49 protein-coding genes (2 of these 49 cut by a window edge) are annotated in these 57221 nt (G+C 70.9%); 21 read left to right on the forward strand and 28 right to left on the reverse strand.

The features are described from left to right. The 4 genes from ACZ5U5_RS30060 to ACZ5U5_RS30075 all read right to left on the reverse strand — a co-directional run. Nucleotides 1-252 carry the beginning of a FecCD family ABC transporter permease gene (locus ACZ5U5_RS30060; protein WP_469027750.1) on the reverse strand. It extends 846 nt beyond the left edge of the window, so 252 of the gene's 1098 nt are visible here — the first part of the coding sequence; its start codon is at nt 250-252; its stop codon lies beyond the left edge, outside the window. A gap of 146 nt (nt 253-398) precedes the next feature. Beyond that, on the reverse strand, nt 399-1676 hold the full coding sequence (locus tag ACZ5U5_RS30065; protein ID WP_469027752.1) for an MFS transporter: 1278 nt from the start codon (nt 1674-1676) through the stop codon (nt 399-401). Then, complete coding sequence (locus ACZ5U5_RS30070; protein WP_469027755.1) at nt 1673-2500, reverse strand: Rossmann-like domain-containing protein; 828 nt, start codon at nt 2498-2500, stop codon at nt 1673-1675. The genes ACZ5U5_RS30065 and ACZ5U5_RS30070 overlap by 4 nt, the downstream gene beginning before the upstream one ends. A gap of 53 nt (nt 2501-2553) precedes the next feature. Next, complete coding sequence (locus ACZ5U5_RS30075) at nt 2554-3543, reverse strand: pyridoxal-phosphate dependent enzyme (RefSeq protein ID WP_469027758.1); 990 nt, start codon at nt 3541-3543, stop codon at nt 2554-2556. Between the two features lie 150 nt (nt 3544-3693). On the opposite strand from ACZ5U5_RS30075, the gene ACZ5U5_RS30080 reads away from it, so the two are divergent. Continuing rightward, entirely contained in the window at nt 3694-4656 is a 963-nt protein-coding gene (locus ACZ5U5_RS30080) for a GHMP family kinase ATP-binding protein (protein ID WP_469028049.1), read from the forward strand. A gap of 19 nt (nt 4657-4675) precedes the next feature. On the opposite strand, the gene rbsD is transcribed toward ACZ5U5_RS30080, so the two are convergent. The 9 genes from rbsD to ACZ5U5_RS30125 form a co-directional block, all read right to left on the reverse strand. Next, a complete protein-coding gene (gene rbsD, locus ACZ5U5_RS30085; RefSeq protein ID WP_469027760.1) occupies nt 4676-5065 on the reverse strand; it encodes a D-ribose pyranase in 390 nt (129 codons plus the stop codon). Further along, nucleotides 5062-6003, reverse strand: a complete 942-nt coding sequence (locus ACZ5U5_RS30090) for a ribokinase (RefSeq protein ID WP_469027763.1) — start codon at nt 6001-6003, stop codon at nt 5062-5064. The genes rbsD and ACZ5U5_RS30090 overlap by 4 nt, the downstream gene beginning before the upstream one ends. A 65-nt stretch (nt 6004-6068) precedes the next feature. Further along, the gene (locus ACZ5U5_RS30095; RefSeq protein WP_469027766.1) at nt 6069-8018 is read right to left on the reverse strand and encodes an ABC transporter permease/substrate-binding protein; all 1950 of its coding nucleotides are present in this window, start codon (nt 8016-8018) and stop codon (nt 6069-6071) included. After that, nucleotides 8008-9609: a sugar ABC transporter ATP-binding protein gene (locus ACZ5U5_RS30100; RefSeq protein ID WP_469027769.1), complete on the reverse strand. Its 1602-nt coding sequence runs from the start codon at nt 9607-9609 to the stop codon at nt 8008-8010. Before ACZ5U5_RS30100 ends, ACZ5U5_RS30095 begins: the two co-directional genes overlap by 11 nt. After that, nucleotides 9606-10622, reverse strand: a complete 1017-nt coding sequence (locus ACZ5U5_RS30105) for a LacI family DNA-binding transcriptional regulator (protein WP_469027771.1) — start codon at nt 10620-10622, stop codon at nt 9606-9608. Before ACZ5U5_RS30105 ends, ACZ5U5_RS30100 begins: the two co-directional genes overlap by 4 nt. A 167-nt stretch (nt 10623-10789) precedes the next feature. Then, complete coding sequence (locus ACZ5U5_RS30110; protein WP_469027774.1) at nt 10790-12067, reverse strand: DUF1266 domain-containing protein; 1278 nt, start codon at nt 12065-12067, stop codon at nt 10790-10792. Between the two features lie 73 nt (nt 12068-12140). After that, complete coding sequence (locus ACZ5U5_RS30115; protein ID WP_469028051.1) at nt 12141-13475, reverse strand: cytochrome P450; 1335 nt, start codon at nt 13473-13475, stop codon at nt 12141-12143. Between the two features lie 53 nt (nt 13476-13528). After that, the gene (locus ACZ5U5_RS30120; protein ID WP_469027776.1) at nt 13529-14353 is read right to left on the reverse strand and encodes an alpha/beta fold hydrolase; all 825 of its coding nucleotides are present in this window, start codon (nt 14351-14353) and stop codon (nt 13529-13531) included. Nucleotides 14354-14487: 134 nt separating this feature from the next. Beyond that, a complete protein-coding gene (locus ACZ5U5_RS30125; RefSeq protein ID WP_469027778.1) occupies nt 14488-15708 on the reverse strand; it encodes a hypothetical protein in 1221 nt (406 codons plus the stop codon). 220 nt (nt 15709-15928) lie between these two features. On the opposite strand from ACZ5U5_RS30125, the gene ACZ5U5_RS30130 reads away from it, so the two are divergent. Further along, nucleotides 15929-16738 (forward strand): PDZ domain-containing protein, encoded by an 810-nt coding sequence (locus ACZ5U5_RS30130; RefSeq protein ID WP_469027781.1) that lies wholly within the window; start codon nt 15929-15931, stop codon nt 16736-16738. Nucleotides 16739-16892: 154 nt separating this feature from the next. Beyond that, nucleotides 16893-18017, forward strand: a complete 1125-nt coding sequence (locus ACZ5U5_RS30135) for a M24 family metallopeptidase (RefSeq protein ID WP_469028053.1) — start codon at nt 16893-16895, stop codon at nt 18015-18017. A gap of 33 nt (nt 18018-18050) precedes the next feature. On the opposite strand, the gene treZ is transcribed toward ACZ5U5_RS30135, so the two are convergent. After that, complete coding sequence (gene treZ / locus ACZ5U5_RS30140) at nt 18051-19796, reverse strand: malto-oligosyltrehalose trehalohydrolase (RefSeq protein ID WP_469028056.1); 1746 nt, start codon at nt 19794-19796, stop codon at nt 18051-18053. Between the two features lie 154 nt (nt 19797-19950). On the opposite strand from treZ, the gene ACZ5U5_RS30145 reads away from it, so the two are divergent. Beyond that, entirely contained in the window at nt 19951-20502 is a 552-nt protein-coding gene (locus tag ACZ5U5_RS30145) for an FHA domain-containing protein (protein ID WP_469027783.1), read from the forward strand. A 7-nt stretch (nt 20503-20509) separates the two neighbouring features. On the opposite strand, the gene ACZ5U5_RS30150 is transcribed toward ACZ5U5_RS30145, so the two are convergent. After that, nucleotides 20510-21766, reverse strand: coding sequence for a M14 family zinc carboxypeptidase (locus ACZ5U5_RS30150; protein WP_469027785.1), 1257 nt, complete (start codon nt 21764-21766; stop codon nt 20510-20512). 318 nt (nt 21767-22084) lie between these two features. Between ACZ5U5_RS30150 and ACZ5U5_RS30155 the strand changes: the two genes are divergently transcribed. Continuing rightward, nucleotides 22085-23125 (forward strand): cytochrome P450, encoded by a 1041-nt coding sequence (locus tag ACZ5U5_RS30155; protein WP_469027788.1) that lies wholly within the window; start codon nt 22085-22087, stop codon nt 23123-23125. Here the strand turns inward: ACZ5U5_RS30155 and treY are convergent. Beyond that, complete coding sequence (treY, locus tag ACZ5U5_RS30160; RefSeq protein WP_469027790.1) at nt 23105-25570, reverse strand: malto-oligosyltrehalose synthase; 2466 nt, start codon at nt 25568-25570, stop codon at nt 23105-23107. The genes ACZ5U5_RS30155 and treY overlap by 21 nt on opposite strands. A gap of 81 nt (nt 25571-25651) precedes the next feature. Here treY and ACZ5U5_RS30165 point away from each other — a divergent pair, with 81 nt between their 5' ends. Next, nucleotides 25652-26947 (forward strand): MFS transporter, encoded by a 1296-nt coding sequence (locus tag ACZ5U5_RS30165; protein WP_469027791.1) that lies wholly within the window; start codon nt 25652-25654, stop codon nt 26945-26947. On the opposite strand, the gene glgX is transcribed toward ACZ5U5_RS30165, so the two are convergent. Next, nucleotides 26922-29030: a glycogen debranching protein GlgX gene (gene glgX / locus ACZ5U5_RS30170; protein WP_469027794.1), complete on the reverse strand. Its 2109-nt coding sequence runs from the start codon at nt 29028-29030 to the stop codon at nt 26922-26924. The genes ACZ5U5_RS30165 and glgX overlap by 26 nt on opposite strands. A gap of 157 nt (nt 29031-29187) precedes the next feature. Between glgX and ACZ5U5_RS30175 the strand changes: the two genes are divergently transcribed. From ACZ5U5_RS30175 to ACZ5U5_RS30190, 4 genes are all read left to right on the forward strand, one after another. Beyond that, on the forward strand, nt 29188-29973 hold the full coding sequence (locus ACZ5U5_RS30175) for a Tat pathway signal sequence domain protein (RefSeq protein ID WP_469027796.1): 786 nt from the start codon (nt 29188-29190) through the stop codon (nt 29971-29973). A gap of 64 nt (nt 29974-30037) precedes the next feature. Continuing rightward, nucleotides 30038-31354, forward strand: coding sequence for a copper amine oxidase (locus ACZ5U5_RS30180; protein ID WP_469027798.1), 1317 nt, complete (start codon nt 30038-30040; stop codon nt 31352-31354). 103 nt (nt 31355-31457) lie between these two features. Further along, complete coding sequence (locus ACZ5U5_RS30185; RefSeq protein ID WP_469027801.1) at nt 31458-32699, forward strand: SAV2148 family HEPN domain-containing protein; 1242 nt, start codon at nt 31458-31460, stop codon at nt 32697-32699. Nucleotides 32700-32814: 115 nt separating this feature from the next. Continuing rightward, nucleotides 32815-33540 (forward strand): exonuclease domain-containing protein, encoded by a 726-nt coding sequence (locus ACZ5U5_RS30190; protein WP_469027803.1) that lies wholly within the window; start codon nt 32815-32817, stop codon nt 33538-33540. Nucleotides 33541-33580: 40 nt separating this feature from the next. Here the strand turns inward: ACZ5U5_RS30190 and ACZ5U5_RS30195 are convergent, their stop codons facing one another. Next, nucleotides 33581-34435 (reverse strand): phosphotransferase enzyme family protein, encoded by an 855-nt coding sequence (locus ACZ5U5_RS30195; RefSeq protein ID WP_469027805.1) that lies wholly within the window; start codon nt 34433-34435, stop codon nt 33581-33583. 180 nt (nt 34436-34615) lie between these two features. On the opposite strand from ACZ5U5_RS30195, the gene ACZ5U5_RS30200 reads away from it, so the two are divergent. Genes ACZ5U5_RS30200 through ACZ5U5_RS30210 form a run of 3 tightly spaced genes read left to right on the forward strand, consistent with a single transcriptional unit; the run spans nt 34616 to nt 37664 of the window. Continuing rightward, the gene (locus ACZ5U5_RS30200) at nt 34616-35539 is read left to right on the forward strand and encodes a carbohydrate ABC transporter permease (RefSeq protein WP_469027808.1); all 924 of its coding nucleotides are present in this window, start codon (nt 34616-34618) and stop codon (nt 35537-35539) included. Next, a complete protein-coding gene (locus ACZ5U5_RS30205) occupies nt 35536-36372 on the forward strand; it encodes a carbohydrate ABC transporter permease (protein WP_469027811.1) in 837 nt (278 codons plus the stop codon). Before ACZ5U5_RS30200 ends, ACZ5U5_RS30205 begins: the two co-directional genes overlap by 4 nt. After that, the gene (locus ACZ5U5_RS30210) at nt 36372-37664 is read left to right on the forward strand and encodes an ABC transporter substrate-binding protein (protein WP_469027813.1); all 1293 of its coding nucleotides are present in this window, start codon (nt 36372-36374) and stop codon (nt 37662-37664) included. The genes ACZ5U5_RS30205 and ACZ5U5_RS30210 overlap by 1 nt, the downstream gene beginning before the upstream one ends. A 19-nt stretch (nt 37665-37683) precedes the next feature. On the opposite strand, the gene ACZ5U5_RS30215 is transcribed toward ACZ5U5_RS30210, so the two are convergent. Beyond that, entirely contained in the window at nt 37684-38430 is a 747-nt protein-coding gene (locus ACZ5U5_RS30215; protein WP_469027816.1) for a response regulator, read from the reverse strand. Then, nucleotides 38427-39632: a sensor histidine kinase gene (locus ACZ5U5_RS30220; RefSeq protein WP_469027819.1), complete on the reverse strand. Its 1206-nt coding sequence runs from the start codon at nt 39630-39632 to the stop codon at nt 38427-38429. The genes ACZ5U5_RS30215 and ACZ5U5_RS30220 overlap by 4 nt, the downstream gene beginning before the upstream one ends. A gap of 216 nt (nt 39633-39848) precedes the next feature. Between ACZ5U5_RS30220 and ACZ5U5_RS30225 the strand changes: the two genes are divergently transcribed. Then, nucleotides 39849-42101 carry an MMPL family transporter gene (locus ACZ5U5_RS30225; protein WP_469027821.1) on the forward strand — a complete coding sequence of 751 codons (2253 nt, stop codon included), beginning with the start codon at nt 39849-39851 and terminating at the stop codon, nt 42099-42101. Nucleotides 42102-42136: 35 nt separating this feature from the next. Here the strand turns inward: ACZ5U5_RS30225 and ACZ5U5_RS30230 are convergent, their stop codons facing one another. After that, nucleotides 42137-43231: an ABC-2 transporter permease gene (locus ACZ5U5_RS30230; protein ID WP_469027824.1), complete on the reverse strand. Its 1095-nt coding sequence runs from the start codon at nt 43229-43231 to the stop codon at nt 42137-42139. A gap of 81 nt (nt 43232-43312) precedes the next feature. Here ACZ5U5_RS30230 and ACZ5U5_RS30235 point away from each other — a divergent pair, with 81 nt between their 5' ends. The 3 genes from ACZ5U5_RS30235 (at nt 43313) to ACZ5U5_RS30245 (ending at nt 46238) form a co-directional block, all read left to right on the forward strand. Beyond that, entirely contained in the window at nt 43313-43759 is a 447-nt protein-coding gene (locus ACZ5U5_RS30235) for a MarR family winged helix-turn-helix transcriptional regulator (protein WP_469027827.1), read from the forward strand. 73 nt (nt 43760-43832) lie between these two features. After that, nucleotides 43833-45044 carry a macrolide-inactivating glycosyltransferase gene (gene mgt / locus ACZ5U5_RS30240; protein ID WP_469027829.1) on the forward strand — a complete coding sequence of 404 codons (1212 nt, stop codon included), beginning with the start codon at nt 43833-43835 and terminating at the stop codon, nt 45042-45044. Between the two features lie 225 nt (nt 45045-45269). Then, a complete protein-coding gene (locus tag ACZ5U5_RS30245) occupies nt 45270-46238 on the forward strand; it encodes a CDP-alcohol phosphatidyltransferase family protein (protein ID WP_469027832.1) in 969 nt (322 codons plus the stop codon). Nucleotides 46239-46302: 64 nt separating this feature from the next. Here ACZ5U5_RS30245 and ACZ5U5_RS30250 read toward each other — a convergent pair whose 3' ends face one another. Beyond that, nucleotides 46303-48561 (reverse strand): MMPL family transporter, encoded by a 2259-nt coding sequence (locus tag ACZ5U5_RS30250; RefSeq protein ID WP_469027835.1) that lies wholly within the window; start codon nt 48559-48561, stop codon nt 46303-46305. A gap of 369 nt (nt 48562-48930) precedes the next feature. Here ACZ5U5_RS30250 and ACZ5U5_RS30255 point away from each other — a divergent pair, with 369 nt between their 5' ends. The 4 genes from ACZ5U5_RS30255 (at nt 48931) to ACZ5U5_RS30270 (ending at nt 52236) form a co-directional block, all read left to right on the forward strand. Next, nucleotides 48931-50139: a S8 family peptidase gene (locus tag ACZ5U5_RS30255; RefSeq protein ID WP_469027837.1), complete on the forward strand. Its 1209-nt coding sequence runs from the start codon at nt 48931-48933 to the stop codon at nt 50137-50139. Nucleotides 50140-50221: 82 nt separating this feature from the next. Then, nucleotides 50222-50785 carry a DUF1697 domain-containing protein gene (locus tag ACZ5U5_RS30260; protein ID WP_469027840.1) on the forward strand — a complete coding sequence of 188 codons (564 nt, stop codon included), beginning with the start codon at nt 50222-50224 and terminating at the stop codon, nt 50783-50785. After that, nucleotides 50778-51161: a nuclear transport factor 2 family protein gene (locus ACZ5U5_RS30265; RefSeq protein WP_469027842.1), complete on the forward strand. Its 384-nt coding sequence runs from the start codon at nt 50778-50780 to the stop codon at nt 51159-51161. Before ACZ5U5_RS30260 ends, ACZ5U5_RS30265 begins: the two co-directional genes overlap by 8 nt. Before the next feature lie 49 nt (nt 51162-51210). Then, on the forward strand, nt 51211-52236 hold the full coding sequence (locus ACZ5U5_RS30270; protein ID WP_469027845.1) for a ketopantoate reductase family protein: 1026 nt from the start codon (nt 51211-51213) through the stop codon (nt 52234-52236). Here the strand turns inward: ACZ5U5_RS30270 and ACZ5U5_RS30275 are convergent. The 6 genes in view from ACZ5U5_RS30275 to ACZ5U5_RS30300 are tightly spaced (at most 46 nt apart) and all read right to left on the reverse strand, a layout consistent with a single transcriptional unit that may run on beyond the window. After that, nucleotides 52229-52738 (reverse strand): GNAT family N-acetyltransferase, encoded by a 510-nt coding sequence (locus ACZ5U5_RS30275; protein ID WP_469027848.1) that lies wholly within the window; start codon nt 52736-52738, stop codon nt 52229-52231. The genes ACZ5U5_RS30270 and ACZ5U5_RS30275 overlap by 8 nt on opposite strands. 46 nt (nt 52739-52784) lie before the next feature. Then, nucleotides 52785-53642: an SCO6745 family protein gene (locus tag ACZ5U5_RS30280; RefSeq protein WP_469027850.1), complete on the reverse strand. Its 858-nt coding sequence runs from the start codon at nt 53640-53642 to the stop codon at nt 52785-52787. A gap of 11 nt (nt 53643-53653) precedes the next feature. Continuing rightward, nucleotides 53654-54424: a sirohydrochlorin chelatase gene (locus tag ACZ5U5_RS30285; protein ID WP_469027852.1), complete on the reverse strand. Its 771-nt coding sequence runs from the start codon at nt 54422-54424 to the stop codon at nt 53654-53656. 6 nt (nt 54425-54430) lie between these two features. Further along, nucleotides 54431-55333 carry an ABC transporter permease gene (locus ACZ5U5_RS30290; RefSeq protein ID WP_363209768.1) on the reverse strand — a complete coding sequence of 301 codons (903 nt, stop codon included), beginning with the start codon at nt 55331-55333 and terminating at the stop codon, nt 54431-54433. Beyond that, entirely contained in the window at nt 55320-56111 is a 792-nt protein-coding gene (locus ACZ5U5_RS30295; protein WP_469027854.1) for an ABC transporter ATP-binding protein, read from the reverse strand. Before ACZ5U5_RS30295 ends, ACZ5U5_RS30290 begins: the two co-directional genes overlap by 14 nt. 36 nt (nt 56112-56147) lie before the next feature. Further along, on the reverse strand, nt 56148-57221 hold the 3' portion of the coding sequence (locus ACZ5U5_RS30300) for an ABC transporter substrate-binding protein (protein ID WP_469027857.1). The gene runs 57 nt beyond the window's last position; 1074 of the gene's 1131 nt are visible here — the last part of the coding sequence; its start codon lies beyond the right edge, outside the window; it ends in the stop codon at nt 56148-56150.

Genomic DNA, 57221 nt, shown 5'->3' on the forward strand with positions numbered 1-57221 from the left:
GCGGATCTGCCAGATGATCTGATACGTCGTCACCTCGTCCGCGTCGATGCTCCCGCCGGTCAGCGCCGCCCACAGCAGCCGGGCGGTGTCGCCCGGCGGGACGACGGCGGAGCCGAGGCCGATGGCCACGACGACGGAGACGAGAAGAACGAGCAGGAGCACGGCGCAGGCCGCCGCCAGGCCCGCGCGGGAGGCGAGCCGGTTCCGCGCACCTTGCGCCGGGGGATCCGGCGGGGGCGCGTCGGACGCCATGGCAGTGGCTGCTGCGGCTGTGCCTGCCGTGGCTGTGCCTGCCGTGGGGGAGAGCGCGGGCGGGGGCATGGCGGTCGGGCCTTTCTGGTGGGTGCGTCGGGCGCCGGGCGCCGGAGCGGTGGTGGACGGAGAGGACCGGCCTTGAGCTAGGGGGCGGGGGCGGGCTCCTCGTCCACCGGTCCGGCCCGCAGCACGAGCACCGCGGCCACGAGCGCCACGACCACCAGCGCGCCGAAGGCCGCGGCGATGCCCGGGTAACCGGCCAGGCCCAGGCCCAGCCCGCCGAGGCCCGCGCCCACGAAGACGCCGAGGCTCATTCCCGCGGCGTTCACGCTCAGGGCCGCGCCGCGTTGCGTGCCGCAGCGTCGGACGAGGAGGCTGACCACGCAGGCGGCCACGACGGCGTGGCTCGCGGCGTGCAGGGACGTCATGGCGAGCGCGAGCGGCAGCCAGTGCGTGAAGTAGAAACCCACGACCGAGACGAGCGCGGCGACCAGGCCGATGGCCAGCATCCGCTCGGTGCCGATCCGCGGCTCATCGGAGTTCGTGATCCGCCCCGTGAGGAGGTTGCTCACGAAGAACGACGCGCCGCTGAGCGTCCACACGAACGCGAAGAGCCCGGGGTCGAGCTGGAACCGGTCGTCGTAGTAGGCCGCCAGGTAGGACAGGTAGCCCATGAAGACGGCGGTGCGCAGCAGGGCGATGAGCAGCAGCGGCACGACCCCGGGGATGGCCCCGAGCGCCTTGAACGAAGCGACGTAGCCCAGGCGTTGGGTTTCGTCCCGCTCCTCCACCGGCTTGTTCTTGCCGCGCACGAAGAAGACCGCGGCGAGCAGCAGCGACACCCCTGTCACCGCGAACAGATCACCCTGCCAACCCCAGAACAGCGCGGGCAGCGCGATGACCGGCGCCGCCAGCATCGCGGTCATCGACTGGGTGGCCGTCACGAGCGTCGCCGCGCGCCCGGCCGCCTTACCGGAACCGAAGCGGTCGGCGGCGGCCGCGGTCAGCGCCGGGTTCAGTACCGACGTACTGGCGCCGACCAGCAGGCAGAACACGGCGAGCAGGATGAAGTCCCCGCTCGCGCCGAGGGCGGCGGACACGCCGAGCGCGGCGAGGCCGCCCGCCGCCGCCCACTCCTTGCGCACGCGGTCGATCAGCGGAGCGAGCGCGGTGCCCACCAGCAGGGCCGCGAGGCCGCCGAGCCCGCGCAGCCCGCCCAGCGTGGCGACACTGCTGTCGGCGTCCTCGGCCATCGGCACCAGATACGTGCTGAAGACGGTGAACGGCAGCAGGCCGACCGCGGACGCGACCAGGACGGGCCACAGCGTGCGGGCCATCCGCAGGTCACCGGGCAGTGCCTCCTCGGAGGCGGGGGACGGCGAACTCACGCCAGAGCCCGTGGACTTGGAGTCGACGCTCACGCCGCCTCCCTGTAGCGGTAGAGCGGCGTCTCGTCTGCGCTGAACTGCGAGAACGCGAAGGGCTCGGCGGAGAGCCCGGTCACCCCGGCGGGCAGGAAGGCGCGGGCCACGGCGCTGCCGCTCTGCGCGTACACCACCAGCGGCACCCCGTGCTCGCGGCAGTGGGCGAGGATCAGGTCGAAGGTGCCGTTGCTCAGCGTCATGCCGGTGGCGACCACGGCGTCGGCCTCTGCGAGCACCTCGGTCATGTCGTCCGTGATCCGGTCGCCCCACTGGGTCGTACGGAGGTTGAGATCGCAGGGCAGACAGACGCCGCCCCGCTCGCGTATCGCCTCGACCAGCGGATTGACCACGCCGATGAGCGCCACCTTCGCGCCGGGCTCGATGTCGAGGAGCCCGGCTATGGCCGCGTCGCGGGCCTTCGCCCGGACCTCCGGGGTGCCGGTGGGCAGCGTGACCCGCTCGGCGTCGGCGGCATCGCGGTGCGGGCCGACCTGCGCGAGATAGGCGTCAAGGGCGGCGATGCGGACGGGCGTCGACTCGGCGCGCAGCAGCTTGTCGAGGCTGTGGCCCGATGCGTTCTCGCAGAAGTCCGGGGTGAGTTCACCGGCCTCGAAGGAGCAGGCGCCGAACGCCGTGCCGACCCGCAGCAGCAAGTAGTGGTTGTGGTACGTCACTTGGCTGCCCGCGAGGCGGGTGGTGTTGTACAGCCAGAAGGCGCTGGTGACGGAGAGGTCCTTGGGGTGGGGGCCGTACTCGCCCGCCAGGACGGCGTCGATGAGCTCCGCGACGTTGTGCGGTGTGCGCGGATCGGGGTGTGACATGTGGTGTGCCTTCGGAGTGGTGGGGTGGTGGAGTGGTGGTGGACCGGACGCGGTCAGGGAAGGTCGGGCCAGGAAGTGGTCGACCAGGGGTGCCTCAGCTCGTCGAGCGAGGTGATCTCGTGGGGCTTCAAGGTGTCGATGTCCGGTGCCTGAGCGTGTTGCGCATAAGCGCTCTCGACATAGCGATGGCCCGTGTCCGCGGCGATGAAGACATACGTACGGGAAGCGTCGCGGCGCTGTTCCCAGAGGGTCGTCAGATAGGCGGCGCCGGTGGAAAGGCCGGCGAAGATTCCGCTGGTCCGGAGGAGCGAGACCGCGCCGGACACCGCGCAGTCGAAATTCACCCAGTGCACGCGGTCGTAAGCCTCGTGCCGGACATTCTCGAATGCGATGGCGCTGCCGATCCCGGCGATGATCATGTCGGGGTCGGCCACGTGTTCCGAGCCGAAGGTGACGCTGCCGAAAGGCTGCACGCCTACCAGTGACACATCGCGGCCCGCGTCCCGCAGATAACCGGCGATGGCACCGGTGGAAGCGCCCGAGCCGACCCCGCCCACCAGGGCGAGCGGCCCCGCGGGCACCTCGGAGTCGATCGTCTCCGCCACGTCGCGGTAGCCGAGGTAATGAATGCTGTCGTGATATTGCCGCATCCAGTGGTACGAGGGATTCACCTTGAGTATCTCGGCGATGCGCCGCACTCTCAGCTCCTGGTCGAGCCGGAGATTCTTCGACGGCCGCACCTGTTCCAGCGTGGCGCCGAGAATGTCCAGCTGGACGCGCAAGGTGTGGTCCACGGTCGTGGAACCCACGATGTGGCATTTCATTCCGTAGCGGTGGCAGGCGAGTGCGAGGGCCTGCGCGTAGATGCCGCTGGAACTGTCGATGAGGGTGTCGCCGGGTTTCACGGCGCCGGAGTCAAGAAGGTGACGGACCGCTCCCAGAGCCGAATAGATCTTCATCGTCTCGAACCGGAGACAGACCAAGTCCGGCTCAAGGGCTATGAGATCGGGTTTCTTCACTGCTTCAGCTATGTGGTCGTACATGTCAGCCCTCTGCCCCCTGTGTTCGGTCGCCGAGCCAGGAGCATCACACTAGATGAAAATGATTGTCAAGACGGATTGGGTTGTGGCAGCCTGTGGGCGCTGGAGGCGTCGGGACGTCGGCGCCGGGACGTCGGGAGGAGACTTGTGAAGCTGTCCCAGGAGGCCGGGCCAAGGCCCCGCGCGGCGGGTGCGAGGGCGGCCGGAATCGGGGTGGGCGCCGCCTTCGGGACCTTCGGTGAGCTGCTTCAGGGCGTGCTGCCGGAGGAGGACGGGGACTTCCTGGTGACGCTGCCCGTCGCCCGGTGGACGATGGCCACGTTCCGGCCGGAGCCCGGCTTCGGGGATGTGGTGGTCCGGCCGGGCGGCAAATCGAAGGCACTCCAACTGGCGCGCACGATCGGGGAGTTGGCGGAGCGACGGACGGGCGTGCCGAGCGGGGGAACCCTTCACGTCAACAGCGTCATCCCCGAGGGCAAGGGCCTGGCGAGCTCATCGGCCGACCTGGTGGCGACCGCGCGGGCGGTCGGGCAGGCGCTGGGCGTCGCGATGCCGCCGGCGCGCATCGAGCGGCTGCTCGCGGACATCGAGCCCACGGACGGAGTGCTCTACCCGGCGATCGTCGCCTTCCACCACCGCACCGTGCGCCTGCGCGGCATCCTCGGATCGCTTCCGGTCATGGCCGTGGTGGGCATCGACGAGGGCGGATCGGTCGACACCGTCGACTTCAACCGCATCCCGAAGCCGTTCACCCTGGCCGACCGCCACGAGTACGCGCGCCTTCTCGACCGGCTCGCGTGCGCGGTCCGCCGCCGCGACTTGGCGGAGGTCGGCAGGGTCGCGACCCGTAGCGCCCAGATGAACCAACTCCTGCGCCACAAGTGGTCGTTGGAGCCGATGCGGGAGATCTGCCGGGAGGTCGGCGGCCTGGGCGTCGCCGTCGCCCACAGCGGCACCACGCTGGGCATCCTCCTCGACACCGCCGACCCCTCGTACACCCAGCGCGTCACCGCGGCGGCACAGGCGTGCGGGGAGCTGGCGGGCGGGGTGACGGTGTACCGGACGCTGAGCTTTCCCGGCAGGGCGGGGGCCGGGTCCGTGGCGATGCGGGGCTAGGGGAGCGACGGCACGGGGGTCAGAAGAACACCCCGCACCGCAGCAGCACGTTCGCGTACGGCGTGGCCTCGCCGGTGCGTACCACCAGGCGGGCCGTGGCCGTGCGGCGCTTCAGTTCCTCGTGCGGGATCAGGGTGAGGGGCGTGACTCGGGCGGAGAGCAGGCGGGCCGTCCGCGGGTTCGCCTCCTGGACCTCCGTCGCCGCCGTACCGCCCTCCGTCACCAGCTCGGCGAGCAGCCCGTCCAGTACCTCGGCGAAGGACGGTACGCCCGCCCGGAAGGCCAGGTCGACGACGCGGGGCCCGGACGGGATGGGCATGCCCGCGTCGCAGATCAGGACCGTGTCCCCGTGGCCCAACTCGGCCAGGGCGCCGGAGAGATGGCGGTTGAGTATGCCGGCCTTCTTCATGCGGAGGCGCTCTCTTCCCGGGTCGCGACCTCGTCCGCCGTCGGGTACGACTCCTGCGCGCCGCGCCGGGTGACCGAAGCGGCCCCCACGCGCGCCGCGTACGCCGCCGCCGTCGCGAGGTCTTCGCCCAGGCCGAGGCGCCAGGCCAGCGCCGCCGTGAACGCGTCGCCCGCGCCGGTCGTGTCCACCGCGTCCACCTTCGGGCTCGGCACCGTGACGGGGGAGCCGTCGCCGTCCGCCGTCAGGGCTCCGTCCGCGCCCAGGGTGATCACCACCGAGTGGGGGCCGAGGGCGAGGAGCTCGCGCGCCCAGTCCTCGGGAAGGTCCGAGGAAGTCCCGCCCAGGATGTATCGCGCCTCGTGCTCGTTCACCACCAACGGGTCGCACGCCGCGAGGACTTCGGGCGCCAACGGGGCCGGCGGCGAGGGGTTCAGGACGAAGCGTGCGGCGTCCGGCAGGGTGCGTACGAGTTCCGTCACGGACTCGACGGGGATCTCCAACTGTGTCGAGACCACCCGCGACGCGGCGAGCAGGCTGCCCGCCGCGCGGATGTCGTCGGGCGTAAGACGGGCGTTGGCACCCGGCGAGACCACGATGCTGTTGTCGCCGGACGGGTCGACGGTGATCAGCGCGACGCCCGTGGGCGCCCCACCGACCAGGACGCCGACCGTGTCCGCGCCCGCCGCGCGCTGCGAGTCGAGCAGCAGCCTGCCGTGCGCGTCGTCACCGACCCGTGCGAGCAGGGCGGTGCGGGCGCCGAGGCGGGCCGCCGCGACCGACTGGTTCGCCCCCTTGCCACCGGGATGCGTGGCGAGGTCGGAGCCGAGGACCGTCTCGCCGGGGGCGGGGCGGCGCTCGACACCGATCACCAGGTCGGCGTTGGCCGACCCGACGACCAGGAGGTCGTACGTGGCGTCGTCGTGGTCTTGGTCGTGCATCAGCGGGTCCAACTCCTGCTCGTACGGTGTAACGGCAACGGGGGGCGCGGTGCATGGAGGTGCGGTCAGGAGAAGTCGGCCACGTTCTTCTTCGTGACCACCTTCACCGGGACCTTCACCATTGACTCGACGTCCTTGCCGCGCACCGCCTTCACCGCGTTCCGCACGGCGATCCTGCCCAGCTCCTTCGGCTGCTGCGCCACGGACGCGTACAGCGTGCCCCCCTCAACGGCCTTGAGACCGTCGGGAGTTCCGTCGAAGCCGACCACCGAGACGGACTTGCCCGCCTTGCTGCCGAGCGCCTTCGCGGCGCCGAGGGCCATCTCGTCGTTCTCGGCGAAGACGCCGTCGATGCCGGGGTTGGACTGTATGAGGTTCGTCATGACGTCCAGGCCCTTGGTGCGGTCGAAGTCCGCGGGCTGCGAGGCGACGACCTTGATGCCGGGGTACTCCTTGATGCCCTCGGCGAAGCCCTTGCCGCGCTCGCGGCTCGCCGACGTGCCCGCGACACCCTGCAGTGTGACGATCTTGCCCTTGCCGCCCAGCTTCTCCGCGAGGGTCTTCGCCGCGAGCTTGCCGCCCGCGACGTTGTCGGAGGCGACGAGCGTCGCGGCCTTCGCCTTGTTCACCCCGCGGTCGGCGGCGATCACCGGGATGTCCGACTTGTTGGCGCCGCGCACCGCCGGGCCCACCGCGTCCGAGTCGACGGGGTTGACGATGATCGACTTCATGCCTTCGCCGGTGAAGTTCTGCAGCTGGTTGGTCTGCTGCGAGGCGTCGTTCTGCGCGTCGGTCACGGTCAGGTCGATGCCCGCCTTCTTGGCCTCCGCCTGCGCGCCCTCCTTCATCTGGACGAAGAAGGGGTTGTTGAGGGTGGAGAGCGACATGCCGACCTTCGTCGTCGTGCCGGAGGAGGAGTCCTTGTTGAAGAAGGAGATGCCGCCGATGACGGCCGCCACCAGTACGGCTGCGAGCCCCATCTTCAGGAGCTGCGGCCCCTTCTTCCCGCCACCGGCCGCCGCGCCCGTCGAGGCGCCGGGAGTCGCCCCGGCCTTGCGGCGCAACGTGTCGAGCAGAACCGCGAGGGCGATGACGACGCCGATCACGACCTGCTGCCAGAAGGCCGACACGGAAAGGAGGTTGAGGCCGTTGCGCAGGACCGCCAGGATCAGCGCGCCGATGAGAGTGCCGGACGCCTTGCCGACCCCGCCCGCAAGGCTCGCGCCGCCGATGACGACCGCGGCGATCGCGTCCAGTTCGTAACCCTGCGCGGCCTGCGGCTGCGCGGACACCAGGCGCGAGGCGAGGACGATGCCCGCGACGGCGGCGAAGAGGCCGGACAGGCCGTAGATGACGAGCTTCTGCCGCTTCACACGAAGCCCGGAGAGTCGGGCCGCCTCTTCGTTGCCGCCGATCGCGTACATGGAACGGCCGATGTACGTACGGCCCAGGATGAGGGCGGTGACCAGACCCATCGCGATCATCACGATGACCGGGACCGGCAGCCAGCCGCCGATGGTGTCACCCAGGTTGGAGACCGAGTCGGGGAACGGGATCGGGCTGCCCTGCGAGATGACCAGGGAGAGACCGCGGGCCACCGACAGCATCGCCAATGTCGCGATGAACGACGGGAGTTTGCCGTACGAGACGAGCAGGCCGTTGACGAATCCACACGCAATGCCGGTGCCGACGGCGAGGATGATCGCCAGCCATACCGGCAGCCCTTGCGAAGTCGCCGTCCAGGCAAGGACGGTGGCCGAGAGCGCGGCCACCGAGCCGACCGACAGGTCGATGCCCGCCGAGACGATCACGAAGGTGACGCCGAACGCGAGGATCGCGGTGACGGCGGCCTGCACGCCCACATTGAGCAGGTTCTGGGTGGTGAGGAAGTCGCCGGACAGCAGCGACATCGCCACCAGGAGGACGACCAGGGCGCTCAGCGCGCCGTTGTCGAGCAGTACGCGGCGCAGACCGGTGGCGCCACCCGCGTTGCTCTTCAGCGTTTCAGTGGCCACGGGAGGCCTTCCCTTCGGTTGCTTCGTTCTCTGTCGCCGCGGAGGTGTCCGCCGCTGGGGTGTCCGCCGGCGTACTGCTGACTGCCAGCGCCATCACCGCGTCCTGCGTCGCGTCGTCCGCCGCGAGTTCACCCGCGATACGGCCCTGCGCCATGACGAGCACCCGGTCGCTCATGCCGAGGACCTCGGGCAGATCGCTGGAGATCATCAGGACCGCGTGCCCGGAGGCCGTCAGTTCGTTGATGAGCTGGTAGATCTCGACCTTCGCGCCCACGTCGATGCCGCGGGTCGGTTCGTCGAGGATGAGGACCTTGGTGTCGGCGAGCAGCCACTTGCCGATGACGACCTTCTGCTGATTGCCGCCGGACAGCGTGCGCACGTGCTGGCCGAGCCCGGCCATCCGCACCCCGAGCTGCTCGGCGATGCGGGCCGCCGCAACGCGCTGGCCCTTGAGGTCCACGAGCCCGGAGCGCGTCGCCGAACGCAGCGTCACCAGACCGAGGTTCTCCTGCACGGAGGCGTCGAGCAGGAGCCCCTGGCCCTTGCGGTCCTCCGGTACGAGGCCGATGCCGGCGCCCATCGCGGCGATCACGTCGTGCCGAGGCAGCCGTTCACCGCGTACGTCGACGGAGCCCGCGTCGTACGGATCGGCGCCGAAGACGGCACGCGCCACCTCGGTCCGTCCAGCGCCGACGAGTCCCGCGAGGCCGACGACCTCTCCGGCCCGCACCTCGAAGCTGACGTCATGGAAGACGCCGTCGCGGGTGAGGCCCTTGACCGTGAGCAACTCGCCCCCAGCGTCGGGACGTTCACGCGGGTACTGCTGCTCGATGCTGCGGCCCACCATCAGACGTACGAGCTCGTCCTCGGGGGTCGAGGCGGGCACCTGGTCGATGCTGCGGCCGTCGCGCAGGACGGTCACGCGGTCGCCGAGCGCCGCGATCTCCTCCAGGTGGTGGGTGATGAAGACGACGCCGACGCCGTCCGCGCGCAACTGCCGCACGATCGCGAAGAGTTTGTCGACCTCCTCGCTCGTCAGGACCGCCGTCGGCTCGTCCATGATCAGGACGCGGGCCTCCAGGCTGAGCGCCTTGGCGATCTCCACCATCTGGAGCCGGGCGATGCCCAGTTCGCGCACCTTGGCGCGCGGCGACACCTGGACGCCGACCCGCTTCAGGAGCTTCTGGGCGGCCGACTCCATCGCCTTACGGTCGATCATCCCGAAGCGGCGCGGCTGGCGGCCCAGGAAGATGTTCTCGGCGACGGTGAGGTCGGGTACGAGGTTGAACTCCTGGTAGATCGTGGCGATGCCGAGCCGCTCGGCGTCCTGCGCCCCGTGGATGCGGGTTTCCTTGCCGTCCACGAGGATGCGGCCGCTGTCGGGCCGGTAGGCGCCGGAGAGCATCTTGATGAGCGTGCTCTTGCCCGCGCCGTTCTCGCCGAGCAGGACATGCACCTCGCCGCGGCGCAGGTCGAAGTCGACCGAGTCGAGCGCGACGACGCCGGGGAAGGTCTTGCGAATCCCTTCGATGCGCAGCAACTCGTCGGGGCCGCGGTCGGCGCCGCGCGGCAACTCGTCTGCGGTACTCACGTGTTGCTCCTCCGGTCGGTGGGGGACGCGCCGCAGGAGCGGCGTACGACGAGACGGGCGGGCAGGGTCACGGACTGCGGGCGCCTGCCCTCGATCCGGTCCACCAGGGCCTGCACGGCCGCCCGGCCCAGCTCTCCGGTCGGCTGGGCGATGGCGGTGATCGGCGGATCGGTGTGCACGAACCACGGGATGTCGTCGAAGGCGGCGAGCGCGATGTCGTGCGGCACGCGTAGACCGCGGGCGCGGATCGCGTCGAGCGCGCCGAGCGCCATCAGGTTGTCCGCGGCGAAGATGACCTGGGGCGGCTCCGGCAGCGCCAGGAACCGCTCGGTGGCCCGGCGGCCGCTGTCGGCCTGGAAGTCGCCCTGCCCGATGTGGTCGTCGGGCAGCGGGAGCCCGTACGCGCCGAGCGCCTCGCGGAAGGCCTCGACGCGCTCGCTGCCGGTGGTGGTGGCAGCGGGCCCGGCGATGATCGCGAGCCTGCGGTGGCCGACGGCGTGCAGATGGGCGACCAGGTCACGGACGGCCTCGCGGCCGTCGGCGCGGACGACGGGGACGTCCACACCCGGGATCCAGCGGTCCACGAAGACCATCGGGGTGCTGGAGCGCGCGGTGTCGAGCATCAGCGGGGAGCCGCCGTCGGTGGGGGAGACCAGGAGCCCGTCGATCCTGCGGTCCAGGAGCGTGCGCACATGGTGGTCCTGAAGATCGGGCCGCTCGTCGGCGTTGCCGATGATCACGCTGTAGCCGAGCGCGCGGGCCGCCTCCTCGACGGAACGGGCCAGGGCCGTGAAGTACGGGTTCAGCACATCGCTGATGACCAGGCCGAGGGTGCGGGTCTGGTCGGTGCGCAGCGAGCGGGCGACGGCGTTCGGGCGGTAGCCGAGGCTCTCCACCGCGGCGATGACGCGGGCGCGGGCGGCCGGGCTGACCGAGGGGTGACTGTTCAGGACGCGCGAGACCGTGGCGACGGATACGCCTGCCTCGGCCGCGACGTCCTTGATGCTCGCCATCGCCGGTCCACCTCCTCGTGGAATCGATTACACGGAGGATTGGAATCGATTACATGGACGGGTGGCAAGACCCTGAGGGGGCAGCGAGACCAGATTGTGATGCGGGGTGCTCAGGTGAGCGGAGTGGTCCGGGGTGTCGGAGAGGCGCCCCCAGGATCGCTACCGGATCACTTGAAAGGCACCGTCAGCCACGGGCTGTCCGGATCGGAGACCAGCTCGCGGTGGGCCTGGAGCACCGTCGTGTACCAGTCGCCGAAGTGCTCCTCGTCGAAGTGCAGGCAGCGGCCCAGGATGTACCCGGCGGAGAACTCCTCCCACGAGGCGTACGCCGACGACCTGGCCGCATGGCTCGCGCGCTCGACCGCCGCCTCCAGCTCCGCATGGGTCGCGTACCGGGCGCCGCGCCCCCAACGGGCCATCTTCGAGGCGCGCCCGAGATCCCAGGCCGCGACGGAACGGACGTGGCCGTCGGGCGGCAGGAGCCCGTCGGCGCGGAAGCGGGACTCGTACCGGATGACCTTGCCGACGAGGCCGCGCAGCGCGGCGACGAAGTCGTCCAGGTCGGGATCGTCTCCCGGCTTGTGCGGGGAATCGGGGCCGCCGGACTCGGCCATGCGATCACGGATCGTCACCTCCACGCACTCGCGCCACAGCTCGGGGTCGACGCGCGGCCCGAACTGCTCGATCAGCGACGTACGGGCGCTGAGCACGAAGTCCCAGTGCCACGGGCTGACTTCACGCCGCAGGAGCCGCTCCTGAGTGGCGAGCCAGTCCTCGCGGCTGTGCACGTCCCACCACTCCGCGAGGCGCTCGACCTCGGAGTTATAGCCCGCGCCGTGCCAGTCGAGGGTGTTCCAGGCGTCGCCGTTGGCGAAGCAGAGGTGGGCGCCGCAGGCCAGGCCGTGCAGCAGGGCGGGGGACTCCGGGGCGCCGGTGCGACGGGTCTCGACGCGATCGTGCAGGCGGCCGTCGACGTAGAGATCCGCGTGCAGGTCCGCCCAGACGTCCCGCTCCTCCTCGGTCGTCAGATAGAACTGCTGGCAGGGCGTCGCCGCGTTGACCACCAAGATGTCGATGTCGTCGGGCAGTTGGTCCGCGAGCGTGCCGAGCGTGACGAATTCGTACACCACCTCGGGGTGCGGGCGAGGGAGCAGCCCGACGGTGTACATCTGCGCGATCCGGCGGCCGTCGGGGATGTCGACGGTGAGGACCGGGCGCTCGGTCGCGCCCGGCTCGACGTCGGTCACCGCGACCGGGCGGTACAGACCGGTGACGGCTATCGCCCGCAGGTAGGTGTACGCGTCGTCGGCCTCGCACAGTTCGTACAGGTGCTCTTCGAGGTCGGCGGGCGCCTGCCAGGGTGAGCCGTCCTCGGGTGCCTCGACGCTCGGGAAGACGTCGTCGTGGTTCTCGTCCTCGGCTGCGGGGGCGGCTGCGCCGTGCATGCGGGGGTCTCCGTGGTCAAGGGCGCGCGGGCGCGCGCGGGGCTCGCGGTAGATCTTGAACCGTATCCGATGGCTACCGCGCCCCCGGCACCCGGACCGGCAGCGACTTCAACCCGTTGATGAAGTTGGAGACAAGGCGCCGCGGCGGCCCCACCGGTTCGAACGGCCCGGCGTTCACGGCGCGGAACTCCTCGTACAGAACGCGTAGTTGGAGCCGCGCGAAGTGAGCGCCCAGGCAGACGTGCGGGCCCTCGCCGAAAGAGACGTGGGGGTTGGGGGAGCGGGACAGGTTGAGTCGGTGCGGGTCGGTGAAGACGCGTTCGTCGTGGTTGGCCGACGCGTGGAAGACGACCACCTTGTCCCCGCCCCGGACGGTCCGGCCGGCCAGGACCGTGTCCCGGGTGGCCGTGCGTCGGAACGTGAGCACGGGAGGGTGCCGGCGCAGCAGTTCGTCCACCGCCGTGGGGACGGGGACAGCGCCCTCGCGGAGGCGGCGGTACTCCCGCGGGTTCTCCATGAGCGCGAGGAGGCCGCCGGGTGCCGCGCCGCGTACGGTGTCGTTTCCGGCGACGGTGAGCAGGAAGAAGAACATCTCCAGCTCGGCGGGCCTGAGTTCGGGGTCGGTCGCGAGGGTGGTCATGATGTCGTCGGCGGGCACGCGCCGCTTGTGTGCCGCGAGTTCCTGCGCGTAGTCGAACATGTCCTGCAGCATCGCGGGGGAGCGCGGGTTGAGCGGCTTGCCGTCCGGGCCGAGTTTCAACTCGCCCGCCTCGTCCGGGTCTTGGTAGCCGATCACGCGTTGCGTCCAGTTCAGTAGCAGGCCGCGGTCGCTCTCCGGTACGCCGAGGAGGTCGGAGAGGTTGAGCAGCGCGTAGTCGTCGGTGACGTCGCGGACGAGATCGCAGGTGTTGCCGCCGTCGGGGTCGGGGGCGCCGTCGTCGCCGTTCCGGGCGCGGGTCACCGCCGTGTCCAGCAGGCCGCGGGCCCGGTCGCGGGCCAGGGACTCGAAGCGTTCCACGCGCCTGGGCGTGAAGGCGCGGCTCACCAGGCGCCGCAACCGGCCGTGGCCATTGGGGTCTCCCCTGCTCGAACGAAGTTGAGAGCTTGGGGAAGGGTCCTGATTGAGCATCATGCGGCGGATGAACGGCAGGTCGGCCGGGTCGGGATCACGGATCTGGGTGGCGCCCAGATGCGAGGAGTAGGTGGCGGAGTCCCTGAGCACGCGGACGACGTCCGCGTGCCGGGTCACCGCCCAGAAACCGGGCCCCGCGGGCCAGTCGAGCACCTGCGGCTCGTCCTGCCAGGCGACGGGGTGCCGGTCGCGCAGGACGCGGTAGCGGTCGTACGGCACCCCGGCCGCGTACTGCCTGGGGTCGAAGACGTCGGGCACGTCGGGTACATCGGGCACGTCGTGTGCGTCGGGTACGTCCGGCGGATCGGGCGCGGCGGAGGGTCCGCTGCTCACGACGAGCGGTGGCCGGCGTTGCCCTCGGCGCCGTCCTCGATGCCGTCCTTGTCGGACCGCAGGAAGTCCTCCACCGCGCGGATGAGGGCGAGCGGTGTCTCGTCCATCGCGTAATGGCCCGCCTGTCCCAGTTCGGCGAGTTCCGCGCGGGCGTACCAGCGCAGCCAGGTCGCGCGCATCAGCTCCGCCCCCAGCGCGGGATCCAGCGCCCCGACCACCGCGAGCGCCGGGACGGTCGAGCCCTCGACCCGGCCGTGGAAGTCCTCGCGCGCCCAGGAGTCGAGCCAGGCGCGGAAGGCCTTCGCGTCGCTGACGTCGAGCGAGCGCTGCACCATGCGGTCGAGCCAGGCCGCGGGCCGGGTGCCGCCGGTGGTGATGTCGATGATCGCGCGACGGTTTCCCGGCAGCCGGTCGGCCTCGGCGAACAGCTCCCACTGCTCCGGCGGCAGCGCGAGGCCGGAGGCGGGCACGGGGGAGACGCCGACCAGCCTGCGGACCCGGTGCGGCGCGATCGCGAGGACCCGCTGGGCGACGCTGCCGCCCATGGAGTGGCCGATCAGCGAGAAGCGGTCCCAGCCGAGGCGGTCCGCGAGGGCGACGACATCGGCGGCCCCCTCGGAAGTCGTGTACGCGCCCGGCGCGTCCTTCGCATCGCCGTACCCGCGCAGATCGACCACCGCGTACTGGAACGAGGCGAGGTCGAGGTCCGCGAGCACAGGCGCGTACGCCGACCGGTCGGCGAACCAGCCGTGCACGGCGATCACCTTGTGGGGGCCGTCGCCCAGGAGGGTATGGGGGAGCTGGAAGGGGGAGGAGGCCACGTCGACTCCGATCGCCTTGGGGGAGGGCCGTTCGTGGCGGCCCGGGACCACGGTGGCCCCAACCCTCCGGGGCCGCAAGGGTGCGTGGTGCCGCCGCGGGACGGGGCGGACCGGAGCCTGAGCCGGGTGGGGCCCTACGACTCCGCGGCCGCGGCGTCCACGGCCTTCCGCTCCAGCTCGGCGAGGCGTGCGTCGGCGGCCGCCCGGCCGTGCTCGGTGTCCTGCAGCGACCGGTGCAGACGCGCTGCCCGCATCGCCTGGGTGTAGTCACCGATCAGTGCCAACTCGTTCCGCAGCAGCGCCAGTTGAGCCGGGTCTGGACCGGTGTCGTCAAGTTCGCGGATCAGATAGGCGCGGGCCGCCTCCACCATTCCCTGCTCCCGTGCGAGCTCCAGCCAGGTGGATTCCGGTTCGTCGTCGGGATCCACCCCGTAGTTGGAATCATCGAACGAGCGCGCCCACTCGCGCACCTGACCGGCCTCCTGCGGAAGACCGGCAAGGCCGCACCAGGTGTCGTACGTCGTCTCATGGACCTCGCGCAGCAGCGGCAGGTCCTCCGCCAGGCCGTAGAGCCCCACGAGGACGACGGCGAGCCGCAGTTCGTCGGACATGGGGGCGTCCGCCTCATGCTTGAGGAGGTGGCGCAGGAGGGCGCGGTCCGTGTTCCGCCGGTCGTACTGCGCGGCCCGCAGGGCCGCCACCCTGCGGGCCCGGTCCTCCGCCACGGCGTCCCAGACCGTGCGGTCGCCCGTCCGCAGCAGGGCCAGGTCGGTGCGGCCTCTGGCGAGCACCAGCTCCCACAGGGGCGGGCGCGGATGCGGGTCGAGACGCCTGTACGCCACGTGCTCGACGGCGTTGAGGAGGAGGTGGTCCGGTTCGGTGCGCAGGAGTGCGGCGTGCAGGCGCGCGACGAGCTGCAAGGGGGAGCGCTCGGGAAGCCCGAGCCCGGCCCGCAGTTCGGTGCGGCGCGCGTCGAGATCGGGCACGCAGTCCTCGCGGAAGTCGCCCTCCGTGTCGGCGATCTCGGCGAGTATCCGCGCCTCGCCGTCGGTCGGTGACAAGCCCACGTAGTCCTGCCAGCCGGGCAGGCCGACAAGAATCTCCAGGGCTTCGTCCACGCTGTCCCCGATGGTCCCGGCGGACCCCTCGGAATCGGCGTACAGCACGGAGCCGTCCCCGCACACGAAGTACGTGCCCCCGGAATCGTCCCCCGCGACCGGTTCCAGCGGACCACCCGACGCCAGGCGGACCTCTTCGACGTGGTCCGCGCGGGACAGGTCGAATGCGAAAGGGAACGCGGCCAGCTCGGCCAGGTGTGGGTCCTGACGCAGCAGACGGAGTGCACGTTCGGTCATGCTTCGAAAGTAACAGCGGTCACTGACAGCAGACCCACAACAGGACTTACCGATTCCCTATGTGCTTTCCGGTGCTTTTCCTGCGGAATGGGGGATTCGTGGAACGCGGGCCGGGCGCCGGGAGTCTTCTGTCAACTGTAAGGCCGCACACGTGGACGTCACTCGTTCGTGAATCGTCGCGCCGCATCACGCCGGGTAGGGCTGTGGCCGGAGGCGAGCCATGGAACAGACTGCGTTGCGTCCCAAGCCGATGCCCGGACAGGAGCCAGGCACAGGCAAGTTCGGTACAGGCGGCAAGTTCGGCAGAGGCGGCAGAGGCGGCGCATTCGGTGCCGACCCGAAGTCCGGCACCGGGCGAAGGCTTGGTATCGGGCGGAAGAACCGCACCGGGCAAACATCCGGCACGGGCCGCGGATCCGGGCCCGGTCACCGTCCGCATGCCGCGCGGCGGCGCGGGCGGCGGCTTGGCACCCTGCTCTTCGGGGTGCTCTTCTCGGTCGTCCTCGTGCTGGTGGGGGTGGGGCTCGGCACCGTGAGCGCCACCGTCATCGGCATGAGCAAACTCGCCGACATGCAGAAGCAGGCGCAGACCGCCCAGGGCGGCGCCAAGGGGCAGGGGGGCCAGGCGGCCCCCGGTGGGCAAGCGGACCCGGGCGGTCAGGCCGGGCCCGGCACGCCCGTCGCTCCGGGCCGGGCGTCCGAGACCGCCGCCCCACCGAAGCCGCCGCGGAAGGAGCCGGGCGGGGTCGGGGAGCCGGCCGCGCGCCCCACGCTCGGCGTGGAGGCCGTCGATGCCCCCAGGGGCGCCGGGGCCCTGCTCGTCGGCGTGCACAGCCCGGGTCCCGGCTACACCGCGGGGCTCGTACGCGGTGACGTACTGCTCGCCTTCGGCAAGACCCGCATCGCGTCGGCCAAGGCACTGGCGGCCGCGGTCGCCGCCGCTGCCCCGGGAAGGGACGTCACCGTGACCGTCCGCCACGCGAACGGGGGGCGGCAGTCCTTGTCGGTGACGCCGGGCTTCGTGACGTGAGGTGAGCTGACGCGAGGTGACGTGAGGTGGGAGGGCATGAGGTGACGTGACCAGGGCCGCCGTAATCGGCTCGCGCATGGTCTGGGGCAGGGGCAGGATCGGCAGCACCGGCACCGCGCCGTACACGCCGCAGCGAACAGCCCTGGAGGTCCCCATGACCGGCATCCCCGCGCCCTTCACCGCCGACGACTACAAGGCCCGCATGGACCGCGCCGCGGCAGCCGCGGCGGACGCGGGGCTCGCCGGACTGCTCGTCGCGCCGGGCCCCGACATGGTCTGGCTCACGGGATACGCGCCGACGGCCGCCACCGAGCGCCTCACCGTCCTCGTGCTCGCCGCGGGCCAGGAGCCGGTGCTGGTGGTGCCCACTCTGGAGGCCCCGGACGCGGAACTGGCCGCGGGCGCGCGGGCGCTCTCCCTGCGGGACTGGACCGACGGCAAGGACCCCTATGCCGCGACCGCGCCGCTCCTTGACGTCGACGGCCGCTTCGGGATCAGCGACAACTCCTGGGCCATGCATCTCCTGGGCTTCCAGAAGGAGCTGCCGAACACGTCCTACGTGTCCCTGACCGAAGCGCTCCCCATGCTGCGCGCCGTCAAGGACGCCGCCGAGCTCGAGCGCCTCGCGGCGGCCGGAGCCGCCGCGGACTCGGCGTACGAAGAGATCAAGAAGGTCCCCTTCGCGGGCCGCAAGGAGACGGACATAGCCGCCGACCTCGCCGATCTGCTGCGGCGGTTCGGGCACTCCCAGGTGGACTTCACCGTCGTCGGCTCCGGGCCGAACGGCGCCAACCCGCATCACGAGGCGGGCGCCCGCGTCATCGAGAACGGCGACATGGTCGTCCTCGACTTCGGCGGCCTGCTGCACGGCTACGGCTCGGACACCTCGCGCACGGTGCACGTGGGCGAGCCCGGCGCCGAGGAACGGCGTGTGCACGACATCGTGCGCGAGGCACAGGAGGCGGGCTGCGGCGCGGTACGGCCCAATGCCGCCTGCCAGGACGTCGACAGGGCGGCACGGGCGGTGATCACCGAGGCCGGGTACGGCGAGAACTTCATCCACCGCACCGGGCACGGCATCGGCGTCACCACCCACGAGCCGCCCTACATGATCGAGGGCGAGGAGCTGCCGCTCGTGCCCGGCATGTGCTTCTCCGTGGAGCCCGGCATCTATCTGCCGGGCCGCTTCGGAGTGCGCATCGAGGACATAGTGACGGTCACCGAGGACGGCGTACGGCGCCTCAACTCCACGCCGCGCGAGCTGGCGATCGTCAACTGACCGCCTCCGTAGGCCTCATGCGCCGCCTCGGCCTCATGGTGTCGCGAGCACCGCGCACGACTCGGCGGGCAGCCGCAGTACTCCGTCCGCCCCGGGCGCGGTGACCGGCTCCCAGGCCGCGAGCACCCGGGCGCCCCGGCCGCCCAACGGGATGTCGGCCGGCTCCTTGCCGATGTTCACCGCGATCCGCAGATCGCCGCGCCGGACCGCGAACCAGCGCCCCTCCTCGTCGTACGCGACCCGCAGCGCCGCCAGATCGGGGTCGAGGAGGTCACCGCGGGCGCGGCGCAGGGCGATCAGTTCGCGATACCAGGCCAGCACGCGCGCGTGGGGGTCGGTCAGAGGCTCGGCCCAGTCGAGACAGGAGCGGTCCCTGGTGGCCGGGTCCTGCGGATCGGGGATGTCATCCTCGGCCCAGCCGTGCGCCGCGAACTCCCGCCGCCTGCCCCGGCGCACGGCCTCCGCGAGCTCCGGATCGGTGTGGTCCGTGAAGAACTGCCAGGGCGTCGCGGCGCCCCACTCCTCGCCCATGAAGAGCATCGGCGTGAACGGTCCGGTGAGGGTGAGCGCGGCGGCGCAGGCGAGCAGCCCGGGGGAGAGGGTGGCGGAGAGCCGGTCCCCTTGCGCGCGATTGCCGATCTGGTCGTGGGTCTGCGTGTAGCCGAGGAATCGGTACGCGGGCGTGCGGGCGCGGTCCACGGGTCGGCCGTGCCGGCGGCCCCGGAAGGTCGAGTACGTCCCGTCGTGGAAGAAGCCGCCCGTCAGCGTCTTGGCGAGCGCGGCGAAGGGGGCCCGGGCGAAGTCTTCGTAGTAGCCGTGTGCTTCCCCGGTAAGCGTGGAGTGCAGCGCGTGGTGGAAGTCGTCGTTCCACTGCGCGTGCAGGCCCAGACCGCCCTGAGCGCGCGGGGTGATGACCCGCGGATCTCCCTGGTCGGACTCGGCGATCAGCGAGAGCGGCCTGCCGAGCTCGTCGGACAGCTCGTCCACGGCCGCCGACAGCTCCTCCAGGAAGTGGCACGCGCGCGTGTCCCGCAGCGCGTGCACCGCGTCCAGGCGCAGGCCGTCCAGGCGGTAGTCGCGCAGCCAGGCGAGCGCGCTGCCGATCAGATACGCGCGCACCTCGTCCGAGCCCGGGGCGTCGAGGTTGACCGCCGCGCCCCAGGGGGTCTGGTGGGTCTCCGTGAAGTAGGGCCCGAACGCGGGCAGGTAATTGCCGGACGGGCCGAGGTGGTTGTGGACCACGTCGAGCACGACGCCGATGCCGTGCGCGTGCGCGGCGTCGACAAATCGTTTCAGCGCTTCAGGGCCGCCGTACGGCTCGTGCACGGCCCACAGGGAGACACCTTCGTACCCCCAGCCGTGCCGGCCGGGGAAAGGACAGAGCGGCATCAGCTCCACATGGGTGATGCCGAGCTCCGCGAGGTGGCCGAGCCGCCCCGCCGCCGAGTCGAGCGTGCCGTCCGGTGTGTACGTCCCCACGTGCAGCTCGTACAGGACCGCGTCCCGCATCCCGCGCCCCGCCCAGGGCGCCCGCCACGCGTACCGGTCGTGGTCCACGACGGCGCTGAGCCCGTCGGGGCCGTCCGGCTGGCGCCGTGAGCGGGGATCGGGCAGCACGGGGCCGTCGTCGAGCGAGAAGCCGTACCGCGCCCCGTCGGCGGCTTCCGCGTCCCCCGTCCACCACCCGGCCCGGCCCTCGGCACGCTCCAGCGCACGCGTGGCGCCATCGCACAGCAGTGCGACGCGTTCGGCTCCCGGTGCCCACACCTCGAACTCCACCGACAGTTCCCCCTTGTCCGCCATCCGCCGTCGTCCGTAGTCCGTCGTCCGTCGTCCGTTCGTCCGTCGTGTCCATCGTGCTGCAGAAGTGATCGGTTCGCGGTCGTTACGCGTTTTCTGGACACCCCGGCCGAGCTGACCGACAATCACCAGGGTGACGTCGTCCTTTGAGATCCACAGTTACCCCGCGCGGCTGACCGACGCCGAGCGCGACAGGGCGCTGCAGGTGCTCAGGGAGGGCGCTGCCCTCGGCAAGCTGTCGCACGACACCTTCGTGCGGCGCATGGAGCTGGCACTCGCCGCCCGCCAGCCGGACGAACTCGCCGCGCTCACCGCGGATCTGCGGGCCGAGGGCCGCCTCTCGCGGGCGGTGTTCGGGACCGTCGGCGCGGTCTCCGGGTTCACGGTCCGGCTGCGCAGGGCCTGGCAGGCCGAGAAGCTCCCGAAGCTGCTCCTGCCGGTGCAGGGAAACCCGTACCCGCTGCGGATCGGCCGCGACCCCGCGAACGGCCTCAGGCTCAGCCACGAGACGGTCTCCCGGGTGCACGCCGAGCTGAGCAGGCAGGGCGGAATGTGGGTGCTGCGCGACCTCGGGTCGACCAACGGCACGTCCGTGAACGGCCGCAGGGTGATCGGCGCGGCCGTCGTCCAGGACGGCGATCAGGTCAGCTTCGGGAAGATGGGCTTCCGCCTCTCCGGTTCGTGAAGCCGCTTCAGGGCTGATCGGTCCCCACGCGCGCGTGGCGCGCGGCCGCGACGGTCGTCCGTGACTGGTGTTCGACCTGGTCCTCCAGAGGCACCCAGCGCGCCCTGAACCGCTCGGCGAACGCGTCGCTCCACCGCAGGACGAGCCGCTCCAGGCGGGGCGCCGCCGGATCGCCCGCCGTGACGAGGACCCGCAGCAGCATCGCGGCAGCCCGCAGCGGTAGGCGGCGCCCGAAGGCGTCGACGCTCCCGATGTACGCCATCGATGTCCCCGCGGGCGGCAGCCTGGCCCAGTCGTCGGCGAGGCCGGGCACCAGGTCGAGTGCCCAGCGCGCCGCGCGCAGCAGCGGCCCCTGCGCCTCCGGAAGCCGCGGCAGCGCCTCCCGGAGGATGTCCTCGACCAGCCCCGCGTCGTGGCGAAGACGCCGTGAGAAGCCGCGCAGAGCGCGCACCGGGGAGGGATGCGCGGCCGCGTCGTCCACGAGGTCGCTTGCCCACATGGGGACCTCGACGATGGCGGTCAGGCCGCCGTACCGGTGGGCGTGGTGCCAGGTCGTGTGCCGGGCGTCCTCGGGGAGGCTCGGGTAGGCGGCCGCCGAGCCGGGCCCCGGCAGCACATGGACCCCCGGCCCCGAGACCGGCCAGCCCGCGGCGTCCGAGGCCCCTGTCTCCACCGGTATGTGCAGCTCGGCCGCGGACTTGGCGAACGGCTCCGCGAGCCCCGGGATGTCCCGCGTCAGCTGCACCCAGCTGCCGCCGAGGTCGGTGCCGTGCAGCGACACCTGCAGGTAGGGCCGCAGTTCGTCGATGACGCCGGTCAGGGCGCGCGTCTCGGGAGGCAGCCGGTCGGGCGGAAGGACCGAGGGGGACCACTCCGGCTGCTCGGGGCCCGCGGGGCGGAAGAAGTGCCGGTGGTAGTCGAACAGGGTGCGCGGGGCGGGCGTGCGGTGCAGGTTCGCCCCGTCCGGGTCGGCGCACAGCAGGAAGTGCCAGGAGGTGTCGGCGCGCAGGTCCTCGTCCCGCAGGGCCCATTCCGCGAGGTGCAACAGCGTCGAGCCACCCGTGGGTTCGTTCGAGTGCGCGCCCGCGACGACCAGGACGGCACGCGGGGAGCGGCCGACGGACAGCAGGTGCAGAGGTCTTCCCGCGCGCGAGGCGCCCACTTGACGCAGGGCGCTGAGCTCGGGGCGGTGGGCCGCCAACTCGCGGGCGGACAGCACGAGTTCGGCCACATTGGGATAGCGCTGGTCCGCCAGTTGACTCACCCCCGTCTTGTCCGCTGACGCAATCCGCAGTACGCCACGGGGTCGGGCACGTGTCAAGCGTGCGGCCCGAGGGATGTCAGCCCACGTCGGCGTTGTCCCGCAGCGTCACTCGAATGGGTGTATGCGGACTGCGTGCGCCGCCCCGCGGTGATCCCCTGAAACCCACCGACTACGCCCGTTCCGGCGGGGGTGCCCAAGAGGAACGGGGAGTCTGCCGTGTTGTCGAGCTCGGCCCCCCACGGGCACTTTCTGCCACCGGCTCCGCCCGCAGGTTCGGGACGGCCCGGTGACACCCCGGCAGCTTCGCTGCCCAGCCTCTTGTCCGCCGCCGTGGCGCGCGACCCCTACCCGCACTACCGCCTCCTCCGTGAGCGCCACCCCCTCGTCCGCGACGAGCTGCTCGGGGCCTGGCTGCTCAGTCGGTACGCGGATGTGCGGGCCGCGCTGGTCGACGTACGGCTCGGTGCGGCGGGGGCCGGGCCGAGCCCAAAGTGCCGAGTCCAGCGGGGGCTCGTCGAGCCCGCGCTGCGGGCCGCCGCCGAACGCACCGCCTTCGTCCTCGCGCGGCGGGTGGCCGGGCGGCGCGAGGTCGACCTCGTCGCCGAGTTCAGCGCCTGGCTGCCCGCGGCCGCCGCCGTCGCCGCGCTCGGGCTGCCCTGGGAGGACGCCGCGCGGGTGCGGGAGTGGTGCCGTACGGCGCCCGCGCACACCGGCGGCCCGCACCCGGAGTTGGGCGCGCTGCTGCACCCCCACGTAGCGAGGCGGCGCGCCCACCCCGGCCGCGACCTGCTCTCCGTGCTGTGCGGCGCCCGGGTGGACGGGCGGGCCCTCTCCGACGAGGCGGTCACCGCTGTCGCCGGGACGCTGCTCGCCGGCGGCGGCGAGGCCACCGGCCTGGCGCTGGCGTCCTTCCTCGCCAACCTCCTCGACCACCCTGCCCAGTTGACGCTCGTACGTGCCCGCCCGGGGCTGATACCCGGCGCCTGGGCGGAATCCCTGCGCCGTGACCCGCCCGCCCAGGTCGTGCTGCGCCACGCACTCGCGCCGATATCCCTGGGCGGCACCACGCTGCCCGCGGGCGCCCTGGTGGCCTGCCTCGTCGGCTCCGCGGGGCGCGACCCGTTCCGCTTCGCCGACCCCGACCGCTACGACATCTTCCGACCGGACCCGGCGCACCTGGCGTTCGGCGCGGGACAGCACTTCTGCCCGGCCGCCGCCCTGGCCGCGCTCACCGCCGAATGCGGCCTGCGGGCCCTCCTCGACGCCATGCCGGGCCTGCGCTGGGCACCCGGCTCCAGGCCCGCGCCGCAGGGCCTGATGGCAAGGGCCCCGCGCCGGCTACTCGTCCGCCCCTGCTGAGCCCTCGCCTGCTTTCTCATGTGAACCCTGCCCCGTCGGGACCCGCTCAAGGAGCACCACCGGCAGCTCCCCGAAAAGCTCCTCCACGCGCGCGTGCCCGGTGAACTCCCGCCCCGGGGTGAGCAGATCAGCCCACCGCCCCTGCGGAAGCTCCAGTTCCGTGGCGCGCCAGCCGCCCGCCTCCGCCAGCCGCAGGGAGAGCCGGCTCACCGCCGCGATCACCTCTCCGGAGCGCGTGAACGCCACGCAGTGCGCGGCTCCGGGACCCCGCGCCGCCAGCGGCTCGTACGTCGCGGCGCCGCCGAACAGCTCCGGGCGGCGCCTGCGCAGCCGTAGCGCGGCCGCCGTCAGGGCCAGCTTCTCCTCAGAGAGGTCCCAGCGGTCACGGTGCTGCTCCAGGTACTCAAGGACATGCGGCTGGAACCGCACGGGCCGCCGGTTGTCCGGGTCCACCAGGGCCCGGTACTCGCCCTCCGTGCCCTGGTAGAGGTCGGGCACCCCGGGCATCGTCAGCTGGAGCAGCGTGGCCCCGAGAACGTTCGCCCGCACATGGGGCCGCAGCCCGTTCGCGAACTCCGCCACGGTGTAGAGCGGCGGTCCGCAGGGCCCCGCCTCCACGAACGCCGTCACGGCCTTCTCGTACGCCTCGTTCGGCTCGGTCCAGCTCGTGTGCAGGCCCGCCTCGCGCACGTGCTTGAGCAGCGCCTTCTGCAGCCGCTCGTCGTAGGGGAAGCCGAAGCCGACAGCCGTCTGCCAGGCCGCCCAGGCCAGTTGGGGGTCCGGCGCGCTCGCGCCGCCCATCCGCGCGGTCTGCTCGGTCACGTCGACCAGGAGGTCGGCCCACTGCTCGGGGCACTGCGTGAGGACGGCGATGCCCGCCCGCACGTCGGCGCTGCGCTTCGTGTCGTGCGTGGTGAGCACCGTCCCCGAGTACGGCCAGTCGCGCTGCACGCGCGCGCAGTACGCGTGAAAGGACTCCGGGGTGATGGCGGGGCGCTCGGGGGAGCCGCCCACCTCGGCGGCCGAAAGGAGCGGCGCGTGCCGGTAGAACGCCGTGTCCTCGACCGCCTTGGCCCGCAGCGCCGACGAGATCTGCGCGAACCGCGCGCGGAAACCGTCGACCTCGGGCCCCGATCCAAGACGCCCGAGGACCAGGTCCCGTACGACGTCGACCGCCTCGGCCTCCTCCCGCACCGCGAAGGCGGCCTTGGCCTCCTCGGCGGCCCCCACCGTGAGCACCGAAGCCGGTTCGGCGCCCCCGGAGACGTAGGGCCGGTAGACGGGAAGCCGCACGAGCAGTTCCAGGAGCGCGGTGCGCAGGGCCCACGGCGCGTGGTCGCGCAGGGCGGGGTCCGCGGCGCAGAGGGCGGTCGCCTCGCGCGTGAGGCGGTCGGTCTCGGCGGCCAGCTCGTGGGTGAGCACCTTGTACGCCGCGCGCCGCACCGTCGCGTCCCAGTCGCCGCCCCGGTCCACCGCGGGGGCCGTGAACCGCCGGTACTGGCCGAGGAGCTCGCCCGCCCCCGCCGGGTCCGTGAAGAGGCCGTCGAGGTGGCGCAGCGCGTCGTACCCGGTGGTGCCCGCGACGGGCCACGCGGCGGGCAGCTGCTCCCCGTCGGCGAGGATCTTCTCCACGACCGTCCAGCGCCCGTGCGTGGCCTCCTGGAGCCGCTGCAGGTAGGCCCCAGGGTCCGCGAGCCCGTCGGGGTGGTCGATCCGCAGCCCCTCCACGACCCCTTCGCGCAGCAGTTCAAGGATCTTCGCGTGGGTCGCGTCGAACACCTCGGGGTCCTCGACACGCACCCCGATGAGGTCCGAGATGGTGAAGAAGCGCCGGTAGTTGAGTTCCGTACGGGCAAGGCGCCACCACGCGAGCCGGTACCACTGGGCGTCCAGGAGCCGGGGCAGCGGCAGCTCGCCGGTGCCTTCCCGCAGCGGGAACGCGTGTTCGTGGTAGCGCAGCACGTCGCCGTCGACCCGCAGGCTCGCCAGCTCGTCCCCGACCCCGCGCCCGAGCACCGGGAGCAGCACGCGTCCGTCGCCCGCGTCCCAGTCGATGTCGAACCACCGCGCGTACGGCGAACCGGGACCCTCCCGCAGCACCTCCCAGAGGGCGTGGTTGTGGCGCGGGACCGCCGCCATGTGGTTCGGCACGATGTCCACGACAAGGCCGAGACCGTGCGCCCGCGCGGTGCGCGAGAGTGACCGCAGCCCTTCCTCGCCGCCCAGCTCGCCCCGCACGCGCGCGTGGTCCACGACGTCATAGCCGTGCGTGGACCCCGGGACGGCCTCGAGGACCGGCGACAGGTGCAGGTGCGAGACCCCCAGCGATGCCAGGTACGGGACGGCCGCCTCGGCGGCGTCGAACGGAAACTCCGGCTGAAGCTGCAGCCGGTACGTGGCGGTGGGCGGCGGCGGGACCGCGGGCTCTGAGCGCTCAGGCGTCATGCGAACGTACGTACCCGCCTGGCGGGGTTTCGTGCCATCGACTCATGCTTCTGGGCGTCATGGTGTGACTAGCTTCGGACGATGGCTGCAAAAGCACAGGTCGCACAGGACGCGCACGAGGGGCGGAAGGAGGACCGGGACGCACCCGGACTCCTGGACACCTACCGGGAAGTGATCGGCCACACCGGAGCGCTCCTGCCGGTGATCTCGTTCCTCGGCAGGCTCCCCGTCGCCATGATCCAGTTCGGCAGCGTCCTGCTGGTCACCGAGACCAGCGGATCGCTCGCCACGGGCGGCGTGGTCGCCTGCGCGCTCGCGCTCGGCCAGGTGACCATGGGCCCGCTCGTCGGACGCCTCGCCGACCGCCTCGGTCAGCGCCCCGTCGTCCTCGGCTTCTCGCTGCTCAACGCCGTGGCCATCGCGGTCTACACGCTCGGCGCCCTGCTCGAACTGCCCACGCCCGCGCTCGTCGCCCTGGCCGTCCTCGCCGGCGCGAGCATCCCCGGGATCGGCCCGCTGGCCCGCGCTCGCGCCGTCCCGCTGGTCCGCAAGGCGGGCGGAGACGACCGCCTGGTCAACACCGTGCTCTCCCTGGAGAGCACGATGGACGAGCTGTCCTTCGTGCTCGGCCCGGCCTTCGTGGGTCTGGCCGCGGTGGCGGGCCACCCGGCGTACGCCTTCGGCGCCGCAGCGCTCCTGGTCGCCGTCTGCGGCTCCGGCTTCGCGCTGCACCCCACGGGCCGGACCACCCGGGCGACGAGGCAGGCGCCACGCGCGCGTGGCGCCCGCGAGCGCCTCCCGCGCCAGGTCGTCGTCGTACGTGTCGGGCTCGTCTTCGTCGGTGTCCTGCTCGGCGCCTGCGGAGCGGGCATCACGGCCCTCACCGAGGAGTTGGGGAAGCCGGGGCAGGCGGGCCTCGTCTACGCCGCCATGGGCGTCATGAGCGCCGTCGTGGGGCTCTCCATGGCCGCGCTGCCCGAGCGGTTCGGCCTGTACGCGCGCTGGCGCGTGGCGACGGCCGCCGCCGCGCTGCTCTCGCTGCCGCTGGTGTGGACGGACAGCATGACGGCCCTGTACCTCGTGGTGACCGTCTTCGGCGCCATCTATGCCCCGAACCTGATCACCGGCTTCGCGCTCACCGAGCGCTCCTGCCCGCCCCAGCGCCTGGCCGAGGGGATGACGTGGGCGGCCAGTGCCTTCGTCGGCGGTCAGGCGGTCACCCTCGCAGTGGCGGGGCGTCTGGCCGAGTCCCACGGCCCCGGAGCGGCGTTCGCACTCGGCAGCGCGGCCGCCGCCGTCGCGTTCCTCGTCGCGCTGGTGGCCCGCCCTCCGGCAGAGGGCAGGCCCCAGGTCACGCCGGGCGCCGCAGAACGGTGAGGCTCCGGTCGGTGAGCGTCAGGCGCTCACCGGCCCCCGCCTTCGGCCCCGAGTCCGGCGGCACCCCCTCCGCCCGCGAGGTGTCCACGACCACCTGCCACTGACGGCCGTGGTTGACCGGGATCACGAAGTCCAGCGGCTCGGGGGAGGCGTTGAACATCATCAGGAACGAGTCGTCGGAGATCCGCTCGCCCCGGGTGCCCGGCTCGGAGATCGCGTTGCCGTTCAGGAACACCGTCAGCGCCCGCGCGTGCGACGCGTCCCAGTCCTCCTGCGCCATCTCCTCGCCCTCCGGCGTGAACCAGGCGATGTCGGAGAGCTCGTCGTGCGTGCCCTCCACCGGACGGCCGTGGAAGAAGCGCCGCCTGCGGAAGACGGGGTGGTCGCGCCGCAGCCACGCCATCGCGCGCGTGAACTCCAGCTGGGCGCTCTCGCCCTGGGGCCAACGCACCCACGCGATCTCGTTGTCCTGGCAGTAGGCGTTGTTGTTGCCCTTCTGCGTCCGGGCGAACTCGTCGCCGTGGCTGAGCATCGGGACGCCCTGCGAGAGCATCAGCGTCGCGATGAAGTTGCGCATCTGCCGCTCGCGCAGCTCCCGGACGTCCGGGTCCTCGGTCTCGCCCTCGGCCCCGCAGTTCCAGGAGCGGTTGTGGCTCTCGCCGTCCTGGTTGCCCTCGCCGTTGTCCTCGTTGTGCTTCTCGTTGTACGAGACGAGGTCGTGCAGGGTGAAACCGTCGTGGCAGGTGGTGAAGTTGATCGACGCCAAGGGGCGCCGCCCGTCGTCCTGGTAGAGGTCGGACGAGCCGGTGAGCCGGGACGCGAACTCCGCGAGGGTGCGCGGTTCGCCCCGCCACAGGTCGCGCACGGTGTCGCGGTACATGCCGTTCCACTCGGTCCACAGGGGCGGGAAGTTGCCCACCTGATAGCCGCCCTCGCCGACGTCCCAGGGCTCGGCGATCAGTTTCACCTGGCTGACGACCGGGTCCTGCTGCACGAGGTCGAAGAACGACGACAGGCGGTCCACCTCGTGGAACTGGCGGGCGAGCGTCGCCGCGAGATCGAAGCGGAAGCCGTCCACGTGCATGTCGGTGACCCAGTGCCGCAGCGAATCCATGATCATTTGGAGTACGTGCGGCGACCGCATCAGGAGCGAGTTGCCCGTCCCCGTGGTGTCCATGTAGTAGCGGGGATCGTCGGTGAGGCGGTAGTACGAGGCGTTGTCCAGACCCTTGTAGGAGAGCGTCGGACCCAGGTGGTTGCCCTCGGCCGTGTGGTTGTAGACGACGTCGAGGATCACCTCGATGCCCGCCTCGTGCAGCGCCTTCACGGCCTGCTTGAACTCCAGGACCTGCTCGCCCCGGTCGCCCCATGAGGCGTACGCGTTGTGGGGCGCGAAGAAGCCGATCGTGTTGTAGCCCCAGTAGTTGTTCAGGCCCATGTCCACCAGGCGGTGGTCGTTCACGAACTGGTGCACCGGCATCAGCTCCAGGGCCGTCACCCCCAGCTGCACGAGGTGATCGATGACCGCCGGATGCGCGAGCGCCGCGTACGACCCGCGCAGCTCGTCCGGCAGGTCGGGGTGGAGCATGGTCAGGCCCTTGACGTGCGCCTCGTAGAGCACCGTCTCGTTGTACGGGGTGCGCGGCGGCCGGTCGTCACCCCAGTCGAAGTACGGGTTGACCACCACGGAGGTCATCATGTGGGGCGCCGAGTCCATGTCGTTGCGCTTGTCCGGGGCGCCGAAGCGATAGCCGTACACCTCCTCGCCCCAGTCGATCTTGCCGCTGACCGCGCGGGCGTACGGATCGAGCAGCAGCTTCGCCGAGTTGCAGCGGTGCCCCTGCGCGGGGTCGTACGGACCGTGCACACGAAAGCCGTACCGCTGGCCCGGCATCACGCCGGGCAGGTACGCGTGCAGCACGAACGCGTCGGACTCACGCATCTCGACGGCTGTCTCCGAGCCGTCGTCGTGCAACAAACAGAGCTCTATGCGGTCGGCGGCCTCGGAGAAGACCGCGAAGTTCGTGCCGGCGCCGTCGTACGTGGCACCGAGTGGATACGCCTGCCCTGGCCACACCTGCATGCATACGACTCTTCCACTATCGCCCCCTCGGCTCGGGGTGACTTTGGTCAGAGTCTCCCCGAAAGTGGGGCAACCACGCGGGAGTTGAAGCCGTCTAACCGACCGACCACTACTCGGTATGCCCCTTCTTGGGGCTCGTGGGGGAAAAGGGGAGTAAGTGAGAGAGCTAGTCAGACGCCACCTGGGGAAGGTGGTGGGGGGCACGGCGGTCGCCGTGGCCGCCACCGCGGTGCTGGTGGGCGTCACACTGCCGGGGGCGGGTGAGCCGGGGGGCGGCCAGGCCAACGCGGCGGACGCGCAGCAGAACGCGATCGCGAAGGACGGCGTCGTCGAGGCCGCGCCCGACGAGGGCGAGAAGGGCATAGGCAGCGACCCGCTGACCGACGCGGAGATGGAGCGGGCCGAGAAGGCGTCGGTGTCGGGCGCCCTGCGCTCCAGTGCCAGGGACGTCGAGGGCGACCGCGGCCCGCAGCTCCTGTCGACGAACCTCAGTGAGCCGGACCCCGGTGCCGCGGACGCCGCGGCCCCGCGCCGCGCGGAGGTCGTCTACTACGACTACAAGAAGGACGCGGTCATCACCAAGACGGTCAATGTGGAGACCGGCAAGGTGGAGAACACGACCACCGCGCAGAACGTCCAGCCGCCGCCCAGCCAGGAGGAGCTCGCCGAGGGCGCCCAGCTGCTGATCGCCGACCCGCTCGGCAAGGGCCTGAAACAGGACTTCAAGCACGCCACGGGCAAGGCGCTGACCGGCCCCGGACAGCTTCAGCTGAGCGGCATGGTCTTCCGCAAGGAGACCGTCGAGCGCGTGCCGTCCGGCCTCGACGCGTGCGGCAAACACCGGTGCCTGCAGGTCGTCACCAAGGTCAAGAACGGCCCGTGGATCGACACCCGGTCCCTCGTCGTCGACCTGAGCACCCGCTCCGTGGGCCGCCTCGGCTGATCCGGGCCGGTCCCGCACGACTCCACACTTCTGCTTCTCCTCGTACGAGGGAGTTCTCACCACCATGCACGTCAACAGACTTTCGCGCGCCCGCAAAAGGGCCGGCCTGGCCCTCGCGGTCTCCGCGCTGATCGGCGGCTTCGTCACCGTCACCTCGCCCGCATCGGCCACCCCCCAGGCGCCGAGCGCCCCCGAGGCGGCCGCCGACTGCAGTGACGCCTACAAGATCGAGCAGACCGTCGACGGCGGCACGACCTGGCGCATGTGCTGGCACTACAACACGCTGTCCGGCCTGATCCTCGACAAGATCAGCTACCAGCCCAAGGACGAGGCCAAGCCGATACCCGTCCTGACCAGCGCCCGCCTCGCGCAGGTCCACGTCCCCTACGACGACGGCGAGGCCGAGTACGACGACGTCACCGGCACCGACTTCGGCCAGGCCCTGCAGAACCTGAACCCCGGCGAGTGCCCCGGCGGCACCATCAAGACCGTGAAAGTCCCGCAGCGGGGCAACGTGAAGGGCCTGTGCACCACCACGCGCGCGCGTGGGCACGCTTACCGCCTCAACGACGACGAGAGCACCGGCGGCACCGGCAAGGTCTTCACCGGCCAGGGCAAGGACCTGCTCGTCTACACCGTGAACAAGGCCTCCTGGTACGAGTACATCACCGAGTGGCGCTTCTCCTCGGACGGCACCATCACCTCCCAGGTCGGCGCGACCGGCAGCCTCTCGCCGTACGACTACGACGGCGGCGACAGCCGCGGCTGGCCCATCGGCAAGGGCGACCAGGCCAAGGCCGAGAGCCACGCCCACAACGTCTTCTGGCGGCTCAACTTCGGCCTGGACGGCTCCCCGAAGGCCAAGGTCGAGCAGTACGACTCCAAGGTCACCCCGCCCACCGGCCAGGGCAGCCCCACCACGAAGACCACCCGCACCAAGGTCACCAAGGAACTCGCCGGTGACCGCAAGGACATGCGCTGGTGGCGCGTGGTCAGCGGGGCGGGCAAGAACAAGGACGGCCACCCCCGTTCGTACGAGATCGTGCCCGGGGCCAGCACCAAGCACGCCGGACGCCCCTTCACCAAGCACGACGTGTACTTCACCGAGTACAAGAAGTGCGAGCAGTACGCGAGCGACAACCCGGGATGCGCCGACGGCGTACCGGACAGCGTCGACAAGTGGGTGAACGGTCAGACCCTCAAGCACCCCATCACCTGGGTGCACGTCGGCTTCCACCACATCGCCCGTGACGAGGACCAGCAGCCGATGCCGGTCCACTGGCAGGGCTTCTCGCTGGCCGCGCGCGACGTGACCGCTATGAGCCCGCTCACTCCGCAGGACCTCGCCGACCAGAACGGCCAGCCGCCGCTGGGTGGTTGAGAATCCACCCTCCCCATCCGGCTGCACCGGCCGCCGCTCCCGGAGTACCCTTCCTTGATCGTTGAACGGGGGAGTGCTCGGGGGAGCGGAAGGGGTGCGTCGGGTGAGCTCGGGAGGGCGGGAACTGCCCCCTGGTGACGAGGGTCACGAGGGGAGTTCCGTGGACGGCCCGCCCGGAGCGGTGTCCCTGGCGCGGCCGATGGAGATGGGATCTCAGATCGGACCCGAACTGGACTGGGGCGCCGACGCCTGGCGCGAGGTGCGCACACGCGCCCAGCGCGCCGGGCGGGCCTACATCTGGCTGAATCTCGTGGAGCAGCGGCTGCGCGCGGTCGTGGCCGCTGTTCTGCGCCCCATCTACGAACCGGTCCACGCCGACGACTGGGTGGTCGCCGCCGCCGGGCCCGCGGGGCAGGAGTGGGTGCAGCGGGCCGTCGCCGTACGCGAAGTGAGCCGCCGCAAGGGGTACTTGCTCGACCCGGCCGACGACAACGTCCTCAGCTTCCTCACGCTGCCCCAGCTGCGGGAGCTGATGGTGCAGCACTGGCCGTGCTTCGAGCCGTACCTCGACGACCGCAGGGACGTCGAACTGGCCCTGGACGAGCTGGAGGTCACCCGGAACGTCGTCTCCCGCAACCGCGCCCTGTCCACCGCCGTGCTCGCCCAGGCGGAGCGCGCGTCGGCGAAGCTCCTGGACATCCTCGGCGCGGGCACCGACACACCGTCCGCGCGCAGGCTGCCCGTGGACGCCGTCGAGTCCCTGGTCGGCGACCGGTACGCCGACGTGGTGGGCGTCCACTCGGACCGGGTGCGGCTGCTGCGGCAGTTCCCGGCCGAGGACATCTTCGGCGGGGCACGGCGCCTCGACGCGATCGGCATAGGCCTGAACCTCCTGGTCCAGAACTTCTCCGGGCGCCGCCTGGTGCGCCTGGCCGAGTCCGGCTGCCGGGTGCGGCTGCTCTTCCTCAACCCGGCGAGCAGCGCGGTCAAGCGCAGGGAGCGTGAACTGGGCCTGAAGCGGGGCGAGCTGAGCCGCAGCGTCGAGATGAACATCCTGCACATGCGCCGGGTGCGGGCCCGCCTGCGTGACCCCGGCGCCTTCGAGATCCAGGTCTTCGACGAGACGCCGCGCTTCACCGCGTATCTGGTCGACGGGGACGGCGCGGACGGCATCGCGGTCGTCCAGTCGTATCTGCGCCGGACGCGCGGGATGGAGGCGCCGGTGCTCGTGCTGCGCGGCGGCCGCCGGGTGGTGAAGGCGGACGAGCCGGACGAGAGCGGACTCTTCGAGACGTACCGGGAGGAGTTCGAGCTGGCCTGGGCGGACTCGCGGCCGGTCTCCTGAGCGAGCGGTCTCCTGAGCGGTCTCCTGAGCAAGCGGAACGCGCGCCTCGGATTGTCAGTGGCGCGTGGGATCGTGGTGGTCAATGGGGGAAAGCACCACAGAGAAGGGGGCGGCCATGGGCTGGCACCGGGAGCTGCTGATCGGATTCGACCTGGAGACGACCGGGACGGACCCGCGCGAGGCGCGCATCGTCACGGCGGCGGTCGTCGAGGTCAGGGCCGGCGAGACGCTGGGCCGCAAGGAGTGGCTCGCCGACCCGGGGGTCGAGATCCCCGCGGAGGCTGTGGCGGTGCACGGCATCTCGAACGAACGGGCCGCCTCGCACGGCAGACCCGCCGCGGAGGTCGCCGACGCGATAGCGGCGGTGCTCGTGTCGTACTGGCAGGCGGGCGTCCCGGTCGTCGCCTACAACGCCACCTTCGACCTGTCCTTGCTCTCCGCCGAGTTGCACAGGTACGGCCTGCCGTCCCTGCGTGAGCGCCTGGGCGGCGCGGAGCCGGCTCCGGTCATCGACCCGTACACCATCGACCGCTCGGTCGAGCGCTACCGCAAGGGCAAGCGGAACCTGGAAGCGGTCTGCACCGAGTACGGCGTGCTCCTGGAATCGGCGCACGACGCCATGTCGGACGCCCTGGCCGCGGCCCGCCTGGCCACCGCCATAGCCGAGCGGCACCCCAAGCTGGCCGCGTTCGGCCCCGCGGAGCTGCATCGCCGTCAGATCGACTGGTATGCGCAGTGGGCCGCGGACTTCCAGAAGTACCTCCGGAAGAAGGGCGAAACGGACGCGGTGGTGGACGGCACGTGGCCGCTCAAGGAGGAGTTCAGCGCGTCCGGCGTCTGACTCCCTCCAGAGGTCGGCCTCTCTCCAGAGGCCGCCGACCTCAGAAGGGGTACCACCGCACACTCGTGTCACCGTCACGCAGCGACGCGACCCGGCGGCGGAACTCGGCCAGGGCTTGGGGGTTGGTGGGCGCATGCTGGGCGACCCACGCGCAGCTGGCCGTCTCCCGGGCACCCCGGAGCACCGCGCACCCTTCCCATTCCCGCACGTCCCAGCCGTACTCCGCGACGAACCCGTCGTACGCGTCGGCAGGGAGCCCGTAGCGGTCCCGGGAGAGCGCCATGACGACCAGGTCGTGCTCGCGCAGATCGGAGGAGAACGTCTCAAGATCCACGAGAACCGGCCCGTCCGCGCCCACGAGGACGTTCCGGGGCAGCGCGTCACCGTGGATGGGACCGGGAGCGAGCCGAGGGGTGAGCGCCGACGCCGCGGCCTCGAACCCGTCCCTGCGCTCGCGCAGGTAGTCCGCGTCCTCGACGTCGATCGCCTCGCCCGCGAGCCGCAGCCACCGCTCGACCCCGCCGAGCAGCTCGCGCCGGGGCAGCTCGAAGTCCGGGGCGGGAAGGGCGTGCACAAGCCGGAGGAGTGCGGCGAGGTCGCGCGGCTCGGCGGGGCGCACGGCCTCCGGCAGCCGGTGCCACACCGTCACCGGATGCCCGTCCACAAGGCGGGGTTCGCCCTCGGCGGCCCGCACCGCGGGCACGCCCGACTCCTCCAGCCAGTGCGCGATCCGCAACTCCCGGCGCGCGCGGTCGAGAAGCTCGGGCGCCGCACGCCCGACCTTGACCACCGTTCCACCACCGCCGAACACCGCGTTCTCGCCGAGCGCGAGCAGCGTCGCGTCCCGATCGAGACCCGCGGCGCCCAGTACGTCCCGTGCCCGCGCCTCGTCCATCCATTGCCTCCCGCACCGCTTGCCGCGTTCTCCACGCGGCCCGGCACAGTCTCCCATTCGTACAGGCCAAGCGGCTGCGAGGCCTGCGTAGCTGCTTGACGTATCAAGATCCCATCAGCACGATGACGGGGGCCGCCTGGGCGGCCAAACCCCGATGAGCCGCCCAAAGGAGCCGATTCCGTGACATTGGCGACCGCGACAAAGCGGTCAGCGAACGGCGCGTCCGCCCGCAGAGGCGCGGACCACGGCGCCTGGTTCCTGGTGCTGCCCGCGCTGATCCCGATCCTGATCCTGAGCGTCGGCCCGCTCCTCTACGGCATCGCGCTCGCGTTCACCGACTCCCAGTCGGGCCGCACCGAGCCCACCGAGTGGATCGGCGTCCTGAACTTCCAGGACCTGCTGCACGACACCCTCTTCTGGGACTCGTTCCGCATCGGCCTGATCTGGGCGTTCGGCGTCACCGTGCCGCAGTTCTTCCTCGCCCTCGGCCTCGCCCTCCTGCTCAACCAGCCGCTGCGGATGCGCTGGCTGGCGCGGGCGCTCGCGATCATCCCGTGGGCGATGCCCGAGGTGGTCGTCGGCATCATGTGGCGGCTCGTCTACCACCCGGACGCGGGTGTGCTGAACGAGACGCTCTCCAACTTCGGCCTGGGGGAGGGCAAGGACTGGCTCACCGGGACGGCCACCGCGCTCTTCGCGGTCATCGTCGTGGGCATCTGGGCCGGCATGCCGCAGACCACCGTCGCGCTGCTCGCCGGGCTGCAGAACACCCCGCGCGAACTGCACGAGGCCGCCGCGATGGACGGCGCGGGCGCCTGGCGCCGCTTCCGCACCGTCACCTGGCCCGCGATCAAGCCGATCGCCCTCGCCATCACGGCGCTCAACTTCATCTGGAACTTCAACTCCTTCGCCCTGGTCTACGTCCTCACCCAGGGCGGCCCCGGCGGCCGCACCCGCCTGCCCATGCTCTTCGCCTACGAACAAGCCTTCCGCTACGGCCAGTTCGGCTACGCCGCGGCCATGGGCTGCGTGATGGTCGCGGTGATCTCCGTGATCCTCGCCTTCTACCTCGTCGGCCGCCTGAAGGGAGCCGACGAGTCATGATGCGCACGAAGAAGTCCACGCGCACCGCGCAGTACGTGGCGCTCGCCGCCTATCTCGTCTTCCTCGCCTTCCCGTTCCTCTGGCTGATCTCCACGGCCTTCAAGCCCGCACGGGAACTGGGCAGCCTGGACCCCACCTGGATTCCCAAGGACCCGACCCTGGAGAACTTCCGCCAGGCTTTCGACGAGCAGCCGCTGCTCCAGGCCGCGGGCAACTCCCTGATCGCGGCGCTCAGCGCCTCCCTGATCGCGGTCGTCATCGCGACCCCCATGGCGTACGTCATGGCGCGGCACCGCAATCGCGTCTCGAAGGCGGCGACGGGCTGGGTGGTGATCAGCCAGGCGTTCCCCTTCGTCCTGATCATCATCCCGCTGTTCCTGATCCTGAAGAACCTGCACCTGATCAATTCGCTGGTCGGCCTGATCATGGTCTACGTCGTCTGGTCGCTGCCCTTCGCGCTGTGGATGCTCGTCGGGTACGTCCGCGCCGTGCCCACCGAACTGGAGGAGGCGGCCGCGGTCGACGGCGCGAGCAAGGTGCGCACGTTCGTCTCGGTCGTCGCGCCCCTGCTCGCCCCCGGCATCGTCGCCACGGCGATGTTCGCCTTCATCACCGCATGGAACGAGTTCTTCTTCGCGCTCGTCCTGCTCAAGACCCCGGAGAAGCAGACCTTGCCGGTCATCCTCAACCGCTTCATCGGCACCGAGGGCGTCGCCGACCTCGGACCGCTCGCCGCGGCGGCCTTCCTCGCGACCATTCCCTCGCTCGTCATCTTCGCGATCATCCAGAAACGGATCACGGGCGGCATGATGGCAGGGGCGGTGAAGGCCTGATGCGCGCAGCACCACGGCTCGTGACCGCCGCCACCGCGGTTCTCGCTCTGCTGCTCTCCGGCTGCAGCGGCGACTCGGGTGACGACGACGGGAAGATCACCCTCCAGTTCCAGTCCCTGGCCTGGCAGAAGGAGTCCGTCGACGCCAACAAGGCGCTCGTCAAGGAGTGGAACGCCACCCACCCCGACGTCAAGGTCGAATACGTCCAGGGCAGTTGGGACAGCGTCCACGACCAGCTCCTCACCTCCTTCGAGGGCGGCGAGGCGCCGGACATCATCCACGACGCATCGGACGACCTCGCCGACTTCGCGTACGGCGGCTATCTCGCGGACCTGGACGAGCTGCTCCCCGAGCGGCTCAAGTCCGACATTCCCGAGCGGAGTTGGCGGACGACGACGTTCGGGGACGGCGTGTACGGCGTGCCGTTCCTCCAGGAACCCCGCGTCCTGATCGCCAACGCGAAGTGGCTGAAGGAGTCGGGCGTACGGATCCCGACCCCCGAGAAGCCCTGGTCCTGGGCGAAGTTCCGGGCGGTCACCAAGGACCTGAGCGACGGGAAGGGCAAATACGGCGTGGCCTGGCCGCTCAAGGAACCGGTCTCCGCGACGCTCAACCTCTCGCTCTCCACCGGCGGCACGATGTTCCACCGCGGCGACGACGGCAAGGTCGACATCCGCTTCGGCAAGGCCGACGAGACCATGCCGCGCACGGTCCACGACCAGGTCAACGTCGACAAGAGCGCGTCGAGCACCACCCTCGGCATGGGCGGCTCCGACACGCTGCCGGGGTTCTTCGGCGGCAAGTACGCGATGGTGCCGCTCGGCTTCTCCTACCGCCAGCAGATCGTCCAGCAGGCGCCCAAGGGCTTCGACTGGCAGGTGCTGCCCGCACCGGCCGGAGCGGAGGGCCTCGCCCAGGGCGTCAGCCCGCAGACGCTCTCGGTCTCCGAGGACACCGAACACAAGAAGGAGGCGGTCGAGTTCATCGACTTCCTCCTCCAGCCCGAGAACATGGTGCGCCTCGCGCAGGGCGACTGGATGCTTCCCACCGGCACGGAGGCCCTGAAGGACCCGGCGCTGCGCACCGAGAAGAACGACTGGGCGACGGGCACGGCCCTGGCGAAGGACCTCCGCTCGGCCCCGGCCCAGTCGGTGCGCGGCTACCCGGAGTGGAAGGACAAGGTGGCGACACCGGCGCTCCAGGAGTACTACAGCGGGGCGATCGACCTGGAGGAGCTGCGCAAACGGCTGGTGAAGGACGGGAATCTGGTGCTCAAGAGGTACCAGCGCTAGGCCGTCACCAGGTCACGGGTCAGCGGGAGGGCCCATTCCCCTCTCCCGCCCGAACGAGCCCAGACTCGTACGCGGCGATGACCGCCTGCGCGCGGTCACGCACGCCCAGCTTGGCGAAGATGCCGGTGGCGTGGTTCTTCACGGTCTGGACGCCGATCTCCATCCGCTGCGCGATCTCGGAGTTGTCGAGTCCCGCGGCGATCAGGCGCAGTACGTCGACCTCGCGCGGGGTGAGCCCGGCGAGGTCCGCCGCCGGCGGGCGCGAGGCCGGGGCCGGCGTCACGAAGGTGGCGAGCAGCCGGGTCAGGAGCCGCGGGGCGACGACGGCCTCGCCGCGGTGGACGGTGCGAAGGGCGGCCACCAGCTCCTCGGGGGAGACGTCCTTGGGCAGGAACCCCGAGGCCCCCGCCCGCAGGGCACCGACCACGTGCTCGTCCATGTCGAAGGTGCTGAGCGCGAGGACCCGGCATCCGGGCAGCTCGGCGCTCAGGCGCTCGGTGGCCCGGACGCCGTCGAGCACGGGCATGCGGATGTCCATCAGGACCACGTCGGGGCGCAGTTCGAGCGCCGACGCGATGGCCTGTTCGCCGTCACCCACTTCGCCGACGACCCTGATGGAGGGGTCCGAGAGCAGGATCAGCGACAGGCCCCTGCGCACCAGCGGCTGATCGTCCGCGATGAGCACGGTGATGCCGTCGGACTCGGCCCCGGCTCCGGGTTCGGGTTCGGGTTCGGTTCCGGGCCCGGATTCAGCTGCGGATGTCATCGAATCCTGTCCTTCTCGTACGTGTCGGTGGACAGCGGCACACTCGCGATCACCGCGAACCCGCCTTCCTCGCGATTACCGGCCCGCAAGGAGCCGTCATGCAGGGCGACGCGCTCCCGCATGCCCAGCAGACCGTACCCACCGCCCTCGCCCTTCCCGCCGGGCGCCCTGCCGTCACCGCCGCCGTCGTCGGCCACCTCGACGGTGACGCGGCCCTGTTGATAGGTGAGCCGCACCGTGGCGCGGGCGGGCCCCGCGTGCTTGCGGGCGTTGGTCAGCGCCTCCTGGACGATCCGGTAGAGGGTGAGGCCGACCGGCATCGGGAGCGCCACGGGGTGCCCGGTGACGTGGAGTTCGGCCGGCAGGCCCGCGGCGGTCGAATCGGCGACGAGCCGGTCGATGCCGTCCACCCCCGGCTGGGGCTCCGACGGCGCCTCCTCCGGAGTGTCGGTGCTGCGCAGCACCCCGAGGAGCTGCCGCATCTCGCGCAGCGCCGTGCGGCCGGACTCCTCCAGGGTCACCAGCGCATCGCGGGCCGTGTCGGGGTCGCGGTCCAGGGTCGACCTGGCCCCGCCGGACATCAGGTACATGGTGGTGATGTGGTGCGCCACGATGTCGTGCAGCTCCCGTGCGATACGGCGCCGTTCCTCGGTCACCGCGCGGTCGGCGAGGAGCTTGCGGTTGATGTCCAGTTGGTGCTTCCACTGCCGCACGGCCAGGCTGATGGCGACGATGAGGCAGGGCGTGACCGCCACATCGGTGATGCCCACCCCCAGGAAGGGCACGTCGTTGTTCAGATACCGCGTGAGCTGTACGGGCACGGTGGCCAGGACGCCCAGGATCACGGCGCGCCGCCCGCAGTACCGGGCCACGGTGTAGAGCGCCACCGCGACGGCGCCGCCGTAGCTGTTCGACATCGGCGAGCCCGGGTCGACGGCGAGACCCAGGTTCACGGCCAGCTGCACGGCGAGGACCGCGCCGAGCACCGGCACGGGGTGATGGCGCCGGAAGAGCAACGGCACGAAAGAAACGGCGACCAGCAGCACTCCGAGCACGGTGACGGGCGCCCCCGGGCCCTCCTCGCCCGGGGCGAGGTAGGCAAGTACGTCGAGTCCCACCGCCACGGCGGCGACCACCATGTCACCCGGGGTCGGCCGCGGCCCGCTCGTGTGCGGTGCCGGAGGGAAGAAGTCGCGGCCCATCCGGGCGCCTCCTGGTGGAGCGGTGCGGGGGGCTCAGATGTGCCCGTCTTTCCGCTCCATTACATCCCGCCCCGCGGCACCGGGAATCGGCGTGGGGGCGGTTCTCTTACCCAGTACTGGAGTACTGCCCACGACGACGAACCGGACTTGAGTCACGGGTGCGTCCCCTTCCGGCGGCCGACGACCTCAAGGGGTTCCGCGTGATGACCTGTTGGCATGATCCGCAAGCTGACCTCCTTGTCCACCCGGCACCGATGGCTGACGATCGTCGTCTGGACCATCCTCGGAGCGGCCCTGTCGTTCGTGGGGAACTCGATGATGTACGACGTCACCGACTCCCAGGCCGGGGATTTCCTGCCCAAGAAGTACGACTCGGCCGTGGCGCTGCGCATCGCGGAGGACGAGTTCGGCCACAAGCCCGATCCCAACGCCCTGACCGTGCTGGTCGGCAGGGACGACGGCAAGAAGCTCACGCCGTCCGACCAGCGGCGGATCGCCGCCACGGCGGCCGACCTGGGCCGGGAGCGGATCACCGCGCCGAAGCCCGAACCGCTCATGAAGGACCACTCCCAGACCCCGCGGGTGTCGCCGGGTGCCGTGGCCCCGGACAAGTCCTTCCGGCTCCTGACGGTGTCCCTCTCCGGAAATCCGAGTGACCCGGGCCTGCAGGACGTCTACAAGGAATTCCGTGACGGCGCGAAGGACGAATTCGCCGCGGACGGCCTGCGCGTGGGATTCACCGGCGGAATAGCCTCCACGGTCGACGACACGGACGCAGAGGAGCCCACCGGGAAAGTCGTCGCCAGCCTGACGATGGGCCTCATCGTCCTGCTGAACGTGCTGGTGTTCCGCAGCCTCGCGGCCGCGTTCGTGCCGTTGATCGCGGTGGCGCTGATCGGCGGTGTCGCGTCGGGAGCGGTGGTCGGCGCGGCGAAGCTCTTCGGCATAGACCTCGACCCGTCGACCCCCTCGCTGATCGGTGTCGTACTCCTGGGAATCGGCATCGACTACTTCCTCTTCCTGATGTTCCGGTTCAGGGAACACCTGCGGAACCACCCCGAGCAGAACGCCCGTACGGCCGCGGCCGAGACGACAGGGCGGGTGGGCAGCGCGATCACGTCCGCGGCCCTGACGATCGTGGCGGCGTTCGCGACGCTCGGCCTGGCGAGCTTCGGGCAGTTCCGGGTCCTCGGCCCCGCCATCGCGATCTCCGTCCTGGTGATGCTCCTCGCCAGCCTCACGCTGATGCCCGCCCTCCTCGCCGTGCTCGGCCGCGGCATGTTCTGGCCCGCCCGCGCCTGGAAGAAGGAGCGCACCGGCGGCATCAGCGCACGCCTCGGACAGGCGGTGAGCGCACGACCGGTGCGGTACGCACTGGGCAGCCTGGTGCTGCTCGGCGCCCTAGGCGCCGGCGCGGTGGGCATGAAGATGAGCTACGACCAGCAGGGTCTGCACGAGACCGCGGCGGTCAGGACGGCCGAACAGATCTCCCGGAGCCTGCCCGCGGGTGTCTCGGACCCGCACAGCGTCTACGTACGGAGCACTGACGGCAGTGGCATCAAGGAGGGTTCACTCACCCGCATGACCCGTGCCCTCGCCAAGGCCGAAGGCGTCGGCGAGGTGGGCAAGCCGGTGTTCAGCAAGGACCGTACGGCCGCACGGGTCGACCTGTTCCTGAGCGTCAAGTCCGATACGCAGAAGGCGCGCGACCTGGTTGCCGGGCCCGTCAGGGACACGGCCGCGCGGACCGCCCCGCAGGGCACCGAGGCGTACGTCACGGGAACGGCCGCCGTCTTCGCCGACATCTCGACGGCCGTGGAGAAGGACCTGCGCCTTGTGTTCCCGGTCGCGGCCCTGCTGATCGCCGTGATCCTCTTCCTGTTGCTGCGTTCCCTGCTCGCACCGGTCGTGCTGATGATCGCCGTGGGGCTCGGGTTCGTGGCCACCCTCGGCGCGAGCACGCTGCTCTTCCAGCACGGGCTCGACCGGCCCGGGGTGTCGTTCACGCTGCCCCTGGTGCTCTTCCTGTTCGTCGTCGCCCTCGGCACCGACTACAACATCCTGATCACCGACCGGATCAGGGAGGAGATGGAGAAGCCGGTCCCGGCGCGGCACGCGGTGGCCGAGGCGGTCCGGCACACCGCGCCCGCCGTCGCCACGGCCGGCATCGTGCTCGCCGGTTCCTTCGCCAGCCTCGCCGCGAGCCCGGCAACGCAGGAGATCGGCTTCGCCACCGGCCTGGGGATTCTCCTGTCCTCGCTCGTGCTCTCCCTCGTCCTGGTGCCCGCGCTCGCCGCGCTCCTGGGCCGCGGGCTGTGGTGGCCGCGCAAGGGCGGTCGGACCCCGGGCCACCGGTACGCACCGGTGGGGCCGATGGCCGCACCTGAGCAGCACCGGCCGTACGCGTCAGCTCCTCCGGAGTACTCAGCTCCGGAGTACTCAGCTTCGGAGTACTCCGAACGCCGATAGGCGCGCCGCTGCCACGGAGTCGGTGGCCGTCGCCGTCAGACGGCCACCGACTCCTCCATCTCCTCCTCCTGCTCCCGCTGTCCGTGCCCGGCCTCGCGGCCGGGCACGGGTGCGTCCACCGCTGCCCGCGCACGCCGCTCCCAGAGCGCCGCGATGCCGGTGATCACCAGGCCGAGCAGCAGCCACGCGGCCAGTGTCCACACGTGCCCGCCGAGTGCGTGGCCGCCGAAGTAGAGGTGGCTGCGGATGCCCTCGACGAATCCGGCGCCGTTCCAGAAGGCGTGCAGCGAGCCGAAGAAGCCGTTCTGCAGTTCCGGCCTGAACAGGCCGCCGGACGACGTGAAGTTGAGCATCACGAAGAGGACCATCATCGCCAGCGTCGTCCAGCGCTTCAGGAACGTGTGCAGTCCGATGCCGATGAAGAGGATGCCGGCGGCGTACAGCCACGCCATGGCCCACACGCCCCACAGGCCCTGGTGCGCCAGGTGGAAGACGGGTCCGGCGAGCGCCGCGCCGATCAGGCTCACGGCGAACGAGACACCGACGACCAGCCCGGCCCTGGCCCGCATCCGCATCCCGGCGCCCGCGGCCCCCAGCGCCGCCACCGACGCGTACGAGCCGATGCTCACCGCGACGAGCAGGAAGAACAGGCCCTGCCCCGTGGGATCGTCGTCCACCGTCGGCGCCACATCGGAGACCTTCAGCGGTACGCCCCGCTCCGCCGCGACGGGCGTGAAGATCTTCTCGACCGCCATGGCGCTCATGTCGGAGCCCGCGGTGGCGACGATCACCTCGGGTGTCCTGGCGTCGGGGACGTAGGCCCCCGATATGTCCATCGCCTTGAGTTCGTCGACCGCCTGCGCGCGGGAGCCCACGGTCCGGACGTCGAGGGCGTCACCCGCCTTGTCCTTGACGGTCTGCGCGAGGGCCTGCGTCTGCTCGCCCGATCCGACGACGGCGATCGGCAGGTCGTGCGGCTCCGGCGTGACGAACGCGCCCATGTAGGCGAGGCCCATGCCGAGGCACATCAGCAGGGGCGTGACCAGGTGCAGCAGGACGTGGCGGAGTGGTCCGGAGGCGGTTGCCGGGCCGGCTGATGCCTTGTGGGCGGGCGCCGAGGTGGCGGTCATCGGGAGACCTCTCGCAATAGTTGGCTTATACACTCAATCTCGATGTTGTACTGTACAACCATTCGCGGAGAGGGAGAAATCGTGGCCGACAGGGACGGGTCCATCGAGATCATTCAGCGGGAGATGACGGCGTTCGCCCGGCGGGCCCGCGCGTCCGCCGCGCGCATGCACCCCGAGCTGTCGCTCGTCTCGTACACGCTCCTGAGTCACCTGGAGTACCAGGGCGGATGCCGGGCCACGGACCTCGCGGCGCACTACACGCTGGACAAGTCGACGATCAGCAGGCAGGTGGGCGCGCTCGAGAAGGCCGGCCTCGTGGAGCGACGGCTCGACCCGACCGACCACCGGGTGCACGTGCTGCACCTCACGGACCGGGGCATCGAGGTGCTCGGGCAGGTCACCGACGCGCGCCGGGTCGCGTTCCATGAGCGGCTGACCGACTGGAGCGCGCCCGACCTGGAGAAGTTCGCCGAGTGCTTGCTGCGCTACAACGACGCCGCGTCGCGGAGCGGTCCGGACGTCGAGTAGGGCACGGGAGGCCGTGGGAAGAAAACGGGCCGAGAGGTTGCACGAGACGTCTCGTCTCGCTTAAGGTCGGTGCATGACCTCACGCCAGCGTGCCCACATCGCCATGTTCTCGATCGCCGCGCACGGGCACGTCAACCCGAGCCTCGAAGTGATCCGCGAGCTCGTCGCCCGCGGCCACCGCGTCACGTACGCGATCCCGCACCTCTTCGCCGAGAAGGTCGCCGAGACCGGCGCCGAGCCCGTCCTCTTCGAGACGACGCTGCCGGGCCCCGACGACGACCCCGAGGCCTGGGGGACCGAACTGATCGACAACATCGAGCCGTTCCTCACCGAGGCGATCGAGACGCTGCCGCAGCTGGCGGCGGCGTACGAAGGTGACGAACCGGACCTCGTCCTGCACGACATCACCTCCTACCCCGCACGCGTGCTCGCCCGCCGGTGGGGCGTCCCCGAGATCTCGCTCTCGCCGAACCTGGTCGCCTGGGAGGGGTACGAGGAGGAGGTCGCCGAGCCGATGTACGCGGAACTGAAGGAGACCGAGCGCGGCAAGGCCTACTACGCGCGCTTCCACGCCTGGCTGGAGGAGAACGGGATCACCCAGCACTGCGACCCCTTCGTCGGGCGTCCGCCGCGCTCGCTCGTCCTGATCCCCAAGGCGTTGCAGCCGAACGCCGACCGCGTCGACGAGACGATTCACACATTCGTCGGCGCCTGCCAGGGGGATCGCTCCGCGCAGGGTGACTGGCGGCGTCCCGCCGGTGCGGAGAAGGTGCTGCTCGTCTCGCTCGGCTCGTCGTTCACCAAGCAGCCCGCCTTCTACCGCGCGTGCATCGAGGCGTTCGGGGATCTGCCCGGGTGGCATGTGGTGCTCCAGGTCGGCAAGCACGTCGAGGCGGGCGAGCTGGGGGAGATCCCCGCGAACGTGGAGGTCCACCCGTGGGTGCCGCAGCTCGCGGTGCTCAAGCAGGCCGACGCCTTCATCACGCACGCCGGCGCGGGCGGCAGCCAGGAGGGGCTCGCCACCGGGACTCCGATGGTCGCGGTGCCGCAGGCCGTCGACCAGTTCGGCAACGCGGACATGCTCCAGGCCCTCGGGGTGGCCCGGCATGTACCGATGGAGGAGGCCGACGCGCGGACGCTGCGGGAGGCCGTGCTCGGCCTGGTCGGCGACCCGGAGGTGGCGCGCCGGCTGGCTGAGGCGCGGGCCTCGATGGCGGGGGAGGGCGGCACGAAGATGGCGGCGGACCTGATCGAGGAGGAGCTCGCGAAGGCGGCCGGGGTGTGACACTCCGTGAGGCGTTTCCGTTGCTTCGTGGGGTGTTTCTGTTACATACCTGTCGCTCGATAACGCTCAGGTAACGCAGGGTGGTTCTGGCATGGGTATTGACTCGTCCTGAAAGGTTGACCGTTACCCCCGGCCAAAGGTTGCACGGGTAGGTTCTTGTTCCTTGAACCAATACCTTCTTAGCGTGAGGTGAACGTTCCGCGAACGCCAGGAAGTTGACCCCACATGCGACGAGACATACCGCCCCTCGACGAGGTGCGCCGCATCACCCAGAAGAAGCGCGACGCGTGGTGGACCGTGATCCTGGTCGATCCGGTCGCCACGCCGCTCGTGCGGTGGACGGCGATGCGGACCAGAATCACGCCCAACCAGATCACCTGGGGCGCGTTCCTGTTGGGCCTTGTCTCGGCCGCGTTCTTCGCCATGGGTGACTGGCAGTGGCTCGTCGTCGGTGCGATCGTCTACCACTTCAGCTTCATCCTCGACTGCATGGACGGCAAGGTCGCCCGCCTCACCGGCACCGGCTCGGTGTTCGGCGCGTGGCTCGACTTCGTCTTCGACCGCATCCGCGTCATGGCGTGCGCGGTGGCCCTGATGGGCGGCCAGTTCCACCGCACCGGGGACGCCTTCTACATCTGGGCCGCGGTCGCCGTGGTCGCCCTCGACACCCTGCGCTACATCAACGGCCTCGAGATCTTCAAGATCCGGCACACCATGCGCAAGCAGATCAAGGTCCGCATGAGGGCCGCCCGCCGGGCCGAGAACGAGGCCGAGCTGGAGTTCATGGAGGACCTGCTGCGGGAGAACCCCGAGGCGGACATCGAGCAGGACATGCAGAAGGCGCAGTCGGAGCAGGGGATTCAGCAGGCGCCCGAGGCTCCGGCGCCCGCGACCAAGCGGCAGGTCATCGACCTGCATCAGGAGTTCCGCGGCAAGTTCCCCGCGTACCTGCGGGCCCGTTCCTTCCTGCTGCGGCACCGCATCCGTACGCACCTGGTGAGCGGCATCGAGTTCCAGATGGGCGTCTTCATGATCGGCCCGCTGTTCGACGTGGTGCTGCCCGCGACGATCGTCTCCGGCGCCCTGCTCCTCGTCTTCGAGCTGGCGATCATCTACAAGCTGCTGCTCTCGACGCGGGACTTCACGCGGACGATCGACTCGTTCGAGGAGCGGAAGCTCATGGCTGCGGCCTAGGAATCACTGAAACCATCCGGCCGGGCTGGATGCTTCCAGCCCGGCCGGCGTTTTCAGGCGTACGTCACGCCCGCACCCGCTCCCCTCGCGGAGCGACCGGCGCCTCCCCCGCAGGGGACTCGTCGTGCGTCAGGTCCGGCATCCATCGCAGCCACCGCGGCAGGTACCAGTTCCGCTCCCCGAGCAGGGCCATCACCGCCGGGAGCAGCACCCCGCGGATGACCGTCGCGTCGATCAGGACCGCCGCCGCGAGGCCGACGCCCATCTGTTTCATGGACTGCATGGACAGCGTCCCGAAGATCGCAAAGACGGCGACCATGATCACGGCCGCGCTCGTGACGACACCCGCCGTGGTCACCACCCCATGGCTGATCGCATCCTTCGTCGTACGCCCCTGAAGCCGTGCCTCCCGGATCCGGGAGACGACGAACACGTGGTAGTCCATCGAGAGACCGAACAGGATCACGAACAGGAACAGCGGCAGCCACGCGATGATCGCCCCCACTCCCTCCGCGCCCACCAGGGACGCGCCCCAGCCGTGCTGGAAGACCATCACCAGGATTCCGTAGGCCGCCCCCACCGACAGCAGGTTGAGGACGATCGACGTGACCGCGATCGTCAGCGAACGGAACGACAGCAGCATCAGCACGAAGGCGAAGACGACCACGAACGCGAAGACCGGCGGGACCGACGAGGAGAGCTGGTCGTTGAAGTCCTTCGAGCCCGCCACCTGCCCGGTCACCGGCGCCTCGACCCCGTCGACCTCACCGAGCGTCGCGGGCCGCACCTCGTCCCGCAGCAGGTCGAGACTCTTCTCCGCCTTCGTCTGGTCCGAGCCGCCGACCAGCGGCACGGTCAGGAACGCGACGTTCTGCCGCTCGTGCACCTTCACCTCGACCGGCCCGCCGGACGCCCCCGAACTCACCGCCTGCTTGCGGAAGTCCGCGATCGCCGCCCGTACCGGAGCAGCGTCGATGTCATCGGCCTTCACCACGACCTCGGCCGGTTCCGAGCCGCCCGGGAACGCCTCGTTCACCCGCTCGTACGTCGCCACGATCGGCAGCGAGTCGCCGAACTCCTGGTCAAGGGTGAGCTGCTGCGTCTTCATGCCGAGCGCGGGCAGCGCGACAGCGGCGAGGACGCCCGCCGAGATCGCCACCGAGACCACCGGGCGCCGCAGGACCCGGCCGACGACCGCGCGCCACAGTTTGCTCTCGCTGGGCACACCGCCCGCCCGCTCCCGGCGGCGCAGGAACGGCACGCGGCCCTTCTCCACCCGCTCGCCCAGGAGCGAGAGCAGCGCCGGCAGGACCGTCACCGAACCCACCATGGCGACCGCGACCACCATCAGTGAGGCGACGCCCATCGCCTCGAACTCGCCGATGCCGGTGAACAGCATGCCCGCCATCGCCACACACACCGTGATGCCCGAGACGACCACGGCCCGGCCACTGGTGGCCGCCGCGATGTTCAGCGCGGTCTGCGCGTCATGGCCCTTGGCGCGTTCCTCGCGTTCGCGCCGCAGATAGAAGAGGCAGTAGTCGACGCCGACGGCGAGGCCCACCAGGAGCATCACCGAGTTCGCCGTCTCGCTCATCGGCTGGACCTGGCTCACCACGGCCATCAGGCCCATCGTCGCCATGATCGCGGTGACGGCCAGGGCCACCGGGAGCAGCGCGGCGACAAGCGCGCCGAACGCGATGAGCAGGATGCCGAAGGCGACGGGCACCGCCGAGTACTCGGCCTGCTGGAAGTCCTCGCCGAAGGCGTCGTCGAACGTCTTCTGCATGCTCGCGCCGCCGATCTCCTCGATCCGCAGCCCGTCGCGCTCGTGTGCGTCCGCCACCTTGCCGACCGCGTCCAGGACGGGCCCGACGCGGTCGCCCGCCGTCTTGTCGTCGCCGCGCATGTCGAAGCGCACCAGCGCGCTCCGGCCGTCCTTGGAGACCGAGTCGCTCTTGTACGGCGAGGTCACCGCCGTCACCTCGCTGGTGGCCTCGACCGCCTTCATGACGTCGTCGACGGCCTCGCGGAAGCGCGGGTCGGTCGCCTTGAGGGCGTTGTCGCCGCTGTCCTTGGTCTGGATCAGGACGCTCTCGCCGACCGGCTCCCTGATTCCGGCGTCGTCCACGATCTGTGTCGCCTGGTTGATCTCACCCTTGAGATCGTTCTGGTCGACGTCGGTCCGGCCCACGGCTGAGCCGAGCGCCATCGACACGACGACGAAGAGCACCCAGATGCCCACGGCCGCCCATCGGTGCCTGGCACTCCATCCGCCGGCCCGAGCGGCTATCCCCCGTACTCGCGTGTTCTGATTCGCCATGGCTCGAAGCTAGGGCGGGGTGTGGGGAGTGCTCGTCCTGCCGGCCGACGAACCGGGCCGGCGCGATCTCCTCCCTTGGGACCGGGAGGCCTCCTCGTCAAGAAGGACTCCGGCCGTCACAAGCCCCTTACATCTATGACGACTTGAGGGATCTGGCCACGCGGTGTCCGTTCTGCCGACGGGGGCCCGTTTTGTTATTACAGAACCTTGTTGAACAAGTCACAGGTGTATGTAGGTATTGATCTGCGCGCGTCAATCAGACAGGGTTTCGTCCCAACGCCCGGAGATCTTCCGGATCTCGGGGACCGTTGCAGCGAGTTTTTGAAACCCCCCACATCCCCCCACATCACCACGAGGAGACCCCTCTTCATGGCAACTCACAAGCGTGTCCGCTCGGTGAAGCTCGTCGCGGCGATAGCCACGGCGGCCACCGCGGTCGGCGTCACCGTCTTCGCCACCTCGTTCGCCGGTGCGGCAACCCCCGCCGAGGGCAAGGTGTACGGAGCGAACGCCGAGGGCGCCGTCTCCGGCAGCTACATCGTCATGCTCGACGAGAAGGCCGACAAGGGCGCCAAGACGGACCTGGCCGAGGAGTACGGCGGCGAGCTCAAGCGGAACTACTCGTCCGCGATCAACGGCTTCTCGGCGAAGAGCCTCACCGAGACCGAGGCCAAGCGCCTGGCCGCCGACCCGGCCGTCGGCAAGGTCGTCCAGTCGAAGAAGTTCTCCATCGACGCCACCCAGGACAACCCGCCGTCGTGGGGCCTGGACCGCATCGACCAGGCGGACACCGCGGGCGACAAGAAGTTCACGTACCCGGACGCGGCCGGTGAGGGCGCCACGGCGTACGTCATCGACACCGGCGTCCGCGTCAGCCACAAGGACTTCGGCGGCCGCGCCACGTCCGGCTTCGACGCCATCGACAACGACGACAACGCGGACGACGGCAACGGCCACGGCACGCACGTCGCGGGCACCATCGCCGGTGACGCGCACGGTGTCGCCAAGAAGGCGAAGATCGTCGCGGTCCGCGTCCTCGACGACCAGGGCTCCGGCACCACCGAGCAGGTCGTCGCGGGCATCGACTGGGTCACCAAGAACCACCAGGGCCCCTCGGTCGCCAACATGAGCCTGGGCGGCGGCGCCGACGAAGCGCTCGACGCGGCGGTCCAGAAGGCGATCGCCTCCGGCGTCACCTTCGCGGTCGCGGCCGGCAACGAGTCCTCGGACGCCGGTCAGGGCTCCCCGTCCCGCGTGAAGGAGGCCATCACGGTCGCCTCCTCCACCAAGGACGACGAGCAGTCGGACTTCTCCAACTTCGGCTCGGTCGTGGACATCTACGCCCCGGGCTCGGACATCACGTCCGCCTGGAACACGGACGACAACGCCACCAACACCATCTCCGGTACGTCGATGGCGACCCCGCACGTCGTGGGCGCCGCCGCCGTCTACGTCGCGGCCCACCCGGACGCCAAGCCGGACGCCGTCGCCAAGGCGCTGACCGACGGCGCGACCGCGGACAAGATCTCGAACCCGAGCGAGGGCACGCCGAACAAGCTGCTCAAGGTCGTCGAGTAACACTCCGCCTGGCAACACCCACAGGACCGACGGCCGTCGCGCCCACCCCCACGGGGTGCGACGGCCGTCTTATGGTGTGCGGATGACGGTCAAGGCATACGCGGCGCTCCTGCGCGGCATCAATGTGGGCGGCAACAAGAAGGTGCCGATGGGGGAGTTGCGTCCGCTGCTCTCCGGTCTCGGGTTCGGGGACGTGCGCACCCATCTGCAGAGCGGCAACGCGGTCTTCACCAGCGCGGACACCGACGAGGACGCACTGGCCGCGCGGGTGGGCGAGGCCATCCAAGGGCACTTCGGCTTCGACGTGAGCGTCCTGGTGCGCGACGGCGCCTACCTGAAGGCGGTCGCCGATGCCTGCCCCTTCCCCGCCGCCTCACTCGAAGGCAAGCAGCTGCACGTCACGTACTTCTCCGAGCCGGTCGACGCGACCCGGCTCGCATCGATCGACCAGAGGGCGTTCCTGCCCGAGGAGTTCCGGCTCGGTGACCGCGCGCTCTACCTCTACGCGCCGGACGGCCTCGGCCGCTCCAAGCTCGGCGAGGTCCTCTCGCGCCCCGCACTGTTCAAGGGCGTCATCGCCACCAGCCGCAACTGGAACACCGTCACCAAACTGGTCGAGCTGACCCAGGAGTTGGACCGTGGCTGACCGCACCCCCGCCGTCGACGCGGCCATCGAGGCCGAACTGCGCCTGCTCGCCCCCGAGGTGCGCGCGTCGCCCGAGCTGCTCGGGCAGCTTCTGCACCCGGAGTTCACCGAGTTCGGCACCTCCGGCACGCACTGGGACCGTGCGTCGATCATCAAGGCCCTGACCGAGAGCACGAACAAAACGGGCCGCCCGATCATGACCTCCCGGATGCGCGGCGTCCAGCTCGCCGACGACCTCGTGCACCTCACCTTCGACACCGAGAGCAACGGCCGCCTGGCGCACCGCAGTTCGCTGTGGCGGCGGTGCGACGGCGAGTGGCTGCTCTGGTTCCACCAGGGGACGCCGTTCGGCGCGGACGGACCGCCCGGAGCCTGAGGCCGCCGGACGCCTGATCTTCCCGGCGCGATGTGCGAGGCTCGGCTCCATGCGCTACATCATCATCGGAGCAGGGGCGATCGGCGGCACGGTGGGCGGACGCCTCGCCGAGAGCGGACACGACGTGGTCCTCGTCGCGCGAGGTGCGCATTGCGAGGCGGTGCGGGAGGGCGGCCTCCGGGTCAGGACGCCCGACGGGGAGCTGACACACCGGCTCCCCGTCGTCCAAGAGCCCTCAGAGCTTGGTGAGTTGCGGGCGGACGACGTGCTGTTCCTCGCCGTGAAGACACAGGACTGCGCTGCCGCGCTGGACAGCTGGGGCGGACGCCCGGTGGCGGGCGGCGGGACGGCGGGTGAGCTCCTTCCGCTGGTCTGCGCGCAGAACGGCGTGGAGAGCGAGCGCATCGCGCTGCGCCGCTTCCGGCGGGTGTACGGGATGTGCGTATGGCTGCCCGCGACCCACGTCGAGCCGGGCTCGGTATCGGCGGCAGGTGCCCCTTACACGGGCATGCTGCACATCGGCCGCTACCCGCACGGCACGGACGACACCGCCCGGCTCATCTCCGCCGACCTGGAGGAGTCGAAGCTGCTCGCGCCCGTCGTGGCGGACGTGATGCGCTGGAAGTACGGCAAGCTGCTCGCGAACCTGGCCAACGCCGTCGAGGCCGTCACGGGCGTGCTCTCCGGCAACGAAGCCATCGCCCTCTACCGCAGGGCCCGCGCGGAGGGCGAGGCGGTGCTCGCCGCCGCCGGCATCGAGGCGGTCGGCGAGCAGGAGCAGAAGGAGGCCCGCGGCGACCGCATCCGCTTCGAGCCCTTCGACGGCTCGGAACGCGGCGGCGGTTCGTCCTGGCAGAGCCTGAGCCGGGGCACGGGCACCATCGAGGCGGACTACCTCAACGGCGAGATCGCCCTCCTCGGCCGCCTGCACGGAGTGCCGACGCCGGTGAACGACGCCCTCCAGGCGGTGGCCAACGCGTTCGCGCGGGAGCGGCGCGCGGCGGGATCGATGCCGGTGAGCGAACTCCTGGGGCTTGTGGCCCGCGCGGAGGAGCGGCAGGAGCGGGTCAGCTGAGCACCGAGGTCATCAGGAGCGTGGTGCGGCCGTTGTCCTCCGCGACCGAGCGGCCCTGGGTGAAGCCGAGGCGCTTGAGGACGGTGAGGGAGGCGATGTTTTCCGCGTCCACCGTCGCGTGCACCTCGCTCAGGGCCAGCGTCTGATGGCCGTACGCGGTGAGCAGTCGGGCAAGCTCCGTCCCCAGGCCCATGCCCCAGCTGCCCCGGAAGAGGCCGTAGACGATCTCGTGGCCGTCGAGCCAGGGCTCGGGTGACGGCTTTATCTCCGCGTGGCCGATGTAGCGCCCCTCGTGCCGCACCGCCCACACCGGGAACTGGTTCTCGGCGTATATGAGGCCGAAGATCCGGCGGAACAGCGCGTGGGTCTGTTCCACGCTCTGCATCCCGTCCCCGAACCAGCGGCCCACGGCCTCATCCTGGAGGAGCGCGACGAACTGTTCCTCATCGGCGGCGACATAGGGGGACAGACTCAGGCGCTCGGAACGGAGTACGGGGGTCATCGGCGTGACGGTAGGCGCACGAGCGCTACTTCAGCAACCCGATTGACTAACTCGTGGGCCGGGGCAGCCCGATCGGGTTGGGGAAGGGGAGGACCCCCGCCGCCAGTACCTGCCGCACCGGCCGTTCCAGTGCCGCCAGGAGCGTGTCCGCGTCGCGTGCGGCCAGCGGTCTGAGCAGCCGCGCCGACAGGCGGTCCGTGGCGTCCTCGATCAACTCTCGCTCGGTGCGGCCGTGTTCGGTGATGTGCCCGTCGCCGTCCACCAGGCCGCGCCCGCGCAACCGGTCCACCGCCTGCTCCCACTCCTGCTCCTCCCACCCCCGGTCGTGCCGGATGGTGCCGTGGTCCACACGGCCCGTGGCGGCGGCGAGCACCAGCGCCTCGCAGGCGTCGAGGCCATGGTCGGCGAGCGCGGCGACATGCGCGTCGCCCCTGAACTCCCGTACGCACGTGACCAGTTGCCACAGCCGCTGCACCGGGTCGGCACGCTCGCTGACGGCACGGTTGGCCGTGAACAGCGGCCGGGCCAGCGACGGGGCGTCCTCGACCATCGCGGCGAGCGGCGGACAGAGCGCGATGGCCTGATCGTCGATGTCCGGGACCAGCGCGCGCAGGGCCCGCGCCGTGTAGACCGCGCGCTCCTCCACTATCCGGCCCGGCGACACGTACTGCCAGGCGGACGGCAGCGCCCGCTCGATCATGCCCGGGGCGAAAACGCCGAGCGCGGCCGTCGCAGGGCCCGACTCGACCGGGCCCATGGGAGCCGTGCGGGCGGCGAAATATCCCATCCAGAAGCCCTTGAGGCCCAGCGCCCTGCCCAGGTCCCGGCAGCGCTCCTCGAAGTAGATCACGGCGTGCAGGGGCTCGGTCCGCAGCCAGAGCGTGCGGGATCTGGAGAGCGTCATGAACCCACAAACTAGGCCAGCACGGGAACCCGCGCCACCCGCCCGACCACACCGTTTGCGGCACATGCCTCGTCGTAACGCCGTACGAGCAGCCGTGCCAACCCCGCCGAGGGGCCGAGGACTTGGGCCAGTACGTCGGCTTCGGCGGCGCCGCGCTCGATGCGGTCGGGCAGGAAACCGGGCGCGATGACATAGGGAGCCACCGCCACCCTGCGCACCCCGAGCGCGCGTAGTTCCCGCACGGCGTCCTCCGTGCGGGGCAGAGATGCGGAGGCGAACGCAGGCCGCACGGCGCACCAACCGGTGTGCCGCCACTCCCGCGCGATTTCAGCGATCACTGCGATCGCCTCCGGGTCCGATGACCCCGCCGAGGCCAGCACGACCCCGGTCGAGGACTTGTCGGCGGGGGTGAGCCCCGCCTCGTACAACCGCTGGTCCAGAGCGGTCAGGAGCAGGGGAGAGGGGCCGAGCACCGCCGCCTGCCGGATGCGCAGGCGGGGCGGTGCCTGGCTCAGGACCGCCGGGATGTCCGACTTCGCGTGGAACGCCCGCGTCAGGAGCAGGGGAAGCGCGATCACGTCGCGTACTCCCTCGGCGTCCAGGGACTCCAGGACCTCGGGAACCGAGGGCGAGTTGAAGTCCAGGAAGCCCGTCTCCACCCGCAGCCCCGGCCGCTGTTCCCGCACCCGGCGCACCAGGGCGCGCACCGTCGCGGCATGCCGCGGGTCGCGGCTGCCGTGGGCGACGACGAACAGGACGGGGCGAGTGGGACGGCCGTACATGGTGAGTCAGCTCCTCACGAGGAGTCCGCGGCTGCGCAGCACGCGCCGCTCAAGGGGGCTGAAGATCAGCAGGTCGATGGCGATGCCGACGATCAGGATGAGGAGGATCGCGAAGAACACCTGCGACATGCTGCTGTTCGTGCGGCCCGCCTCTAGGAGCTGGCCGAGCCCCATGCCCAGGTCGGGTGACTGCGCGATGATCTCCGCGGCCATCAGCGAGCGCCAGGAGAACGCCCAGCCCTGCTTCAGGCCCGCCAGATAGCCGGGCAGCGCGGCGGGCATGACGATGTGCCAGGTGTGACGCAGGCCCGTCGCGCCCAGCGTGCGGCCGGCCCGCAGGAACAGCGGGGGCACCTGGTCGACGCCCGCGACCAGGCCGTTGGCGATCGAGGGGACCGCGCCGAGCAGGATCACCGCGAACATCATCTGGTCGTTGAGACCCAGCCAGATCACGGCCGGCGGCACCCATGCCACCGAAGGCAGCGACTGCAGACCAGAAAGGATGGGGCCGATCGCGGCCCTGACGAACCGCACCCGGGCCACGATCAGACCGAGCGGCGTACCGATGGCGAGCGCCATCAGGAAGCCGAGCAGACCCCGCGAAACGGACGTCCAGATGTACTCCAGGAGCGTGCCCTGCAGCCAGGCTTCCTCGACCTCGTCCCAGACGGCGGAGGGCGCGGGCAGCTTGTAGGAGTCGGTGACCTTCGCCCACACCAGGACCTGCCACACCACGAGCACCAGCACGATGGCGGTGACCGGCGGCAGGATCTTCTGGACGAAGGTCTGGCGGAAGGGGACGCGCCGGGTCTGGACCGCGTCAAGCGCGTCCAGGCCCGCCTCCAGACCTGCCAGGTCCTGACTGCTGTCCCTCTCGGTCTTGTCGACCGGAGTGTCAGTGCTGGCCATGTCGGCGGATCTCCCCACGCAGTTGTTCGGTGATCTCGACGGACAGTTCCGCGACGGCGGAGTCCTCGATGCGGCGCGGGTGGGGGATGTCGACACGCCACTCGTGCGCCACCCGGCCGGGACGCGACGAGAGGAGCACGACGCGCTCGGCGAGGCGGACGGCCTCGCGCACGTTGTGCGTGACGAAGAGGACGGAGACGTTCGTCTCGCGCCAGATGCGGGTCAGCTCGTCGTGCAGGACGTCACGCGTGATCGCGTCGAGCGCCGCGAACGGCTCGTCCATCAGCAGGATCTTGGCGTCCTGCGCGAGCGCGCGGGCAAGCGCCACCCGCTGGCGCATGCCGCCGGACAGCTCGTGCACCCGCTTGCCGTACGCCCCTTGCAGCCGTACGAGCCCCAGGAGCTCCTCGGCCCGCTCGCGCCGCTCGGCCTTCGCGACGCCGCGCAGCTTCAGGGCGAGCTCGATGTTCTTGCCCGCGGTCAGCCACGGGAACAGCGCGTGCTCCTGGAACATCAGGGCCGGGCGGCCGTCGGTGGCGATGTCACCCGCCGACGGCTTGTCGAGTCCTGCCACCAGATTGAGCAGCGTCGACTTGCCGCAGCCCGAGGCTCCCAGGAGGGTGACGAACTCGCCCGGAGCGACATCGAGCGTGATGTCGTCCAGGACGAGCTGCTGCCCGGCGGGCGTGCTGAAGGACTTCGAGACATGCTCGATCCGGGCTGCGTGCGGGGCGGCCGTGATCTCGTCCGCCGCCTTGGCGAGGGTCGTGGTCGCCATGGTCGTCACCTCCTGGGAACTGGTCTGATTCCGGGGTTACTTGACGCCGAGGCCGGCGTCGTCGACAGCGGACTTGCCCTCGCCCTTGAGGACCTTGTTCAGCGGCCTCAGGTCGTAGATGCCCTTGAGGTTCGGCTTGTCGAGGAGACCCGCCTTGACCGCGTGCTCGGCCTCGGAGTCCAGCGTCGAGGCCAGCGGGTCGTCCGTGGTCTGGATGGACTTCCACGCCGGGTCGATGACCTCGGCGGGCAGCTCCTTGCCGGACGCCTCCTTGAGGGCGGCGTTCGCGGAGGCCTTCGCCTTGTCGGGGTTGTCCTTGATCCACTGGTTGGTCTTCACCGAACCGCGCAGGACGGCCTCGACGACCTTCGGGTGCTCCTTGAGGAACTCCTGCGACACGATGATGTTCGTGATCACGAACTTCTTGTCCGGCCACAGGTCGGCCTCGTCGAGGATCGCCTTGCCGCCCTCGGCGACCAGCTTCGACGCGGTCGGCTCGGGCACCCAGGCGCCGTCGATGGAGCCGGACCTGTAGGCGTCAGGGGTGATCTTGTTGTCGGTGCGGACCACCGAGACGTCGCCCTTGCCGCTCTCCGCGTCGACCTTCCAGCCCTTTTCCTTGATCCAGTTGAGGAAGGCCACATCCTGGGTGTTGCCGAGCTGAGGCGTCGCGATCTTCTTGCCCTTGACGTCGTCCAGGGACTTGATCTTGTCCGGGTTGACCACCAGCTTCACGCCACCGGACGCCGAGCCGCCGATGATGCGCAGGTTCTTGCCCTGGGCCTTGGTGTAGCCGTTGATGGCGGGCGACGGGCCGATCCAGCCGATGTCGATCGACTTCGAGTTCAGTGCCTCGATCTCCGACGGGCCCGCGTTGAACTGCGTGTACTTGGCCTTCGTCGCGCCCAGTTCCTTCTGGAACAGGCCCTCCTGATCACCGACGAGGGCGGTGGCGTGCGTGAGGTTCGGGAAGTACCCGATCTTCACCTCGTCGAGGCCCTCGATCTTCTTCGCACCCGCGGCCACCTCGGCCTTGTCGTCCTTGTCGTCAGCGGAGGACCCGTACCCGCAGGAAGTGAGCACCACGGCGAGCAACGGCAGAGCGGCGAC

It is taken from the genome of Streptomyces sp. NPDC033177 (assembly GCF_055577715.1).

Bases quoted from the DNA above. Each gene is read 5' to 3' on its own strand.
- ACZ5U5_RS30110 (WP_469027774.1), bottom strand. From the start codon at position 12,067: ATGCACGGCGCAGCCGCCCCCGCAGCCGAGGACGAGAACCACGACGAC.
- ACZ5U5_RS30090 (WP_469027763.1), bottom strand. From the start codon at position 6,003: ATGCACGACCAAGACCACGACGACGCCACGTACGACCTCCTGGTCGTC.
- ACZ5U5_RS30280 (WP_469027850.1), bottom strand. From the start codon at position 53,642: ATGACGCTCTCCAGATCCCGCACGCTCTGGCTGCGGACCGAGCCCCTG.
- ACZ5U5_RS30180 (WP_469027798.1), top strand. From the start codon at position 30,038: ATGCACGTCAACAGACTTTCGCGCGCCCGCAAAAGGGCCGGCCTGGCC.
- ACZ5U5_RS30225 (WP_469027821.1), top strand. From the start codon at position 39,849: ATGATCCGCAAGCTGACCTCCTTGTCCACCCGGCACCGATGGCTGACG.
- ACZ5U5_RS30210 (WP_469027813.1), top strand. From the start codon at position 36,372: ATGCGCGCAGCACCACGGCTCGTGACCGCCGCCACCGCGGTTCTCGCT.
- ACZ5U5_RS30290 (WP_363209768.1), bottom strand. From the start codon at position 55,333: ATGGCCAGCACTGACACTCCGGTCGACAAGACCGAGAGGGACAGCAGT.
- rbsD (WP_469027760.1), bottom strand. From the start codon at position 5,065: ATGAAGAAGGCCGGCATACTCAACCGCCATCTCTCCGGCGCCCTGGCC.
- glgX (WP_469027794.1), bottom strand. From the start codon at position 29,030: ATGCAGGTGTGGCCAGGGCAGGCGTATCCACTCGGTGCCACGTACGAC.
- ACZ5U5_RS30205 (WP_469027811.1), top strand. From the start codon at position 35,536: ATGATGCGCACGAAGAAGTCCACGCGCACCGCGCAGTACGTGGCGCTC.
- ACZ5U5_RS30190 (WP_469027803.1), top strand. From the start codon at position 32,815: ATGGGCTGGCACCGGGAGCTGCTGATCGGATTCGACCTGGAGACGACC.
- ACZ5U5_RS30105 (WP_469027771.1), bottom strand. From the start codon at position 10,622: ATGGCGAGCATCAAGGACGTCGCGGCCGAGGCAGGCGTATCCGTCGCC.
- ACZ5U5_RS30295 (WP_469027854.1), bottom strand. From the start codon at position 56,111: ATGGCGACCACGACCCTCGCCAAGGCGGCGGACGAGATCACGGCCGCC.
- mgt (WP_469027829.1), top strand. From the start codon at position 43,833: ATGACCTCACGCCAGCGTGCCCACATCGCCATGTTCTCGATCGCCGCG.
- ACZ5U5_RS30130 (WP_469027781.1), top strand. From the start codon at position 15,929: ATGGAACAGACTGCGTTGCGTCCCAAGCCGATGCCCGGACAGGAGCCA.
- ACZ5U5_RS30260 (WP_469027840.1), top strand. From the start codon at position 50,222: ATGACGGTCAAGGCATACGCGGCGCTCCTGCGCGGCATCAATGTGGGC.
- ACZ5U5_RS30230 (WP_469027824.1), bottom strand. From the start codon at position 43,231: ATGACCGCCACCTCGGCGCCCGCCCACAAGGCATCAGCCGGCCCGGCA.
- ACZ5U5_RS30125 (WP_469027778.1), bottom strand. From the start codon at position 15,708: ATGACCGAACGTGCACTCCGTCTGCTGCGTCAGGACCCACACCTGGCC.
- ACZ5U5_RS30250 (WP_469027835.1), bottom strand. From the start codon at position 48,561: ATGGCGAATCAGAACACGCGAGTACGGGGGATAGCCGCTCGGGCCGGC.
- ACZ5U5_RS30255 (WP_469027837.1), top strand. From the start codon at position 48,931: ATGGCAACTCACAAGCGTGTCCGCTCGGTGAAGCTCGTCGCGGCGATA.
- ACZ5U5_RS30285 (WP_469027852.1), bottom strand. From the start codon at position 54,424: ATGTACGGCCGTCCCACTCGCCCCGTCCTGTTCGTCGTCGCCCACGGC.
- ACZ5U5_RS30275 (WP_469027848.1), bottom strand. From the start codon at position 52,738: ATGACCCCCGTACTCCGTTCCGAGCGCCTGAGTCTGTCCCCCTATGTC.
- ACZ5U5_RS30075 (WP_469027758.1), bottom strand. From the start codon at position 3,543: ATGTACGACCACATAGCTGAAGCAGTGAAGAAACCCGATCTCATAGCC.
- treY (WP_469027790.1), bottom strand. From the start codon at position 25,570: ATGACGCCTGAGCGCTCAGAGCCCGCGGTCCCGCCGCCGCCCACCGCC.
- ACZ5U5_RS30245 (WP_469027832.1), top strand. From the start codon at position 45,270: ATGCGACGAGACATACCGCCCCTCGACGAGGTGCGCCGCATCACCCAG.
- ACZ5U5_RS30165 (WP_469027791.1), top strand. From the start codon at position 25,652: ATGGCTGCAAAAGCACAGGTCGCACAGGACGCGCACGAGGGGCGGAAG.
- ACZ5U5_RS30070 (WP_469027755.1), bottom strand. From the start codon at position 2,500: ATGTCACACCCCGATCCGCGCACACCGCACAACGTCGCGGAGCTCATC.
- ACZ5U5_RS30220 (WP_469027819.1), bottom strand. From the start codon at position 39,632: ATGGGCCGCGACTTCTTCCCTCCGGCACCGCACACGAGCGGGCCGCGG.
- ACZ5U5_RS30195 (WP_469027805.1), bottom strand. From the start codon at position 34,435: ATGGACGAGGCGCGGGCACGGGACGTACTGGGCGCCGCGGGTCTCGAT.
- ACZ5U5_RS30135 (WP_469028053.1), top strand. From the start codon at position 16,893: ATGACCGGCATCCCCGCGCCCTTCACCGCCGACGACTACAAGGCCCGC.
- ACZ5U5_RS30215 (WP_469027816.1), bottom strand. From the start codon at position 38,430: ATGACATCCGCAGCTGAATCCGGGCCCGGAACCGAACCCGAACCCGAA.
- ACZ5U5_RS30270 (WP_469027845.1), top strand. From the start codon at position 51,211: ATGCGCTACATCATCATCGGAGCAGGGGCGATCGGCGGCACGGTGGGC.